Annotated in this window: 55 protein-coding genes and 2 tRNA genes (2 of these 57 running past the window's edge); 19 read left to right on the top strand and 38 right to left on the bottom strand. The window is 67.4% G+C overall.

All coding sequences use genetic code 11. From position 1 onward, the window contains the following. The 7 genes from BM365_RS16930 to tpiA form a co-directional block, all read right to left on the bottom strand. Positions 1-159 carry the 5' end (the start) of an NADH-quinone oxidoreductase subunit D gene (locus BM365_RS16930; protein WP_093490622.1) on the bottom strand. Its footprint begins 1,146 nt before the window's first position, so 159 of the gene's 1,305 nt are visible here — the first part of the coding sequence; its start codon is at positions 157-159; its stop codon lies off the left edge, out of view. Next, positions 156-881: an NADH-quinone oxidoreductase subunit C gene (locus tag BM365_RS16925; protein ID WP_056881210.1), complete on the bottom strand. Its 726-nt coding sequence runs from the start codon at positions 879-881 to the stop codon at positions 156-158. The genes BM365_RS16930 and BM365_RS16925 overlap by 4 nt, the downstream gene beginning before the upstream one ends. A 42-nt stretch (positions 882-923) precedes the next feature. Further along, complete coding sequence (locus BM365_RS16920; protein ID WP_056881209.1) at positions 924-1,478, bottom strand: NuoB/complex I 20 kDa subunit family protein; 555 nt, start codon at positions 1,476-1,478, stop codon at positions 924-926. After that, positions 1,469-1,825, bottom strand: a complete 357-nt coding sequence (locus tag BM365_RS16915) for an NADH-quinone oxidoreductase subunit A (RefSeq protein WP_056881208.1) — start codon at positions 1,823-1,825, stop codon at positions 1,469-1,471. Before BM365_RS16915 ends, BM365_RS16920 begins: the two co-directional genes overlap by 10 nt. A 376-nt stretch (positions 1,826-2,201) precedes the next feature. Further along, a tRNA-Leu gene (locus tag BM365_RS16910) sits at positions 2,202-2,286 on the bottom strand. 43 nt (positions 2,287-2,329) lie between these two features. Then, positions 2,330-2,782, bottom strand: a complete 453-nt coding sequence (secG, locus tag BM365_RS16905; protein ID WP_093490621.1) for a preprotein translocase subunit SecG — start codon at positions 2,780-2,782, stop codon at positions 2,330-2,332. A 57-nt stretch (positions 2,783-2,839) separates the two neighbouring features. Continuing rightward, positions 2,840-3,598 (bottom strand): triose-phosphate isomerase, encoded by a 759-nt coding sequence (gene tpiA, locus BM365_RS16900; RefSeq protein ID WP_093490620.1) that lies wholly within the window; start codon positions 3,596-3,598, stop codon positions 2,840-2,842. Positions 3,599-3,706: 108 nt separating this feature from the next. Here tpiA and BM365_RS16895 point away from each other — a divergent pair, with 108 nt between their 5' ends. Next, complete coding sequence (locus BM365_RS16895; protein ID WP_093490619.1) at positions 3,707-4,519, top strand: SDR family NAD(P)-dependent oxidoreductase; 813 nt, start codon at positions 3,707-3,709, stop codon at positions 4,517-4,519. Positions 4,520-4,587: 68 nt separating this feature from the next. Here BM365_RS16895 and BM365_RS16890 read toward each other — a convergent pair whose 3' ends face one another. From BM365_RS16890 to trpB, 5 genes are all read right to left on the bottom strand, one after another. Continuing rightward, positions 4,588-5,526, bottom strand: a complete 939-nt coding sequence (locus BM365_RS16890) for an isopenicillin N synthase family dioxygenase (protein ID WP_093490618.1) — start codon at positions 5,524-5,526, stop codon at positions 4,588-4,590. 77 nt (positions 5,527-5,603) lie between these two features. Further along, on the bottom strand, positions 5,604-6,953 hold the full coding sequence (glmM, locus tag BM365_RS16885; RefSeq protein ID WP_093490617.1) for a phosphoglucosamine mutase: 1,350 nt from the start codon (positions 6,951-6,953) through the stop codon (positions 5,604-5,606). Further along, positions 6,950-7,843 carry an acetyl-CoA carboxylase, carboxyltransferase subunit beta gene (accD, locus tag BM365_RS16880; protein WP_093490616.1) on the bottom strand — a complete coding sequence of 298 codons (894 nt, stop codon included), beginning with the start codon at positions 7,841-7,843 and terminating at the stop codon, positions 6,950-6,952. The genes glmM and accD overlap by 4 nt, the downstream gene beginning before the upstream one ends. 87 nt (positions 7,844-7,930) lie before the next feature. Continuing rightward, on the bottom strand, positions 7,931-8,728 hold the full coding sequence (gene trpA / locus BM365_RS16875) for a tryptophan synthase subunit alpha (RefSeq protein ID WP_093490615.1): 798 nt from the start codon (positions 8,726-8,728) through the stop codon (positions 7,931-7,933). Continuing rightward, positions 8,725-9,936 (bottom strand): tryptophan synthase subunit beta, encoded by a 1,212-nt coding sequence (gene trpB / locus BM365_RS16870; RefSeq protein WP_093490614.1) that lies wholly within the window; start codon positions 9,934-9,936, stop codon positions 8,725-8,727. The genes trpA and trpB overlap by 4 nt, the downstream gene beginning before the upstream one ends. A 95-nt stretch (positions 9,937-10,031) precedes the next feature. Between trpB and BM365_RS16865 the strand changes: the two genes are divergently transcribed. Then, entirely contained in the window at positions 10,032-10,922 is an 891-nt protein-coding gene (locus BM365_RS16865; protein ID WP_093490613.1) for a LysR family transcriptional regulator, read from the top strand. Here BM365_RS16865 and BM365_RS16860 read toward each other — a convergent pair. The 7 genes from BM365_RS16860 to prmB all read right to left on the bottom strand — a co-directional run bounded on the left by BM365_RS16860 (position 10,919) and on the right by prmB (position 18,475). Then, entirely contained in the window at positions 10,919-11,551 is a 633-nt protein-coding gene (locus tag BM365_RS16860) for a phosphoribosylanthranilate isomerase (protein WP_093490612.1), read from the bottom strand. The genes BM365_RS16865 and BM365_RS16860 overlap by 4 nt on opposite strands. A gap of 22 nt (positions 11,552-11,573) precedes the next feature. Further along, complete coding sequence (truA, locus tag BM365_RS16855) at positions 11,574-12,371, bottom strand: tRNA pseudouridine(38-40) synthase TruA (protein ID WP_093490611.1); 798 nt, start codon at positions 12,369-12,371, stop codon at positions 11,574-11,576. Between the two features lie 15 nt (positions 12,372-12,386). Continuing rightward, on the bottom strand, positions 12,387-14,087 hold the full coding sequence (locus tag BM365_RS16850; protein ID WP_093490610.1) for a FimV/HubP family polar landmark protein: 1,701 nt from the start codon (positions 14,085-14,087) through the stop codon (positions 12,387-12,389). Between the two features lie 87 nt (positions 14,088-14,174). Beyond that, positions 14,175-15,200: an aspartate-semialdehyde dehydrogenase gene (locus BM365_RS16845; protein ID WP_093490609.1), complete on the bottom strand. Its 1,026-nt coding sequence runs from the start codon at positions 15,198-15,200 to the stop codon at positions 14,175-14,177. A gap of 75 nt (positions 15,201-15,275) precedes the next feature. Then, entirely contained in the window at positions 15,276-16,310 is a 1,035-nt protein-coding gene (locus BM365_RS16840) for a 2-hydroxyacid dehydrogenase (protein WP_093490854.1), read from the bottom strand. Beyond that, positions 16,303-17,406 (bottom strand): chorismate synthase, encoded by a 1,104-nt coding sequence (aroC, locus tag BM365_RS16835; protein ID WP_093490608.1) that lies wholly within the window; start codon positions 17,404-17,406, stop codon positions 16,303-16,305. The genes BM365_RS16840 and aroC overlap by 8 nt, the downstream gene beginning before the upstream one ends. 139 nt (positions 17,407-17,545) lie before the next feature. Next, entirely contained in the window at positions 17,546-18,475 is a 930-nt protein-coding gene (prmB, locus tag BM365_RS16830) for a 50S ribosomal protein L3 N(5)-glutamine methyltransferase (protein ID WP_093490607.1), read from the bottom strand. A gap of 137 nt (positions 18,476-18,612) precedes the next feature. Between prmB and BM365_RS16825 the strand changes: the two genes are divergently transcribed. Then, positions 18,613-19,266 (top strand): SCO family protein, encoded by a 654-nt coding sequence (locus BM365_RS16825; protein ID WP_093490606.1) that lies wholly within the window; start codon positions 18,613-18,615, stop codon positions 19,264-19,266. Beyond that, positions 19,263-20,105, top strand: a complete 843-nt coding sequence (gene asd / locus BM365_RS16820) for an archaetidylserine decarboxylase (protein WP_093490605.1) — start codon at positions 19,263-19,265, stop codon at positions 20,103-20,105. The genes BM365_RS16825 and asd overlap by 4 nt, the downstream gene beginning before the upstream one ends. On the opposite strand, the gene BM365_RS16815 is transcribed toward asd, so the two are convergent. Next, positions 19,994-20,776, bottom strand: coding sequence for a lysoplasmalogenase (locus tag BM365_RS16815; protein ID WP_093490604.1), 783 nt, complete (start codon positions 20,774-20,776; stop codon positions 19,994-19,996). The genes asd and BM365_RS16815 overlap by 112 nt on opposite strands. A 3-nt stretch (positions 20,777-20,779) precedes the next feature. Then, positions 20,780-22,360, bottom strand: coding sequence for a transglycosylase SLT domain-containing protein (locus tag BM365_RS16810; RefSeq protein ID WP_093490603.1), 1,581 nt, complete (start codon positions 22,358-22,360; stop codon positions 20,780-20,782). 135 nt (positions 22,361-22,495) lie between these two features. Here BM365_RS16810 and BM365_RS16805 point away from each other — a divergent pair, with 135 nt between their 5' ends. The 3 genes from BM365_RS16805 to greB are packed head-to-tail and all read left to right on the top strand — an operon-like array spanning position 22,496 to position 24,910. Continuing rightward, positions 22,496-23,998: a helicase HerA-like domain-containing protein gene (locus tag BM365_RS16805; protein ID WP_093490602.1), complete on the top strand. Its 1,503-nt coding sequence runs from the start codon at positions 22,496-22,498 to the stop codon at positions 23,996-23,998. Positions 23,999-24,006: 8 nt separating this feature from the next. After that, positions 24,007-24,405: a copper resistance protein NlpE N-terminal domain-containing protein gene (locus tag BM365_RS16800; protein ID WP_093490601.1), complete on the top strand. Its 399-nt coding sequence runs from the start codon at positions 24,007-24,009 to the stop codon at positions 24,403-24,405. A 1-nt stretch (position 24,406) separates the two neighbouring features. After that, complete coding sequence (gene greB / locus BM365_RS16795; protein WP_093490600.1) at positions 24,407-24,910, top strand: transcription elongation factor GreB; 504 nt, start codon at positions 24,407-24,409, stop codon at positions 24,908-24,910. 3 nt (positions 24,911-24,913) lie between these two features. On the opposite strand, the gene BM365_RS16790 is transcribed toward greB, so the two are convergent. Both BM365_RS16790 and rimO read right to left on the bottom strand, forming a co-directional pair. Then, on the bottom strand, positions 24,914-25,741 hold the full coding sequence (locus BM365_RS16790) for a DUF3025 domain-containing protein (protein WP_093490599.1): 828 nt from the start codon (positions 25,739-25,741) through the stop codon (positions 24,914-24,916). Next, positions 25,738-27,099, bottom strand: a complete 1,362-nt coding sequence (rimO, locus tag BM365_RS16785) for a 30S ribosomal protein S12 methylthiotransferase RimO (protein WP_093490598.1) — start codon at positions 27,097-27,099, stop codon at positions 25,738-25,740. The genes BM365_RS16790 and rimO overlap by 4 nt, the downstream gene beginning before the upstream one ends. Positions 27,100-27,238: 139 nt before the next feature. Between rimO and BM365_RS16780 the strand changes: the two genes are divergently transcribed. Together BM365_RS16780 and BM365_RS16775 are read left to right on the top strand one after the other, a co-directional pair. Next, entirely contained in the window at positions 27,239-27,898 is a 660-nt protein-coding gene (locus BM365_RS16780; protein WP_093490597.1) for a dienelactone hydrolase family protein, read from the top strand. Then, positions 27,895-28,302, top strand: a complete 408-nt coding sequence (locus BM365_RS16775; RefSeq protein WP_093490596.1) for an HIT family protein — start codon at positions 27,895-27,897, stop codon at positions 28,300-28,302. Before BM365_RS16780 ends, BM365_RS16775 begins: the two co-directional genes overlap by 4 nt. A 3-nt stretch (positions 28,303-28,305) precedes the next feature. On the opposite strand, the gene BM365_RS16770 is transcribed toward BM365_RS16775, so the two are convergent. From BM365_RS16770 to apbC, 3 genes are all read right to left on the bottom strand, one after another. After that, on the bottom strand, positions 28,306-28,842 hold the full coding sequence (locus BM365_RS16770; protein ID WP_233210838.1) for an RDD family protein: 537 nt from the start codon (positions 28,840-28,842) through the stop codon (positions 28,306-28,308). Positions 28,843-28,878: 36 nt separating this feature from the next. Next, positions 28,879-29,451 carry a dCTP deaminase gene (dcd, locus tag BM365_RS16765; protein WP_093490594.1) on the bottom strand — a complete coding sequence of 191 codons (573 nt, stop codon included), beginning with the start codon at positions 29,449-29,451 and terminating at the stop codon, positions 28,879-28,881. A gap of 95 nt (positions 29,452-29,546) precedes the next feature. Continuing rightward, entirely contained in the window at positions 29,547-30,410 is an 864-nt protein-coding gene (gene apbC / locus BM365_RS16760) for an iron-sulfur cluster carrier protein ApbC (protein ID WP_093490593.1), read from the bottom strand. Positions 30,411-30,654: 244 nt separating this feature from the next. On the opposite strand from apbC, the gene BM365_RS16755 reads away from it, so the two are divergent. The 6 genes from BM365_RS16755 to rnfB all read left to right on the top strand — a co-directional run bounded on the left by BM365_RS16755 (position 30,655) and on the right by rnfB (position 39,754). Further along, positions 30,655-33,537 carry a TonB-dependent receptor plug domain-containing protein gene (locus BM365_RS16755; RefSeq protein WP_093490592.1) on the top strand — a complete coding sequence of 961 codons (2,883 nt, stop codon included), beginning with the start codon at positions 30,655-30,657 and terminating at the stop codon, positions 33,535-33,537. 135 nt (positions 33,538-33,672) lie between these two features. Further along, entirely contained in the window at positions 33,673-35,664 is a 1,992-nt protein-coding gene (locus tag BM365_RS16750) for an alpha/beta hydrolase family protein (RefSeq protein ID WP_093490591.1), read from the top strand. A 164-nt stretch (positions 35,665-35,828) separates the two neighbouring features. Beyond that, a complete protein-coding gene (locus BM365_RS16745; protein WP_139227451.1) occupies positions 35,829-36,596 on the top strand; it encodes an SEL1-like repeat protein in 768 nt (255 codons plus the stop codon). Between the two features lie 93 nt (positions 36,597-36,689). Next, positions 36,690-37,130, top strand: coding sequence for a DUF2147 domain-containing protein (locus BM365_RS16740; RefSeq protein ID WP_093490589.1), 441 nt, complete (start codon positions 36,690-36,692; stop codon positions 37,128-37,130). 119 nt (positions 37,131-37,249) lie between these two features. Continuing rightward, positions 37,250-39,316, top strand: coding sequence for a methionine--tRNA ligase (gene metG / locus BM365_RS16735; RefSeq protein ID WP_093490588.1), 2,067 nt, complete (start codon positions 37,250-37,252; stop codon positions 39,314-39,316). Positions 39,317-39,340: 24 nt separating this feature from the next. Continuing rightward, complete coding sequence (gene rnfB, locus BM365_RS16730) at positions 39,341-39,754, top strand: Rnf electron transport complex subunit RnfB (protein WP_093490853.1); 414 nt, start codon at positions 39,341-39,343, stop codon at positions 39,752-39,754. 16 nt (positions 39,755-39,770) lie between these two features. Here rnfB and BM365_RS16725 read toward each other — a convergent pair whose 3' ends face one another. From BM365_RS16725 to BM365_RS16700, 6 genes are all read right to left on the bottom strand, one after another. After that, entirely contained in the window at positions 39,771-40,706 is a 936-nt protein-coding gene (locus tag BM365_RS16725) for a TraB/GumN family protein (RefSeq protein WP_093490587.1), read from the bottom strand. An 11-nt stretch (positions 40,707-40,717) separates the two neighbouring features. Then, positions 40,718-41,629 carry a DUF1684 domain-containing protein gene (locus BM365_RS16720; protein WP_233210837.1) on the bottom strand — a complete coding sequence of 304 codons (912 nt, stop codon included), beginning with the start codon at positions 41,627-41,629 and terminating at the stop codon, positions 40,718-40,720. Between the two features lie 28 nt (positions 41,630-41,657). Continuing rightward, on the bottom strand, positions 41,658-43,463 hold the full coding sequence (gene mutL / locus BM365_RS16715) for a DNA mismatch repair endonuclease MutL (protein WP_093490851.1): 1,806 nt from the start codon (positions 43,461-43,463) through the stop codon (positions 41,658-41,660). A gap of 64 nt (positions 43,464-43,527) precedes the next feature. Further along, a complete protein-coding gene (locus BM365_RS16710) occupies positions 43,528-45,072 on the bottom strand; it encodes an N-acetylmuramoyl-L-alanine amidase (protein WP_093490586.1) in 1,545 nt (514 codons plus the stop codon). Positions 45,073-45,147: 75 nt separating this feature from the next. Next, on the bottom strand, positions 45,148-45,630 hold the full coding sequence (tsaE, locus tag BM365_RS16705; protein WP_093490585.1) for a tRNA (adenosine(37)-N6)-threonylcarbamoyltransferase complex ATPase subunit type 1 TsaE: 483 nt from the start codon (positions 45,628-45,630) through the stop codon (positions 45,148-45,150). 42 nt (positions 45,631-45,672) lie between these two features. Continuing rightward, positions 45,673-47,145, bottom strand: a complete 1,473-nt coding sequence (locus tag BM365_RS16700; RefSeq protein ID WP_093490584.1) for an NAD(P)H-hydrate dehydratase — start codon at positions 47,143-47,145, stop codon at positions 45,673-45,675. Positions 47,146-47,212: 67 nt separating this feature from the next. Here BM365_RS16700 and queG point away from each other — a divergent pair, with 67 nt between their 5' ends. Beyond that, on the top strand, positions 47,213-48,310 hold the full coding sequence (gene queG / locus BM365_RS16695) for a tRNA epoxyqueuosine(34) reductase QueG (RefSeq protein ID WP_093490583.1): 1,098 nt from the start codon (positions 47,213-47,215) through the stop codon (positions 48,308-48,310). Here queG and pgi read toward each other — a convergent pair. The 6 genes from pgi to pcnB all read right to left on the bottom strand — a co-directional run bounded on the left by pgi (position 48,307) and on the right by pcnB (position 53,840). Then, entirely contained in the window at positions 48,307-49,818 is a 1,512-nt protein-coding gene (gene pgi / locus BM365_RS16690) for a glucose-6-phosphate isomerase (protein ID WP_093490582.1), read from the bottom strand. The two genes, queG and pgi, sit on opposite strands and share 4 nt — an antisense overlap. A gap of 1 nt (position 49,819) precedes the next feature. Beyond that, positions 49,820-50,200 (bottom strand): aspartate 1-decarboxylase, encoded by a 381-nt coding sequence (panD, locus tag BM365_RS16685; RefSeq protein WP_093490581.1) that lies wholly within the window; start codon positions 50,198-50,200, stop codon positions 49,820-49,822. A gap of 96 nt (positions 50,201-50,296) precedes the next feature. After that, a complete protein-coding gene (gene panC / locus BM365_RS16680) occupies positions 50,297-51,139 on the bottom strand; it encodes a pantoate--beta-alanine ligase (RefSeq protein ID WP_093490580.1) in 843 nt (280 codons plus the stop codon). 36 nt (positions 51,140-51,175) lie between these two features. Continuing rightward, positions 51,176-51,988: a 3-methyl-2-oxobutanoate hydroxymethyltransferase gene (panB, locus tag BM365_RS16675; RefSeq protein WP_093490579.1), complete on the bottom strand. Its 813-nt coding sequence runs from the start codon at positions 51,986-51,988 to the stop codon at positions 51,176-51,178. 17 nt (positions 51,989-52,005) lie between these two features. Further along, positions 52,006-52,497 carry a 2-amino-4-hydroxy-6-hydroxymethyldihydropteridine diphosphokinase gene (folK, locus tag BM365_RS16670; RefSeq protein ID WP_093490578.1) on the bottom strand — a complete coding sequence of 164 codons (492 nt, stop codon included), beginning with the start codon at positions 52,495-52,497 and terminating at the stop codon, positions 52,006-52,008. Beyond that, a complete protein-coding gene (gene pcnB / locus BM365_RS16665; protein ID WP_093490577.1) occupies positions 52,494-53,840 on the bottom strand; it encodes a polynucleotide adenylyltransferase PcnB in 1,347 nt (448 codons plus the stop codon). Before pcnB ends, folK begins: the two co-directional genes overlap by 4 nt. Positions 53,841-53,924: 84 nt before the next feature. Between pcnB and BM365_RS16660 the strand changes: the two genes are divergently transcribed. The 3 genes from BM365_RS16660 to BM365_RS16650 form a co-directional block, all read left to right on the top strand. Next, positions 53,925-53,999: transfer RNA gene (locus tag BM365_RS16660), tRNA-Glu, on the top strand. Between the two features lie 148 nt (positions 54,000-54,147). Further along, on the top strand, positions 54,148-54,813 hold the full coding sequence (locus tag BM365_RS16655; RefSeq protein ID WP_255412337.1) for a response regulator transcription factor: 666 nt from the start codon (positions 54,148-54,150) through the stop codon (positions 54,811-54,813). Beyond that, a protein-coding gene (locus tag BM365_RS16650) for an ATP-binding protein (RefSeq protein ID WP_093490575.1) crosses the window boundary here: on the top strand, positions 54,810-55,807 show its 5' portion. Its footprint extends 379 nt past the window's final position; only the first 998 of its 1,377 coding nucleotides appear in the window; it begins with the start codon at positions 54,810-54,812; its stop codon lies off the right edge, out of view. Before BM365_RS16655 ends, BM365_RS16650 begins: the two co-directional genes overlap by 4 nt.

Below are 55,807 nucleotides of genomic sequence, written 5' to 3'. Positions count from 1 at the left end.
GGCGCGGACGATCGTCTCGCCGTCCATTTCCAGGATCAGGCGCAGCACGCCGTGCGCGGCCGGATGCTGCGGACCGAAGTTCAACGTGTAGTTGCGGATTTCCTGCTTGGCTTCGGCAGGGTTGCTGGCGAACGCGGTGCCGGATTGCGGATTGCTCATGCCTTGCCCTCACGCGCCGCGGCTTCGCCGGCGGCGGTCTGGTAGCGCGCGTCGTCGCGGATCACGCGCGGCACGCCGACGCGCGGCTCGACCGAGGTGACCGGTTCGTACACCACGCGCTTCTTCTCTTCGTCGTAACGCACTTCGACGTTGCCGATCAAAGGGAAGTCCTTGCGGAACGGATGACCGACGAAACCGTAGTCGGTCAGGATGCGGCGCAGGTCCGGATGGCCTTCGAAGATGATGCCGTACAGGTCGAACGCTTCGCGCTCGAACCAGTTCAGGCCCGGCCACACGTCGGACACCGATGCCACCACCGGCAGGCCATCGTCGGGCGCGAAGCAGCGCACGCGGACACGACGGTTGTGCTGGTACGACAACAGGTGCAGGACCACGGCGAAACGGTTCGGTCGGGCGGCGTCGCGCGGACGCTGTTCCCAGCTGAAGCGACCCGGGCCGAAGCCTTCGACGCCGCGGCTGAAGCCCTCGGACGACACGTCCGCGGTATCCCACTCGGCGCTGCCGTAACCCAGGTAGTCCACGCCGCTGACGTCGACGGCCTGCTCGAAGCCGAATTCGTCGCGCAACGCGAGCGCGACGGCGTGCCACGATGCCGACGGCACTTCCAGGGTGACTTCGCCGCGCGGCTCGGCGACGCTGACCGTCGCGTCGGCGAAACGCGCGCGCAACTGGTCGGTGAAGTTTGCAGCTTGCTCAGCCATGGGGCGTGGCGTGCTCTAGAAAGGGAACGGGGGAGAGACGTATCAGCGCGCGATGGTCTGCGTGCGCCAGATCTTCTTCTGCAACTGCAGGATGCCGTACACCAGCGCTTCGGCCGTGGGCGGGCAACCGGGCACGTAGACGTCCACGGGCACGATGCGGTCGCAACCACGGACCACCGAGTACGAGTAGTGGTAGTAGCCGCCGCCATTGGCGCAGCTGCCCATCGAGATCACCCACTTCGGGTCGGGCATCTGGTCGTAGACCTTGCGCAGCGCCGGGGCCATCTTGTTGACCAGGGTGCCGGCGACGATCATCACGTCGGACTGGCGCGGCGACGGGCGGAACACCACGCCGTAGCGGTCCAGGTCCAGGCGCGAGGTGCCGGCATGCATCATCTCGACCGCGCAGCAGGCCAGGCCGAACGTCATCGGCCACATCGAGCCGGTACGCGCCCAGTTCATCAGCGCGTCGACGCTGGTGGTCACGTAGCCCTTTTCCAGCAGCGGATTGTCGCCCTCGGGGCGCAGGATGTCGTCCACCCGCCCTTCCGGGATCGGGTTGTTCATCAGACGGTCGACGGTCTGGATCACTCCCATTCGAGCGCTCCCTTCTTCCAAACGTAAATGAAGCCGAGGAACAGCATGCCCACGAACAGACCCATCGTGACCAACGCACGCGGACCCAGCTCCTGGAACACCAGCGTCCACGGAACGATGAAGATGATTTCCAGATCGAAGACGATGAACTGGATGGCGATCAGGTAGTAGCGCACGTCGAACTTCATGCGCGCGTCTTCGAAAGCCTCGAAGCCGCACTCGTACGGCGACAGCTTCTGCGCGTCCGGACGGCGGGGGCCGAGGAACCGTCCGACCACCATCAGCGCGATGCCGATGCCGGTGGCGACGATCAGGAACAACAGGGTGGGCAGGTAATTGGCCAGCACTCGCTTGTCTCTTCTTGTCCTTTCCGCCCGACCGCATGCGACTGCGTCCGGGCCTGAACGGGGCTCGCGCCATCAACCGGGGCCCGGCGTTCGCCGCGGCCCTGGCCAGCGGCGCAGGGGCATCGGGACTTCCGCACGGCCCGGAGCCCGACGGCACATCCACCTTGGCGTACCGGCGCGTACCGCGCCGATCCACCCTCCGCGGGCCCCCTTCCGCAACACGTACCGGGCGCCCGATGAATCGACGAGATTGTAACGGTTGGTGAACTGGGTAGTAAACGATTACCCGCGCGTATCGCGATGCGCAGGCCAACAAAAAACCCGCCTGGCGGCGGGTTTTTCACCAGTCCCGCGCGGTAGCGGTCCTGTTTGCTGCTGGTGCCCAAGAGGGGACTCGAACCCCTACGACTTTCGTCGCTACCACCTCAAGGTAGTGCGTCTACCAATTCCGCCACCTGGGCTTTGAAACCTGCGCGGCTGCGAGCCGCGCCATTGTAGCCGGGCTCAGCCGCCTTGCGGCGGTGTGACCGGCGCCTGCTGCTCGCCAGCGGCCGGCGCGGGCGCGGCCTCCTGCGGAGCGGCGGGCACGGTGCTGGCGGGCGCCGGCGCCTGGATCGGCGTGCTCGGCACGGTCGACGGCTTCGGCAGTTCGCCCACGGGCGCTTCAGCCGGGGCCGGCAGCTGCGACATCACGCCAAGGTTCTGCTGCGTGGTCGGTCGCGCGCTATGGGTCGCGTACCAAGCCATGAACAGGCTGATGCCGAAGAACGCAACGGCCAGCCACTTGGTGCTCTTGGACAGGAAGTTGGACGCGCCGCGCGCGCCGAATACCGTGCCGGACGCACCCGCGCCGAAGCCCGAACCGGCCTGCGCGCCCGAGCCGCGCTGCATCAGCACCAGCGCGATGATCGCGATGGCCACCAGCACGTACACCACATTAAGGATCAACATCCACATCGGATTCAGTCTCAACCGGTTGAGTCGCCAGGCCCCCATGGGCCGGCGTTGCCGGGGTTACCCCCGACCGGCCGCCGCTTGCGCGATGGCCAGGAAATCCCGGGCGACCAGGGAAGCGCCGCCCACCAGCCCTCCATCGACATCGGGCTGCGCAAACAGTTCCGCGGCGTTGTCGGGCTTCACGCTGCCTCCGTACAGGAGGGTCAGTGAATCGGCGATTCTAGCATCGCGCGCGGCCACTTCGCCACGGATGAAGGCATGCACCGCCTGCGCCTGTTCCGGCGTGGCGGTCAGGCCGGTCCCGATCGCCCAGACCGGCTCGTAGGAAATCACGGCATCGGCGAACGCCTGCGGACCGGCGAGGTCGAACACGGCCTCAAGCTGCTTGAGGATGCGGAACTCGGTCTGGCCGTCCTTGCGCTGCTGCTCGGTCTCGCCCACGCACAGCACCGGGATCAGGCCGGCGTGCTTGGCCGCGACGAACTTGCGGGCCACTAACTCGCTGCTCTCGTTGTGGTACTGGCGGCGTTCGGAGTGCCCGACCAGTCCGTAGCGCGCGCCCACGTCGACCAGCATGGAGGCCGACACTTCACCGGTATAGGCGCCTTTTTCGTTGCTGCTGACGTCCTGCGCGCCGAAGGCGATACCGCGATGGCCGTAGTCTTCGATCAGCTCGCCCAGGTAAGGCAGCGGCGGCAGGACCAGCAGGTCCACGCCGTCCAGCGGGAGGCCGGCGACCAGTTCGTCCATCAGCGCGGTGGCGAAACCGCGATTGCCATGGAGCTTCCAGTTACCCGCCACGAGCTTGCGACGCATAAGACCAATTCCTGTCCAGTTCGGGCCGCGCAGTCTAACGGATGTTGGCCGGCGCACCTACCTGCCTCAGTATCGTGAGGACAGACACGACATCGCCCCGGACCGCCCATGACCGACGCCTCCCCTGCCCGCTCTCCCGGCCACGCCCTGGTCACCGGTGCTTCCAGCGGCATCGGCGAACAGATCGCGCGCGAGTACGCGCGCCGCGGCGTGCCGCTGGTGCTGACGGCCCGGCGGGTGGACCGCCTGCAGGCGCTGGCGGACGAATTGGCCGCGCAGGTGCCCGTGGACGTCATCGCCTGCGACCTGGCCGACCCGGCGGCACCGGCAGCGCTCGTCGCCGAACTCGAACGCCGTGGCATCGGCGTGCGGATCCTGGTCAACAACGCCGGTTACGGCGTGCCGGGGCGCTACCGCAGCAACGACTGGACCGTCCATGCGGCCTTCCTGCAGGTGATGCTGACCGCGGTCAGCGAACTGTGCTGGCGCCTGCTGCCATCGATCCGCGCCAGCGGCCAGGGGCGCATCATCAACGTGGCCTCGTTCGCCGCGTTGATGCCCGCGGCGGAAGGCCAGACGCTGTACGCGCCGGCGAAGAGCTTTCTGCTCAAACTGAGCGAGGCACTTGCGCTGGAGAACGCGGATCGCGGCGTCCACGTCACCGCGTTGTGCCCGGGCTTCACCTACTCCGAATTCCACGACGTCACCGGCACGCGCGCCCGCATGCAGGTGTCTCCGACGATGTGGCTGCAGGCCACCGACGTCGCGCGCGCCGGCATCGACGGCAACGAGCGCGGCGACGTACTCGTGGTGCCCGGCTGGCGTTACAAGCTAATGCACGCCATCGTGAAGCTGCTACCGCACCGGCTGGCACTGGGCATGATGGCGCGCAACTCGCGCAAGGTTCGCCCGCTCGACTGAGGGACCGGAAACGCACGACGCCGGCAAGCCGGCGTCGTGGGAAGCAGGTGCCGCGGGAAGCGGCGCGCTTACTTCAGCTTGATCTCGCGCAGGCGCTCTTCCAGGTAGCCCTGGGCGGTGATCGCTTCCGGATAGCGCTTGGGATTCTCGGCGGTGATCGTCGAGGGCAGCACGTCGATCAGGAAGTCCGGGTTCGGGTGCAGGAAGAACGGCACCGAATAGCGCGGCTGGCGCGCCTGTTCGCCCGGCGGATTGGTCACGCGGTGCGTGGTCGACGGATACACGTGGTTGGTCAGGCGCTGCAGCATGTCGCCGATGTTGACCACGATGGTGTCGGCGTCGGAGGTGAACGGCACCCACTCGCCCTGCTTCGAGCGCACTTCCAGGCCCGCTGCGCTCGCGCCGACCAACAGCGTGATCAGGTTGATGTCCTCATGCGCACCGGCACGCACGTTGGGGATGTCGTCGGCGGTGATCGGCGGGTAATGGATCGGGCGCAGGATCGAGTTGCCCGAGTTCGTCTTGTCGACGAAGTAATTCTCCGGCAGGCCGATGTGCAGGGCCAGCGCCGACAGCACGCGCGAACCCAACTGGTCCAGCGCTTCGTACAGGCCGTAACCGTGCTCCTTGAAGCCCGGGACCTCGACGGGCCACAGGTTCGGCGGCATGACGTCGCGGTATTTCGAATCCTCCGGAATCTCGCGACCGATGTGCCAGAACTCCTTCAGGTCGAAGTGCTTGGAATCCTTCGCGGTCTCCACGCCGAACGGCGTGTAGCCGCGCGCGCCGCCGCCGCCCGGCACGTGATACTGCTTCTTCACATCGTCCGGCAGTGCGAAGAAGCGCTTGAAGACATCGTAGGCCGCATCGATCTGCTCTTGCGGGATGCCGTGGTTGCGGATGCCGGCGAAGCCCCATTCGCGGTAGGCCGCGCCGAGCTCGGCGACGAACGCCTCGCGATCGGTATCGAAACGGGTGATGTCCAGGGTAGGAATGCGGGCACTCATGCGGGTTTGCTCCAACAGGTTTGTTGCGCGGGGAACGCCATGGGAACGTTCCTACGCCAGAGATTCATTGATCCAGCTCAAGCCGCGGCAGCGGCGCGCACGGCATCGGCGAGGGTGTCCAGCGTGCTGCGTACCAGTGCATCGTCGTCGGCCTCGACCGTCACGCGAACGACCGGCTCGGTGCCGGACGGACGCAAAAACGCACGCCCGCGCCCCGAGACGGCCGCCTGCGCCTGTGCGAGCGCGGCCTGCACGCTCGCCGCCTCGGTCGGCTTCGCGCCGTTGGCCAGCTTCACGTTGATGGTCTTCTGCGGCAGCATCGTCAGCCCGTCCAGGGCCTCGCGCAGTGTCTGCCGGCGACGACGCAGCGCCTCCAGCACCTGCAGCGCGGCGATGATGGCATCACCGGTGGTGGTGCGGTCCAGGCACAACAGGTGGCCCGAAGCTTCGCCGCCGAGCACCGCGTTGCCTTCGACCAACGCCTGGTGCACGTAACGGTCGCCGACCTTGGTGCGGACGAACGGGATCTCCAGCTTGCCCAGCGCGCGCTCCAGGCCGTAGTTGGTCATCAGCGTGCCGACCACCGGGCCGCGCAGGCGGCCACTGGCCTGCCAGTCGCGCGCCAGCAGGTAAATCAGTTCGTCGCCATCCACGGGTACGCCATCGGCGTCGGCCATCAGCACGCGGTCGCCGTCGCCGTCGAAGGCGACGCCGAGGTGGGCACCGGTCTCACGCACCTTGGCGGCCAGGCTTTCCACGTGCATGGAGCCGACGCCGTCGTTGATGTTGATGCCATTGGGCTCCGCACCGATCGTGATCACGTCGGCGCCCAGCTCGCGGAACAGCAGCGGCGCAATGTGATACGTGGCGCCATGCGCGCAGTCCAGCACCAGCTTCAGCCCCTTCAAGTCGAAACGGCGCGGCACGCTGGCCTTGCAGAACTCCATGTAGCGGCCGACCGCGTCGCGCGTGCGGATCGCCTTGCCGAGCTTCTCGGATTCGGCAGTGAAGAACGGCGCGTCGAGCGCCGCCTCGATGGCCAGCTCGGTGGCGTCGTCGAGCTTTTCGCCTTCGGCCGAGAAGAACTTGATGCCGTTGTCGTGGTGCGGGTTATGCGAGGCGCTGATGACGATGCCGGCGTCGGCGCCCAGGGTCCGGGTCAGGAACGCCACCGCCGGGGTCGGCATCGGGCCCATCAGCTGCACGTCCGCACCGGCAGCGACCAGCCCGGCTTCGAGCGCGGCTTCGAACATGTAGCCGGAGATGCGCGTGTCCTTGCCGATCACCACGACCGGACGCGCGTCGCCGGCCTTTTCGCACAGCACGCGCCCGAGGGCGTTGCCCAGGCGCAGCACGAAATCGGCGGAGATCGGACTGGTGCCGACCCGGCCACGGATGCCGTCGGTACCGAAATATTTGCGACTCATGCGGTCACCAGTTCGCTGTTCTGCGGCTTGGGCTGTTTCATCAGCAACGCCAGCAGGTCTGCCAGGCGGTCACGCATCTCGCGGCGGTCGCAGATCTGGTCCACCGCGCCATGCGCCAGCAGGAACTCCGAACGCTGGAAGCCCTCCGGCAGCGTCTCGCGCACGGTCTGCTCGATCACGCGCGGACCGGCGAAGCCGATCAGCGCTTCGGGTTCTGCAAGGTTGATGTCGCCCAGCATCGCGAAGCTCGCCGACACACCGCCGGTGGTGGGGTGCGTCATCACCGAGATGTACGGCAAGCCGGCCTCGCGCAGCTTGGCCAGCGCGGCCGAGGTCTTGGCCATCTGCATCAGCGAGAACAGGCTCTCCTGCATGCGCGCGCCGCCGCTGGCGGAGAAGCACACGAACGGCGAACCAATCTCGAGCGCCTTTTCCGCGCCCAGCGAGAAGCGCTCGCCGACCACCGAGCCCATCGAGCCGCCCATGTAGGCGAAATCGAAGGCACTGGCGACCAGGTCGCGGCCTTTCAGCGTCCCCTGCAGGGTGATCAGCGCGTCGCGCTCGCCGGTGCTCTTCTGCGCGGCCTTGATGCGGTCGGCGTACTTCTTCTGGTCTTTGAACTTCAGCACGTCGGTCGGGCCCAGCGCAGCGCCGATCTCGCGGGTGCTGCCGGGGTCGAACAACGCAGCCATGCGGGCGCGGGCGCGGATCGGCATGTGGAAGCTGCACTTCGGGCAGACCTCCAGGTTCTCTTCCAGCTCCGGCCGGTACAGCACCGCGCCGCAGCGGTCGCATTTTTCCCACAGCCCCTCGGGGACGCTGCGTTTGCTCTTGCCCGCGTTGCCTTCGGTGCGGATGCCCGACGGCATCAGTTTGCTGAGCCAGCTCATGCGTGGTCTTGCTGCCTGCCCCGGGAGGGGCCCAATGGATTAGCGCGGCAGTTTAGCTCAGTCGTCCATGCACAACCGTACGGTGGCTCAGCCGTCCAGCGCCGCGCGCAACGGCGCCAGGAAGGCCGATGCCCGCGCCGGGGCGTCGCTACCCGCGTCGGCCAGCGCCGCCACCAGCGCGCTGCCCACCACGACGCCATCGGCATCGGCCGCCATCGCCGAGGCGCTGATCGCATCCTTGATGCCGAACCCGGCCACCACCGGCACGCGCGAGGCCTGCCGCAGCTGCTTCAGGCGCTCGCCTGCCGCGCCGATGTCGAGGCGATCCGAGGCACCGGTGACGCCGGCGAAGCTGACGTAGTAAAGGTAACCCTGCGCGGTCTCGCACAGCATGCCCAGCCGTTCAGGGGACGTGGTCGGCGACGCCAGCGCGATCAGCGCCAGGCCCTCGCGGTTGAAGGCCGCGCGCGTCTCCTGCGCCTCTTCCGGCGGCAGGTCGACCAGCAGCACGCCGTCCACGCCGGCCGCGACCGCATCCTTCGCGAACCGCGCGGCGCCGTGGATCTCCACCGGGTTCAGGTAGCCCATCAGCACGACGGGTGTGGTGTCGTCCTGCTGGCGGAACACCTCCACCGCTTCCAGCACATAGCGCAGCCCGGCGCCACGCGCCAGCGCGCGTTCGGAACTGCGCTGGATGACCGGGCCGTCGGCCATCGGGTCGGAGAACGGCACGCCGAGTTCGATCACGTCGGCACCGGCATCCACCAGTGCATGCATCACTGGCACGGTGGACTCCAGCGACGGATCGCCCGCGGTGATGAACGGCACCAGCGCCTTGCGTCCAGCGGTCTTCAGTTCGGCGAACGTGGTTTCGAAACGGCTCACAGGCTGATTCCCTCGCGTGCGGCGATGGTGTGCACGTCCTTGTCGCCACGGCCGGACAGATTGCACAGCACCAGTTGGTCCTTCGGCAGTTCCCGCGCCAGCTTGATCGCCTGGGCGACCGCGTGGCTGGATTCCAGCGCCGGCAGGATGCCTTCGGTGCGTGTCAGGCGATGGAATGCGGTGAGCGCTTCATCGTCGGTGACGCCGACATACTCCGCGCGTCCGCTGTCCTTCAGGAACGCGTGTTCCGGCCCGACGCCCGGATAGTCCAGGCCGGCGGAGATGGAATGCGTTTCGATGATCTGCCCATCGTCATCGCAGATCACGTAGGTACGGTTGCCGTGCAGCACGCCGATGCGTCCCGCCGACAGCGAGGAGGCATGGCGACCGGTCTCGATGCCGTCACCGGCGGCTTCCGCGCCGACGATGCGCACGCCCGGATCGTTGAGGAAGGCGTGGAACAGACCGATCGCATTGCTGCCGCCGCCGACGCAGGCGGTGATCGCATCCGGCAGGCGGCCGTAGTCGGCCAGCATCTGCGCCCTCGCCTCACGACCGACCACGGCGTTGAAGTCGCGCACCATGCGCGGATACGGGTCCGGACCGGCGACGGTGCCGATGATGTAGAACGTGTCGTGCACGTTGGTCACCCAATCGCGCATCGCTTCGTTCAACGCGTCCTTCAACGTGGCCGAACCGCTGGTCACCGGCACCACGGTCGCGCCGAGCAGCTTCATGCGATAGACGTTGATCTTCTGGCGCTCGATGTCGGTGGCGCCCATGTACACCACGCACTCCAGGCCCAGCCGGGTGGCGACGGTGGCGCTGGCCACCCCGTGCTGGCCCGCACCGGTCTCGGCGATGATCCGCTTCTTGCCCATCCGGCTGGCCAGCAGCGCCTGCCCGATGGTGTTGTTGATCTTGTGCGCGCCGGTGTGGTTCAGGTCCTCGCGCTTGAGCAGGATCTGTGCGCCGCCCACTTCGCGGCTCAAGCGCTCCGCGTGGTAGATCGGACTGGGCCGGCCGACGTAATGCTTCAGGTCCTTGTCGAAGGCAGCGATGAAGGCCGGATCGACGCGGGCGGTGTCATAGGCCGAGGCCAGTTCCTGCAGCGGCCCGATCAGCGTCTCGGCAACGAAGCGACCCCCGTGGCGGCCGAAATGGCCTTGGGCGTCCGGGTAGGCGTGGAAGTCGGTGGCAGACGGCATGATCGGTGTTCCAGAGCGCGATGCTTCACGTTATCGCACACCGTCCCTCTGGAATATCGACTATTCCGGCTAAATACGTGAGATAAACTCACGACATGGCCCGCCCGCTCCCGTCATTGAATGCCCTCCGTGCCTTCGAAGCCGCTGCCCGCCTGGGCAGCGTCAGCCAGGCGGCGGTCGAACTGCACGTCACCCATGGCGCCGTCAGCCGCCATGTCCGCGCCCTGGAAGAGGCCCTCGGCCGGCCGTTGTTCGTCCGCGACGGACGGGGCCTGGCCCTGACCACCGACGGCCATCGTCTGCGCGACACCGCGGGCGAAGCCTTTGGGGTGTTGCAGGCGGGTTGGACGGCCCTCCAGCGCGGCCCGCGCGCAGCCGCGCTGGTGCTGGGCTGCCCGGGCAGCCTGCTGGCGCGCTGGGTGATCCCGCGACTGGAGCGCCTCGCCACCGAACTGCCGGACCTGAGGCTTCATTTGTCCGCTCAGGAGGGCACGATCGATCTGGCGGCCGCCGGGCTGGATGCCGCCCTGCTGCTGGGTGAGGCGCCCTGGCCGGCGGGTTGGCAGGTGTGGCCGCTTGCGCCGGAACGGATCGGGCCCGTGCTCAGCCCCCGCCATGCACGGTTCGATGCATTGCGCGATGCATCGCCCGAGGCGCTGCTGGACGAACCCTTGCTCCACACCACCTCACGGCCGCAGGCCTGGCCGCGCTGGCTGGCGGCCCAGCACTTGGCCGACACGCCACGCTTGGGTACCGGCTTCGATCACCTGACCTACCTGCTTGAAGCGGCGGTCGCCGGGCTCGGTGTCGCCATCGCGCCGCGCGAACTGGTACTGGCCGATCTCGACAGCGGCCGACTCGTCGCGCCGTGGGGGTTTATCGATACCGGCGGGACGTGGGCGTTGTGCGCCGCACGCGGGAATCCGGATACGCGGTTTGCGTTGCTGGCCGACTGGCTGCGCCGGGATTTGGCGTCGGCAAGCTAACCGCGGGTATCCGCCATGCGGACCGCGTCGACGAAACGCCGCATCTTCTCAGCGTCCTTCTCGCCGGGCGCCGTCTCGATTCCGCTGGACACATCCACGCCCCAGGGCCGTGCCGTGCGCAGCGCCAACGCAACGTTCTCCGGCGTCAGGCCGCCTGCAAGCAGGCACGGCTTTTCGGTCGCCACCGGCATCTGCCGCCAGTCGAAGCGCTGGCCGCTGCCGCCCTGTTCGCCCGCCGCATGGCCATCGAACAGGAAGCCGCTCGCGTTCGGATAGGCCGCCAGGCTGGCGAACGCGCTTTCGCCCTGCCCCCCCATCGCGATCGCCTTCCAGAACGGGCGACCCAGCGCGACGGCGAACGCATCGTCTTCCGCGCCATGGAACTGCAGCACGTCGGGCTGGAGCGTTTCGACGATCTGCTCGATGTCCTGTCGTGGGTTGTCCATCACCAGCGCGACCACGCCGATTTCCTCCGGCACGAGGTCACGCAGCATGCGGGCCTGGCCGAGCAGCAACCGGCGCGGACTGCGCGGCGCGAATACCAGGCCGATGTAGTCCACGCCCAGCTCCACCGCCAGGCGGACGTCCTCGGCGCGGGTCAGCCCGCAGAACTTGATGCGTGTATGCATGGCGGCAGGGTAACCCGCCGGCTCAGCCCACGGTGGCTTGCAGCGTCACTTCCGCCGGCAGGCCCCATTCGGCCGGATACAGCGGACTGACGAAGACCAGCCCGTCCGGTGGCGCGGTGGGGCCCGCGACGGTGCGATCGCGGCCCGCGAGCAGTTCCGCGATCCACGCCTCGGGGCGTTCGTCCCGCCCCACCACCAGCAGCGAACCCACGATGTTGCGCACCATGTGGTGCAGGAACGCATTGGCCTGCACCTCGACGATCACGCGCTCGCCCTGCCGCGCGACCGAGATCGCATGCAGGTTGCGCATCGCGTGGGGCGACTGGCAATGCACGGTGCGGAAGGCGCCGAAGTCGTTCTCGCCCAGCAAGACCTGCGCGGCGCGGTGCATCGCGTCCGCGTCCAACGGCATCCGTTCCCAGCTGAGGTACTGGCGCTCCAGCGCGGGCCGCGCGAGCCGGTTCACCAGCGTGTAGCGGTAACGCCGCGCACGCGCAGAAAACCGGGCATGGAAGTCGTCCGCCACCGGCTGGCACCAGCGCACGCAGACGGCAGGCGGCAGGCGTGCGGTCGCACCTAGTAGCCAGCCCCGCGGCGTGCGCGCGACATCGCTGTCGAAATGGACCACCTGGCATTGCGCATGCACGCCGGCATCGGTGCGGCCCGCGCAGATCGTGTCGACCCGCGCATCCGCCACCGATGACAGCGCGTTCTCCAGCGCCGCCTGCACGGTGGTGTCGTCCGGAGTGCCGGACTTGGTCAGTCGCTGCCAGCCCAGGAATCCGCCGCCGTCGTATTCGACGCCCAGCGCGTAACGCATCAGTGCTTCACCCGGTCATCCGATCTCGCGCAGCAACTGCAGCGCTTCGTCGCGCGCACCGGCATCGGCGCCCGCGGCGACTTCGTTCAGCAGGTCGCGGGCCGTGGCGACGTCCCCCAGATCGAGGTAGGCGACGGCCAGTTCCAGACGATCGCGGCCTGCGGGTGCCGCAGCAGGCGCTTGGGTTGTGGCCGGCGAACCGCCGGAGTGCCAGGTCGGGCCCGATGCTTTCACGGGTGCCGGTGCAGGCGCGGGTTTCGGCACCGGCTTGGCGGGCGCCGCGGCCGGCACGATCACCGGCTCCAGCACGGGCGTCGGCTCGGTCGCCACCGGTTCGGCCGCGGGGGCCGGCATGACGGCGGCCAGTTCGGCGGCACGGCTGGGAGAAGGCGCATCACCGAGTACGGTGCTGCGTGCGACCGGTGCAAGGCGACGGCGGCGCTGGGCGAAGCCCCAGGCCAGCGAACCGACCAGCAACAGGCCGAATCCGGCCCAGGCCCACACCGGCACGCCACCGTCGCTGCCCGATGCCTGCGCCAGGCGCTGCTGCGCGGCGGCCAGGTCGCTGTCCTTCATCGCCAGCAGCTGTTCCTGCTGGGTCTTCAGTTTCTCCAACTCGGCCACCTGGGTACGCAGCTCCTGCACTTCGGCGTCGCGCGCGGCCAGGTCTTCCTTCGATTGCTGCAATTGTTCGTTCGCCAACATCTCGCCCTCACCGCCGGCACTGACGCCGGACTGCGTTCCAGAACCCGATGCGCCTGCGGCGGCGGGTGCGATTTCCAGGCGCGCATCGGCGACCGGCGCCGTGCGCGGTGCCGACGGCGTTGCGGCGGTTGGCGCCGGCTCGACCACCGCAGCGGGCTGCGGGATCGGTGCGCGGGCACGTCGCCACTCGGCGATCTGGCTGCGGACCAGTGCGGCCGCCTCGTCCTCGAGGATCGTCTGCGCTTCGGCCGATTCCGGCACGCGCAACACCGCGCCCTGCTTCAGCAGGTTGATGTTGCCGTTGATGAAGGCCTCGGGATTGGCGCGCAGCAGCGCGACCATCGCCTGGTCCAGCGTATAGCCCTGAGCGCGCGCCACCGGCGCGGCGACCTGCGACAGCGACTGGCCGCGGCGCACGGGCGCCAGCGCATCGCCGGGTGCGACCTGCGGGGCCGGCGTGGCCGCGACGACAGGCGCGGGCGAAGGCGCGGGTCGCGTCGGCGCGGGTGTCGGCACCTGCTCGGCCGGCGCGGGTTCTGGCGTGGCAGCCACGACAGGCTCGACGGGCCGCGTGATGGTGTCCGCCGGTGCGGCGACCGGCGCATCGATCACCGGCTGTTCTGCCGCTGCCAGCGTGCCCGGCGTGCTGACGAGCGCGGAGTACTCGCGCACCAGACGGCCCTGGCCCCAATCCACCTCGATCAGGAAATTGACGGCCGGCACGTCCACCGGCGTGCGGCTGGTGACGCGCACGACCGGGCGTCCGGCTTCATCCAGCGCGACACTGAAGTCCAGCTCGTTGACCAGCCCCTGCGGGCGCGGCAGGCCGACGCGCTCGAACGTCGTCGGCGACGCCAGCCGCGCGCGCAGTTGCTCCAGCTCGCCCGGCTCGCTGGAAATGATCGGAATCTCGGCCAGCAGCGGCTGGCCGGGTTGCGATTTGACCTTGATCTCCCCCAGGCCGAGCGCGAGGGCGACATTGCTCAGCAATGCCAGCCCCAGCCCGATCATGCCGGCCAGGCGGAGTCTTGCCGTCCGAGGTCTGTGCTTCGGTTTCACGGCCCTTCCCCCATGTTTCCCGGGCACGACTATAGCCGCTCAGCCGCCGTTCGCCACCAATTCGGCCAATTGCACGGCGTTCAGGGCCGCGCCCTTGCGGATGTTGTCGGCGACCACCCACAGGTTGAGGCCGCGCGGATGCGAGAAGTCCTCGCGGATGCGGCCGACGAACACCGGGTCGCGGCCGGACGCGTGTGTGACCGGCGTCGGATAGCCGCCCGCCTTGTGCTCGTCCACCACTTCCACGCCCGGCGCAGCACGCAGCAACTCGCGCGCCTGCTCCGGTGTGATCTTCTCCTTCGTCTCGATGTTGACGGCTTCGGAGTGGCCGTAGAACACCGGTACGCGCACCGCGGTGGGGTTCACCTGGATGTTGTCGTCCTCAAGGATCTTGCGCGTCTCCCAGACCAGCTTCATCTCTTCCTTGGTGTAGCCGTTGGGCAGGAACTCGTCGATGTGCGGGATCAGGTTGAAGGCGATCTGCGCCTGGAACTTCTTAGGCTCGATCTCCTGGAACGCCAGCAGCTGGGCGGTCTGCCGGCCGAGTTCCTCGAGGCCCGAGCGGCCGGCGCCCGACACCGACTGGTAGGTGGCTACGTTGATGCGCTCGATGCCGTACTTGCGATGGATCGGCGCCAGCACCGGCATCAGCTGCATGGTCGAGCAGTTGGGATTGGCGATGATGCCGCGCGGGCGGTTCTTCGCCGCCTGCGGGTTGACCTCCGACACCACCAGCGGCACGTCGGCGTCGTAGCGGAAGGTCGAGGAGTTGTCGATCACCACCGCACCGGCGGCGGCGAACTTCGGCGCGTATTCCTTGGACACACCGCCACCGGCGGAGAACAGGGCGATGTCCACGCCGGTGGGATCGAACGTGTCGAGGTCGAGCACATCGACCTTCTGGCCCTTGAACTCGACCTGCGTGCCGGCGGAACGCGCCGAGGCGAGCAGGACGAGCTTGCCGACCGGGAAGTCGCGCTCGGCCAAGATGGACAACATGGTCTCGCCGACGGCGCCGGTGGCACCCACGACGGCGACGGTGAAGCTACGGTTCTGGTTGCTCATGGAAGATGGTTTTCGCAAAGAGGGAGTGAAGACAGCGGACAGGAAGGCTGTGTTCGGGGAACCTGCGGGCGTGCCTCAGGCTCCCTGTCGTTTGGCGGTGGTGATGACGGCGGTGGTGGTGAGCGCTTCCGGATTCACCGGTGTCGGCGGACGTCCGGCCTGCGGGCCTTCGCCGAGCGCGGCGATCAGGTTGTCGACGGCCAGTGCCACCATCGCGCGGCGGGTACCCAGGCTCGCGCTGGCGATGTGCGGCGTCAGCACCACGTTGCGCAGCGCCAGCAGTTCCGGACGCACGGCGGGCTCGCCTTCATACACGTCCAGGCCGGCGGCAGCGAGACGGCCGTTCGCCAACGCGTCGGCCAGCGCGAGTTCATCGACGATGCCACCGCGCGCGATGTTCACCAGCGTCGCACTCGGCTTCATCTTCGCCAGCGCCGCGGCATCGATCAGGTGATGGACCTGGGGCGAATACGGCAGCACCAACACCACATGGTCGGCGTGACCGAGGAGATCATCGAAGCCGGCGTAGCTCGCGCCGCATTCGCGTTCGACCGTGTCCGGCAGGCGACTACGGTTGTGGTACAGCACGCGCATGCCGAAGCCGCGTGCGCGGCGGGCGATGCCCTGCCCGATCCGGCCCATGCCGACGATGCCCAGCGTGCTGCCGTGCAGGTCCGCGCCCAGCAGGGTGCTGAACGACCACTGCTGCCACTGGCCTTCGCGCAGCCAGCGCTCGGCCTCGGTGATCCGGCGTGCGGTCGCCATCAGCAGTGCGAAGCCGAAATCAGCCGTGGTTTCGGTGAGTACGTCCGGCGTGTTGGTGGCGACGATGCCGGCCGCGGTCAGCGCGGGGACGTCGAGGTTGTTGTAACCCACCCCGACGTTGGCGATCGCACGAAGATGCGACGCTTTCGCGATCTGCGCCGCGCCGATCTTCTCGTTCAGCGTGACCAGCGCGCCGGCGCTGTCGCGCAACGCGTCGGCGATGGCCCGGGGGCTGTGTTCGGTGACGGCCTCGGTCGCGTGCACGTCGAAGTGCGTCGCCAGCCGTCCGACGAGATCGTCGAACAGCGGTTGCGACACCCAGACGCGCGGCCGCGATTCAGCCATCGACGCTGCCCGGCACGTGCGGCGGCACATCGCCGACGTCGCCGCATTGCGCGCGGTGGCGCAGGGCCTGGTCCATCAGCACCAAGGCCATCATCGCTTCGGCGATGGGCGTGGCGCGGATACCCACGCAAGGGTCGTGGCGGCCCGTGGTGATGACGTCGACGGTGTTGCCATCCACGTCCACCGTGGCGCCCGGCAAGCGCAAGCTGGACGTCGGCTTCAGCACGATAGAGGCGGTGACCTGCTGCCCGGTGGAAATGCCACCGAGGATGCCGCCCGCGTGGTTGGACAAAAACCCGTCCGGCGTCATCAGGTCGCGATGCTCGGTGCCCTTCTGGGTAACCGCCGCGAAACCGTCGCCGATCTCCACGCCCTTCACCGCATTGATGCTCATCAACGCGGCGGCAAGATCGCCATCGAGCTTGCCGTAGATCGGTTCGCCCCAGCCGGCGGGCACGCCGTCGGCGACGACATTGACGCGCGCGCCGATGGAGTCGCCCGACTTGCGCAGCGCGTCCATGTAGGTTTCCAGCGCCGGCACCTGCGCAGCGCACGGCCAGAAGAACGGGTTGTCCTCCACCGCGCTCCAGTCGAAGCCCTCGGGGGTGATCGGCCCGAGTTGCGACAGGTAACCCCGCACGCTCACGCCGTAACGCTGCTGCAGCCACTTCTTGGCGATCACGCCGGCGGCCACGCGCATCGTGGTCTCGCGGGCGGACGAGCGTCCACCGCCGCGCGGATCACGGATGCCGTACTTCTGCCAGTAGGTGTAGTCGGCGTGGCCGGGGCGGAACTGCCGCGCGATGTCGGCGTAGTCCTTGCTGCGCTGGTCGGTGTTGCGGATCAGCAGCGCGATCGGCGTGCCGGTGGTGCGCCCCTCGTAGACGCCGCTGAGAATCTCGACCTCATCGGCCTCGCGGCGCGCGGACGTATGCCGCGACTTGCCGGTGGCGCGACGTTCCAGGTCGTGGCGGAATTCTTCCGGCGCGATCTCCAGCCCGGGCGGGCACCCATCGACCACGCAGCCGATGGCCGGCCCGTGCGATTCGCCGAACGTGGTGACCGTCAGGAGTTTTCCGAAACTGTTGCTGCTCAAGCGCCGCTCCGCGGATGGGAACTATCGGTGCCGGGTCTTCAAGCATCGCATACCGGCCGCCCTATTGTGCAGTGCGCCAACGTCGTTCGCGACGGTTGCAGGCGCAACCGCTGCGGGCACTGCAGGGGATTCCGGCGCCTTATTTTCGCGTGGCGGCGAGCGCGGTGATGCGCGCGTTGTGGCGGATCAGTTCCGCGCATTCGACCGCGAAGATGCCCATCTGGCCCACCTTGAATTCGATCCACGCGAACTCGACGTCCGGCAGCAGCCTCACCAGCGCGTGTTCGGACTCGCCGACTTCGCAGATCAGCAGCCCGTCCTGGCTCAGGTGCAGCGGCGCATCGCGAAGGATCTTCAGCACCAGGTCCAGGCCATCGTCGCCGGCGCGCAGGCCGAGCTCGGGCTCGAAGGAATACTCCTTCGGCAGCGCATCGGTCTCGTCGTTGGTGACGTAGGGCGGATTGGTCACGATCAGGTCGTAGTGGCGACCGGTCAGCCCGGAGAACAGGTCCGACTTCACGAAGTGGACGTTGTCCGCGTGCAGGCGTGCCTTGTTCTCCGCCGACAGCGCGAGGGCGTCGTCGCTGATGTCGACACCATCGACCTGCCAGTCGGGGTGGTAGTGCCCCATCGCAATGGCGATGCAGCCCGAGCCGGTGCACAGATCGAGCGCGCGATGGACCTCGCGTCCACCCAGCCAGGGCTCGAAGCCGGCTTCGATCAGCTCGGCGATCGGCGAGCGCGGCACCAGCGCGCGCGCATCGCTCTTGAAGCTCAGGCCCGCGAACCAGGCCTCGCCGGTCAGGTAGGCGACCGGCACGCGCTCGTTCACGCGACGCTCGAACAGCGTCAGCACCTGCGCCTTCTCGGGCGTGGTGACGCGCGCCTGGCCATAGGCCGGGCCCAGGTCCGGTGGCAGGTGCAGGGTGTGCAGCACCAGGAACGTCGCCTCATCCAGCGCGTTGTCGTAGCTGTGACCGAAGGTCAGGCCGGCGGCGTTGAAACGGCTGGCGCCGTAGCGGATCAGATCGATGATGGTGTGCAGTTCAGCGGCGACGTCGGCGGTCATGGCAAGGCTTGTGAAGACGCCGGAACGGCGAAGGCCGCCGATTATAGGGGCTGCCCCGGTATCATGGCCGCCTTGCCGCCGCGCCCATGCGGCCCCGGCCCACGGGCCGCACCCTGTTTCGTGGGAATCCCCAGCGCATGTTCAACAAGAAGATCGGCCTCATCCTCGTCCTGGCGCTGGCCGCCGGCCTGGGCCTGCTGGCCGCGCAGAAATTCTTCGGCCCGGTGACCCCGGCGACGCAGTGGCCGGCCACCGAGGCGGTGACCCTGTTCCCGCAGCCGCGCCCGCTGCCGCCGTTCTCGCTGCGCCAGTCCGACGGCACCCAGCTGGCCGACGGTGAGCTCAAGGGTCACTGGACGCTGGTGTTCCTGGGCTTCACCTTCTGCCCCGACGTGTGCCCCACCACGCTGGCCGAACTCGCCCAGGCGCAGGCGCAGTGGAAGGACCTGCCCGACTCCACCCGCCCGCGCGTGCTGTTCGTATCCGTGGACCCGGAACGCGACACGCCCACCCGCATCGGCGAGTACGCGCATGCCTTCCATCCCGACACGATGGCCGCGACCGCGGATATTCCGACGCTGGAGAACTTCGCCAAATCGCTGGGCTTCGTCTTCATGAAGGTCCCGGGCGATGGCTTCGAGCAGAACCCGAACGACTACAGCATGGACCACTCCTCCGCGATCGGCGTGCTGGACCCGCAGGGCCGGCTCGCCGGCCTGATCCGTCCGCCGTTCCGCCCCAAGGCGATCGCCGCGGACATGCGCGCACTGACCGAGGCGTCCTCGAAATGAGCCTGCTGACCTCGCTGACCTACGTCCTGCCGCACCGCTTGCTGTCGTCGCTTGCGCGGAAGCTGGCGTACTCCACCTCGCCGGGCACCAGCCGCTGGCTGATCGATACGGTGACGAAGAAGTTCAACGTCGACCTGTCCGAGGCCGCGAATCCCGATCCGCGTTCGTATCCGAGCTTCAATGCCTTCTTTACCCGCGCCCTGAAGCCCGGCGCCCGCGTCGCCGATCCCGATCCGCGCGCGTTGCTGATGCCCGCCGATGGCCACATCAGCCAGTGCGGCCCGATCGAAGACGGCCGCATCTTCCAGGCCAAGGGGCAGTCGTTCACCGCGGCCGAACTGCTGGGCGATGCCGCGGCGGCCGAACCGTTCCGCAACGGCCTGTTCGCCACGGTCTATCTGTCACCGCGCGATTACCACCGCGTGCACATGCCCTGGACCGGCACGCTGCGGGAAACCGTGCACGTGCCGGGCCGACTCTTCAGCGTGGGCACCGATGCGGTGGCGAACGTGCCGCGCCTGTTCGCCCGCAACGAACGCCTGGTCTGCCACTTCGATACCGATTTCGGCCCGATGGTCTCGGTGATGGTCGGCGCGCTGCTCGTTTCGGGCGTGGAAACGGTGTGGAGCGGCGAGGAGATCCCCGCCTACGGCACCGCGATCACCCGCAAGGACTATCGCGGCAAGGGCATCACGCTGGAGCGCTTCGCCGAGATGGCGCGCTTCAACTACGGCTCCACGGTGATCGTGCTGTTGCCGCCGGGCGTGGCGACGCTGGCACCGGAGTTGCAGGCCGAATCGCCGGTGCGGCTGGGTAAGCGACTAGCGTCGCTGGCCTGATCACCAGCCCCGGTCACTCGCACTGATCGCGCGATGCACCACTGCGCGATCCAGTAGGTCGCCAGCACGAACGTACTCGCCAGCGGAATCGGCGCGCTGAAGCGATCCAGTGCCAGCAAGGCATCGGACGCCACGAAGAACGCGCCGCCGATCGCCGCCATGCGCGTCTTGCTGTCAGGATCCTCGCGCCACACGCTCGCCGCCTGTGCCGCCATGCCAGCCAAGGCAATGACGTACACGACCACGGGCAGCTTCAGCTCGTTCGGCAAACCGGGCCACAGCTGCGCGAGCACGCACGACGCGACCACGGTGTAGATGGCGACGGGCCAGCGCACACGCCACCCTCCGCCGCGCTGGCGCAAGGCCCACAGATACGCGAGGTGGGCCAGCAGGAAACTGCCCAGGCCGAAGACGAAACCGTCGAACGGCAGCATCAGGAAGATGTCGCCCGCCGTGGACAGCACCAGGCCGATCGCGATCCAGCGCGCGTACGTCCCGGCCCCGCTCGCTAGCCGGCACGCCATCGCCAGGATCAGCAGGGTCGTCAGCGGCTTGAAGACGTAGTGCAGGCCGCGCAGCGCTTCGATCTCGGCGCCGAGGATCGCCAACGCCGCGCTGGCGGCGATGGCGAGCGTCCAGCCGATGCGACTGCCTTCCGTGGGCGTCGCCATCGGTTACTTCTTGCAGCTTTCCAGCGTGAGCTCCTGGCCCGGTCGTACGGCGTAAGCCGGTGCCTTCAGGTTGTTCGCGCGTGCGAGCTTCTTCTGATCGCATTGGAAGCGCTTGGAGATGCGCCCCAACGTGTCGCCCTTGGCGACGCGGTACTCGCGGGCCTGCTTGGCCTTGGGTTCGGCGGGCTTCGGCTCGCCTGTCGCCACCGTGGTCGGCACGCCGGCCACTGGCATTACGTCGCCGACGGCGACGTTGCCGGTGAGCTGCGTGCGACGAATGGCGGCGGCGGGATCCGCATTGACCAGCGTGCGGGCCAGCTCGGCGCGTGGACCGTTGATGCAGTAGCGCGCATAGAGACCTGCGATGCGCGCGCTCGCTTTCAGGGTGGTGCCGGCTGGAATCCACGTCTCCGGCTGGTAACGCGGATTGAGGTTGCGCAGCGTGCGCATGTAACCCTCGCGGGTGCCGCCGTTGCCCAGGCAGATGGTCAGCTCGTAGATCGAGGCATCGCGCGCCAGCTTCAGTGGCGCCGGCTGGGCGTTGACCTTCGGGAATTCCAGGCCGTATTGGCGCGGGTGCAGGAACAGCCACGCCGCCGCGATCACCATCGGCACGTAGTCGCGCGTCTCGCCAGGAAACTGGCTGTAGACCACGTCGTCCCAGAACCCGAGGCCGCTGTTCTCGCGATACACGCGCGCGGCACGACCTTCGCCACCGTTGTAGGCGGCCAGCGCGAGCTCGATGTTGTTATTCAGGCCTCGCATGCGCTCGTTGATGTACGCCGCGCTGGCCTGTCCGGAGGCATAGGGGTCGTAACGCGTATCGAAACCGCTGGCATCCCGGCCGAGCCCGAAGCGCGCACCGGTGTTGAACATGAACTGCATGGGTCCCGCCGCGCCGGCGCGCGAGGTCGAATGCACCTTGCCGTTGGATTCCTTGGCCATGATGCCGAATAGCAGGGCTTCCGGCAGTCCGCTGCGCTCCCACGCGGGATACAGCTCGGCGCGCATGTTCTGGTAGTTCTCGTAGCTGTCGATCAGCGCCGGTCGCATGTCGGTCAGCCAGCGGCGGATACCGGCCTGGATGGCGGGGTTGTACTCGACCATGCGGTCGAAGGCGTGGCGCTGGTCATTGAGCAGGGCCGCCGTGCGGGCCGTCTCCTGCACGGCGGCGCCGGCGGGCGTCGCGTGATCGGTGCCGTCGTCGAGGGCGTCGATGGCGTCGCCCTCGTCTTCCGCGTCGGCGGTCTGTCCGTCGGCGTTGTCCTTCAACAGCCGCTTGTAGCTGGCTAGCAACGTGTGCACCTGGCAACCGCGCTGCTTGATGCAGGCGTCCAGCACGTCCTCCATGTCCTCCAGCGCCGCGTCGCTCTCGCCCGCACCGCGCGGATCGCTATTGGCCACCAGCACCAGCCCGTCGCGGTAGCGCTTCTCGGCAGCGGCCATGCGCTGCTCCAACGCGTCGACAGCGACACGGTCGCGCGCGGAGACGCGCTGGGCATGGGAGACGGGCGAGACCAGCAACAGGGACAAGGTGGCCAGGACAGGCCAGTAGCGCAGGCAAGCAGGAACTGCGAAGGACATCAGGCAAGCATCCAGAGTGTGAGTCGGGAGGGTAGCCCCGCCCGCGCGCCGCGGGCAAGGTCGGACGTCATGGAATGTTGCACCACCGCTCATGTACTGCCGCTAGAATCGGGCCATCACCACGCGAGGTTGAACATGGATCCGATCCTGCTGGGCAAGGGCGTCACCGACGACATTCCGGTCACCCTGCAGCCGAAGTTCGGCAACCGCCACGGCCTGGTGGCCGGCGCCACCGGCACCGGCAAGACGGTCACGCTGATGACACTCGCGGAAGGGTTCTCGCGGATGGGCGTGCCCGTGTTCATGGCCGACGTGAAGGGTGACGTGGCCGGCCTGGCCGCCGCAGGCGACGGCAGCGAGAAGGTGCTGCAGCGCGCGAAGGACATCGGCATCGCCGACTACGCGCCGGGTGCGAATCCGGTGATCTTCTGGGATCTCTACGGCAAGCTGGGCCATCCAGTCCGCACGACGGTCAGCGAGATGGGCCCCACCCTGCTCTCGCGCATCCTCGAACTCAACGACACCCAGAGCGGCGTGCTCGACATCGTGTTCAAGCTCGCCGACGACCGCGGGCTGCTGCTGCTCGACCTGGAAGACCTGCGTGCCCTGCTGGGGCTGGTCGCCGCCGAGCGCAAGGACATTTCCACCAGCTACGGCCTGGTGAGCACGCAGTCGGTCGGCGCCATCCAGCGCGCGCTGCTGCGGCTGGAACAGGAAGGCGGCGAGATGTTCTTCGGCGAACCGGCGCTGGAACTGGCCGATCTGATGCGCACGAACACCGATGGCCGCGGCGTGATCGGCATCCTCGCGGCGGATCAGCTGATCCTGAAGCCGCGCCTGTATTCCAGCTTCCTGCTGTGGCTGCTGTCCGAACTGTTCGAGACACTGCCGGAAGTCGGCGACCTGGACAAACCCAAGCTCGTGTTCGTCTTCGACGAAGCACACCTGCTGTTCGACGACTCCCCGCCCGCGTTGCAGCAGCGCATCGAACAGGTTGTGCGGCTGATCCGCTCCAAGGGCGTGGGCGTCTACTTCTGCTCGCAGTTCCCCGACGACGTGCCGGACAACATCCTCGGCCAGCTGGGCAACCGCGTGCAGCATGCGTTGCGCGCGTTCACGCCGCGCGACCAGAAGGCGGTGAAGACCGCCGCCGAGACCTTCGTGCCGAATCCCAAGCTCGACGTGGCCCAGGCGATCTCCAAGCTCGGCACCGGCGAAGCGCTGGTGTCGACGCTGCAGGACAAGGGCATCCCCTCGCCCGTGCAGCAGACGATGGTGTCGCCGCCGCGCTGCCGGATGGGCGCGATCAACGAAGGCGAACGCCAGCAGGTACGCAACGGCAGCCCCGTCGGCGGCAAGTACGATACCCGCGTCGATCGCGAGTCCGCTGCGGAAATGCTCGCCAAGCGCGCCGAGACCGCAACGCAGGCCGCCCAGGCGCCGCCCGCGAAGACCGAGCAGGACGATCCCGACGCCGGCGGCTTCGGCCAAGCCGTGAAGGACGCGGTGTTCGGCACCAAGCGTCGCCAGGGCATGATCGAGACGATGGCCAAGCAGACCACGCGCACGGTCGGCACCAAGCTGGGCAACCAGATCGTGCGTGGCATCCTGGGCAGCATCTTCGGCGGACGTCGCTGATCACGCGCATGAAGTGGCGTTTCGTACCGTTGACCTGCGCGTTGTCGCTGGCGGCTTCCGCCGCCAATCCGACGCCACCGACCTTCGCCGGCACGTTTTTCGGCAGCTTGCCGGCGGAAGCCTGCGCATCGCAGGACGTGTTGCTTGACCTGGGGGCTGACGGCCGATACGTGCTGGAAGCGCACTGCCAGGACGACTTGCAGGCGGCACCCAAACGCGCCGGCCGCTGGTCGGTGACATGGAACGGCACCTGCGTGCAGCTCGCGCCGGAAGACGGTCAACCTGCGCAGGAGTTCGCCATCCATGACGACGATCTGCTGGTGTTGACCGCGGGTAGCTGCATCGAGCCGATCGAGGATCCGCGCGGGCGCACGTTGCGGCGCGCGGAAGCCGCCGGAGAACACTGACGTGTCGCGCTGGCGCCCGCCGGGCGAGAAGAGTACCGCCCTGATCACCCGCGAAGGCCATGATCGCCTCAAGGCGGAACTGGATGATCTGTGGCGCGTGCGTCGCCCCGAGGTGGTGAAGGCCTTGGCCGCTGCCGCCGCGGAAGGCGACCGCTCCGAGAACGCGGAGTACACCTACCGCAAGAAGCAGCTCGGCGAGATCGACCGGCGCGTGCGCTACCTGAGCAAGCGCCTGGAAGTGCTGCGCGTGGTCGACACCGCGCCCAGCGATCCCGACGCCGTGTTCTTCGGCGCCACCATCGAGCTGGAGAACATCGCCAGCGGCGAAACCTCGCGTTACCGCATCGTCGGTCCCGACGAGACCGAGGCGACGCGCGGCTGGATCAGCATCGATTCGCCGCTTGCGCGCGCATTGTTGAAGAAGCGCATCGACGATGAATTCTCGGTCGAACTCCCTGGCGGCATTACCCACTTCGTGCTGGTGGATGTCAGCTACGCGAGCTGATCCTCACAACGGTCGCGGGTAAACGCGGCCGTCCCGCAACGGACGGAAGTAGTCCTGCTGTCCGTAGAACGCCGCATCCTGTCCTGCATGCCACCCGGGAATGCCGGCCAGTGGCAGCGGACGCAGTTCGCTTGGCGTAGTAAGGGTCGCGCCCGCTGAAATCGATTCGACCACGTGCTTGAGTGCGTCTGCCGGATCGCCGAGTACCACCAGGCCCTTGCCGACCAGCAAGCGCCCGGGCACCAACACCTGTTCCATCAGCGCATGCCCCACCACCGCAGCGATGCTGATGCCGCCATCGTGCCAGCGTGCGGCGTTCGCATGGAACAGTGCCACCCAGTCGTGCCGGTCCCACAGATCCAGCAGTGTCGCATCGCGTACCTGCACGATGACGCCGCTTTCATCGAACTGGGTTAGCGCCTGCTGCGCGGGACTGCGCTCACGCGAGCCCATGCGCGCGATGTGCCCGCACTGCTGCTGGTTGAGTGCGTGCTTGAGAGTCGGATGACGCAGCCAGACCATCGCGTTGAACAAGTCATGCCAGTTATCCGCACGCGTGGCGATGCACCCCTGCGCGGTCCGCGCTTCGTAATGCAGCCCGTCGGCAAGCAAGCCGGCATCCTGTCTCGCGAAACGAGGCCCGGAGAGCGGCATCCGCGTATTGAGGGTTTCGATGTCGGGCCAGTGCGGGGCCGTCAGCAGGTCCCGGTACTCGCCATACCCATCGAACAGGGGATGCCGAAAGCATGCGGCATCGACGTGCCCGCGCAGGGGAGCGACGAAACGACGCCGGCCGTTGCCTGCATGCGCGCCCGTCGCCGGCCCGGTCACAGCATCTTGACGTCGAGCGGGCGCCCCGCCGTTTCGACGATCGCATCGCCAATCAGGTCGTGCTCGTCGCTCTCGGTGATTTCCACGTCGACGAACTGGCCGACGCGCAGCCCCAATTCGCCGCCATTCTGAATATGCACCAGACCATCGATCTCCGGCGCATCGGCCTTCGAACGCGCGACGGCGATATCGTCTTCGATCAGGTCCACCAGGCACTGCTGCACCGTGCCGATCTTCGCTTCGAGGCGCGCGGCGGAGATCTCCGCCTGCTTCTCCATGAAACGGGCCAGGCGCTCCTGCTTCACTTCTTCCGGCACCGGGTCCGGCAACAGGTTGGCTGCCGCGCCTTCGACCGGCGAGTAGGCGAACGCACCGACGCGGTCCAGCTGCGCTTCGTCGAGGAACTGCAGGAGTTCCTCGAACTCCTGCTCCGTCTCGCCGGGGAAGCCGACGATGAAGGTCGAGCGCAGGGTGATGTCGGGACTGATCGAACGCCAGCGCTTCACGCGCTCCAGCGTCTTGTCGACGGCGCCGGGACGCTTCATCAGTTTGAGGATGCGCGGGCTGGCGTGCTGGAAAGGAATATCCAGGTAAGGCAGTACCTTGCCTTCGGCCATCAGCGGAATCACGTCGTCGACGTGCGGATACGGGTAGACGTAATGCATGCGCACCCAGGCATCGAGTTCGCCCAGACCCTCGCACAACGCCTTCATCCGTGTCTGGTACGCCTTGCCGCGCCATTCGCGCTCGGCGTACTTCACGTCCACGCCGTAGGCCGACGTGTCCTGCGACACCACCAGCAGTTCCTTCACGCCGCCGCGCACCAGGCGCTCGGCCTCGCGCAGCACGTCATCGACCGGGCGCGACACCAGGTCGCCACGCATCGACGGGATGATGCAGAAGCTGCAGCGGTGGTTGCAGCCTTCGGAAATCTTCAGGTACGCGTAATGCCGCGGCGTCAGCTTGACGCCGTAGTCCGGCACCAGGTCGACGAAGGGATCGTGCTTCGGCGGCAGCGCCGCGTGCAGCGCTTCCATCACGCTCTGGTAGTCCTGCGGACCGCTGATCGACAGCACGTCCGGGTATTGCTCGCGGATCTGTTCCGGGCGCTTGCCCAGGCAGCCGGTGACGATGACCTTGCCGTTCTCGTTCATCGCTTCGCCGATGGCATCGAGCGATTCGGCCACGGCGGAATCGATGAACCCGCAGGTGTTCACCACCACCACGTCCGCTGCGTCGTAGGTCGGCACGATGTCGTATCCCTCCACGCGAAGCTGGGTGAGGATGCGTTCGGAATCGACCAGGGCTTTCGGACAGCCGAGGCTGACGAAGCCCACCTTGGGGTTCTGCAGGGACATGGGAGTACGGCGGCGGCGTGTACGGGGCCGCGGATTATAGCCCCGGGCCATCGGCAGGCCTGGCCGGGCCGTTCAGACTGCGCTCGCCGCGCACCCCGCGGCGCCTACACTAGTCCGCCCCCAAGAACGGAGCGCACCCATGGGCCAATGGCTGCCTTTCGAGTCCCCACACGGCCGCATCCATGCCTGGCGGGCCGATCCCGAGGGCGTGCCGCGCGGTGCGCTGGTCGTGGCGCAGGAGATCTTCGGCGTCAACCCGCACATCCGCACCGTGGCCGAGGGCTTCGCGCGGGAGGGATACATCGCGCTGGCGCCGGCCTACTTCGATCCGATCGAACCCGGCCTGGAGCTGGAGTACGACGCCGAAGGCATCGCACGCGGAAAGTCGCTGATCACGTCACTGGGCCTCGAACGTGCTGCGGACATCACCCGTGCCGCCGCCGAGTCGCTGGCGGGCGAAGGCAACGTCGGTACCGTGGGCTACTGCTGGGGCGGCACCGTCGCCCTGCTGGCCACACTGCGGCTGGGCTTGCCGTCGGTCAGCTACTACGGGGCGCGCAACCTGCCCTTTCTCCAAGAAACGCCGCGCGCGCCCGTGATGTTCCACTTTGGCGAACGGGATACTTCCATCCCGCCCGAGATGGTCCAGGCCCATCGGGACGCGTTGCCGCAGATGGAGGTCTTCACCTATCCCGCCGGCCATGGTTTCAACTGCGACCTGCGCGCGGATTACGATCCCGCCAGTGCGCGCCTGGCGCGCGAACGCACCCTCGATTTTTTCGCACGGAACCTCGCATGACCGACTTCGTCCTCGATCCCCGCCTGGCTGCCGACAGCGCCTTCATCGCCGACGGACCGCTGTCGCAGGTCCGCCTGATGGACGACACCCGCTTTCCGTGGCTGGTGCTGGTGCCACGCGTGAACGGCGTCAGCGAATGGCTGGAGCTGGATGGCGGACAACAGCGCCTGCTGCTTGCGGAGATCAACCAGGCCGGGCAGCTCATCCGTGCTCAGGCCGGCGTGGAGAAGCTCAATATCGGCGCGCTGGGCAACATCGTGCGCCAGTTGCACGTGCATCTGGTGGGACGCCACGAAGGCGATGCTGCTTGGCCGGGGCCGGTGTGGGGCAGCGGGACTGCGGTACGCCACGACCCGGCGGCCCTGGAAGCCCGGGTCTATAGCTGGCGCCAGCGCCTGGCGTAGGGATCAGGACGTCTTGACGACCCGCGTGCCGGCGATCAGGTCATGCACGCAGCGCTGATCGGCGCGGAAGATCATCAGCGAATCCACCAGTACGTAGATCAGGCCCAGGCACGGCAGGTTCGCGATCGCGTGCGTGGGCAGGTACCGCTTCAACAGCAGGTCCGCGAGCGGCGGCTTGTTGCCCTGCAGGTCGACGATCTTGAGCGAGAGCAGTTTCTTGCCCCAGGTCTGTCCCGTCATCTGCAACGGATAGCCCTGGATCAGCACGAACACGAGGAACCCCACGGCGGCCCACAGCAGCGTGGTGCCCAGCGGCATCAGGCCGAACCCGCCCGAGCGCCCCGCCTCGAACGCCGCTTCCCAATAGCCGCCCATGAACATCAACGGCACCATCACCACTAAGGCGATGCAGCCATCGATCAGGACCGCAACTAGCCGCAACGCGCGGATTGCCGGGTCGAGCCCAGTGCCGGGCGTCGACGCGACCTCCGCATCAGGCGTGCGATAGGGGTCCTGCGGCATCGGCGGCGGTGTTTGCATCGTGCTTCCCTGCGTTACGTTGGCTGAAGAGAGATATCAGGTGCGCGGCAGCGTCACGCCGGTCTGGCCCTGGTACTTGCCGCCGCGATCCTTGTAGCTGGTCTCGCAGACATCGTCGGCATCGGACTGGAAGAACAGCATTTGCGCGACGCCTTCATTCGCGTAGATGCGCGCCGGCAGCGGCGTGGTGTTGCTGAACTCCAGCGTCACGTGGCCTTCCCACTCCGGCTCCAGCGGGGTCACGTTGACGATGATGCCGCAGCGCGCATAGGTGCTCTTGCCGAGGCAGACCACCAGCGTATCGCGCGGGATGCGGAAGAACTCGACCGTACGCGCCAACGCGAAACTGTTGGGCGGGATGATGCATTCGTCGGCCTCGATGTCCACGAAGCTCTTCGGATCGAAGTGCTTGGGGTCGACGATCGTGGAGTTGATGTTGGTGAATACCTTGAACTCGCGCGAGCAGCGCACGTCGTAGCCGTAACTGGACGTGCCGTAGCTGACGATGCGCTCGCCGTTGGCCTGCTTCACCTGTCCCGGCTCGAACGGCTCGATCATGCCCTGCTCTTCGGCCATGCGGCGGATCCAACGGTCGCTCTTGATGCTCATGCAAATCCTGGTGTGTGGGGCGAAGGCCACGCGGACGGCGCGCGGCGGACGGGGAATTGTAGGGCGGGCTGCCGCCCGCCGTCTGTGCCGGTCCGCTAGACCAGCGACGAGAGGATGGAAAGCGGCGCGCGCGGGCGCTGGGCCAGCGTGGTCGCCATGACCCGCGCCGTCTGCCGGTAGGCCTGCGCCACTGCCGAATCGGGCGCAGCGACCACGACCGGCTGGCCGGCGTCGCCCTGCTCGCGGATGGCGATGTCCAGCGGCAGCGAGCCCAGCAACGGCACGCCGTATTGTGCGGCCATCCGTTCGCCACCGCCCTGCCCGAACAGGTGCTCCACGTGGCCGCAGTTGGAGCAGGTATGGACGGCCATGTTCTCGACGATCCCCAGCACCGGCACCTCGACCTTCTCGAACATCTTCAGCGCTTTCTTGGCATCCAGCGTGGCGATGTCCTGCGGCGTGGTGACGATGACCGCCCCGGCCACCGGGATCTTCTGCGCCAGCGTCAGCTGGATGTCCCCCGTACCTGGCGGTAGGTCGATCAGCAGATAGTCCAGGTCACCCCACAACGTGTCGTTGAACAGTTGCATGAGCGCCGAGGTGGCCATGGGCCCTCGCCAGATCATCGGCGTGTCCTGGTCGACCAGCAGGCCGATGGACATGGCCTCCACCCCGAATGCCCGCATCGGTTCGATCGACTTGTTGTCCGGGCTGTCCGGCCGCCCCGACAGGCCCAGCATCGCCGGGATGCTCGGGCCGTAGACGTCGGCATCCAGCAGCCCTACGCGGGCGCCTTCGGCCGCCAGGGCCAGGGCCAGGTTCACCGCCGTGGTCGACTTTCCTACCCCGCCCTTGCCCGATCCGACCGCGATGACGTTGCGAACACGAGGGTGGGGAGACAGGTTGCCTTGGACGGCATGGGTGCGAGGGCGCTCGTAATTTCCTTCTTTTTCAGTCACTTGATAAGACTACAAGCCGTTGTGGTGACGTCATTGTCGCACTGCACCCACGGCTACCGGAACCTGAACAGGTCACTCATAACCATGAATGCAGCATCACACACGAGAAATAATTCTGTGATACGCGCAACACATTAATTCCGTGTTAATGTCGGGTTGCATGGACGCTTTTACGCGGCCTGGACCGATGGGAACGGTCCTCTTGCGAGCCGCATACACGTACGGATTTCTAGGGGATTCACCAATGAACTACGGAAACGCGAAGGCGCTCCGGCGCCATCCGCTTGGCGCGGCGTTAGTCGCCGCCCTGCTGATCCCGGGCGCGGCATTTGCCCAGGACGCCACCACCAGCACCACCACGAACACCGAAACCACCAACCTGGGCAAGGTGCAGGTGGTCGGTTCGCGCATCAAGCGTTCGGAGATTGAAGGGCCGTCGCCTGTCACCGTCATCACGGCGGAACAGATCAGGCAGGAAGGCTTCAACACCGTGGCCGACGCGATCGACTCGTTGAGCCAGAACACCGGTTCAGTCCAGAACGACTTCAACGCCGCGGGCGGCTTCACGCCGAACGCCAGCCCGGTGAACCTGCGAGGCCTCGGCCCCGGTCGCACGCTGCTGCTGATCAACGGTCGCCGCGCGAACGACTATCCGTTCCCCTACAACGGCCGCAGCAACTTCCAGAACCTCAACAACGTCCCCGCCGCGGCGGTGGAGCGCATCGAGATTCTGTCGGGTGGCGCCTCGGCCGTGTACGGCTCCGATGCCGTGGCCGGCGTCGTCAACATCGTGTTGAAGACCAACTACGAAGGCAACATTCTGAAGGTCAAGGGCCAGACCTCGACCGACGGCGGCCGTGATATTGCAGACATCCAGTGGGTGGGTGGCAAGACCGGCGACAACTGGAGCGTGACGTACGCGTTCGAGTCCTACAACGCGGAAGCGCTCTGGGGCTATCAGCGCGATTTCATGGATTCGGCCGCGGACAATCCGGCACCTCCGGGAACCTACCCTCTGGCCGCGGGCAATGGCCGCGGCGGCTACCAGCCGCCGATCGGCATCCAGATCCGTCGCCTCAGCAGCACCGGCGCCACGCAGGGTTACGTGCTGCCCGCCGGTCGCGATTGTTCCGCCAGCTCGCTGTACAGCTACCACTTCTACACCAGCTCGGCGACCGGTGCGAACCTGGGTCCGGGTTGCGGCTACGACCGCTTCCCGGCGGAACAGACGGTCTCGAACGGCAGCAATGACCTGTCCGGCTACGTCTACGGCACCTTCAACTTCACCGACAACCTGGAAGGCTGGGCGAGCGCGATGGCGTTCCATTCCCGCAGCCGTCTGGGCGGTGGCGTCGAACAGTGGCAGGGCGGCCCGCAGGCGGGTGCGAACTTCTACGACCCGGGCCTGGGCATGCGCATCTTCCCGATCCGCGCGATCACCCCGGAATCGTACGGCGGCTCTGAAGGCACCTACCAGAAGTTCGAAGAAGACTCGCTCGATCTGGCCTTCGGCATGCGCGGCACCTTCGCCGACCGTTTCGATTGGGAGTTCACCCTGGGTGGCGCCCAGTATGAAATCGTCCGTGACCGTCCGCGCCTCACGGTGGCCGGTGCGACGGACTACTTCATGGGTTCGCGCCTCGGCACCACGGGTCAGGGTGCCTACACGGGCCTGGCCGGCGTGCCGAACGGCCTGCCGGTCTATCGCCTGAACCTCGACCGCTTCTACGGCCCGATCTCGCCGGCGGACTACGCCTCGATGTCGACCTTGGTGCACTACGAAGCCGTGTCGCGTAACGCCTCCGCCAACTTCGTGCTTTCGGGCGATCTGTTCGAACTGCCGGCCGGCCCGCTTTCGTTCGCCAGCGTGGTCGAGGCATCGCGCCAGAGCTACGATCTGGAAAGCGATCGCCGCATCCTGCCGAGCGTCCGCGAGATCTACAACCTGACCGGCACCGGCGGCAGCGGCGAGCGCAATCGCTACGCAGCCGGCGTCGAGTTCAAGGTGCCGATCTTCAGCATGCTGACGGGCACCCTGGCGGGCCGTTACGACAAGTACGACGACGTCACCGATGTCGACGATGCGCGCACTTGGGGCGCAGGCCTCGAGTTCCGTCCGTTCGACAGCCTGCTGATCCGCGCCAACTACGCCACCAGCTTCAAGGCGCCGGACATGCACTACGTGTTCTCCGAGCCGAGCGGCTCCTTCGGCGCGATCACCGACTACTACCGCTGCTACCTCAACGGCATCGGCACCAGTTCGTCGGTTTGCGGTGCGGCGGGCGCGAACTACAACTACTCGGCGTTCACCACCTCGCAGGGCCAGCCGACGCTGGAAGAGGAAACGGGTAAGTCGTGGACCGCAGGCTTCGTTTGGGACGTCACCGACCAGTTGTCGCTGGCCGCCGACTACTACGTCGTCGAGTTGGAGGACGTGGTCAACGTCCAGAGCGGCGCGACCATCCTGGAAGCGGAACTGGGTTGCAACACCGGCCGCTACCCGAATGGTTCCAACTTCCCGTATGAGCTGAGCAGCGCGTACTGCCAGGCGACGCTGGGCCGCATCACGCGCAACCCCGAAACCAACCAGATCACCGAGATCCGTAGCGGCCCCATCAACCAGTCGTTCCTCGGCACGAAGGGTGTCGATGCGACGGTGCGCTACCGCCTCGACACGGATCGTTTCGGCGACTTCAGCGCTACGCTGCAGTGGACCCACGTGCTGGAACAGACGCAGAAGCTTTCGGCCGACCAGGCTTTGCTGAGCTACCGCGACCTGAACAGCAATCTGGATAACCGCAGCCGCGTCCGCCTGACCGTGAACTGGTCCAAGGACGACTGGATGGCGACGGTGTTCATGAACCGCCTGGGCAGCACCCCGATCTGGGATCCGACCGTGCCGGTTGCCTATTCGGACTTCGACACCCGCATCGCACCGTTCATCACCTGGAACGCGAGCGTGGCCAAGGACATCACCGAAAAGCTGAACCTGCGCCTGTCGGTGGTGAACCTGTTCGACAACCACCATCCGATCGACAAGACGAACTACACCTATCCGTACTACTGGCGTGGTTTCGATCCGATCGGCCGTCAGGTGGGCTTGGAAGCGACCTACAAGTTCAACTGATGGTTTGATGCGTTCTGCAACACAAGGACCCGGCGGCGACGCCGGGTCTTTTTCTTCCGGCGCCACCGCCATGCGGCGCTGGTCATCGACATCGCGGCGGTGACGCGACGATCGCCGCCACTCAAGGAACTCAAGATGAAGCACAAGGGAACACTGCTCGTCCTGGCCGCACTACTGGCGGGACCCGATGCGCAGGCCGCGGCGCCCCAGCCTGTCCGCGATTTCGTCAGCCATGCCGCTTTCAGCACCGCGAAAATCTCGCCCACAGGCGAATACCTGGCGATCACCGTGGATCGGGGCGACCAGGACGTCCTCACGACGATGCGGACCAGCGACCTCAAGATCCTCAACGTCAGCCAGCTGCCCGACAAGAAGAGCGTCGGCTCGTTCGAATGGGTCAGCCCCGATCGCCTGATGTTCAATGCAGTACGCAAGATGGGTGGCTACGCTCAGCCGTTCAGCACGGGCGAGTGGTTCGCCGTCAACGCCGATGGCTCGCAGCCCCGCCCGCTGATCTTCTACGGCTCCCAGGACGTGACTCAGCGTTCCAAGACCGTGACCTCGGAGCGCTTCAGCCTGGTCGATACGCTTCGCGACGATGACCAGTTCGTGATCATGGACGCCCGCTCGCCACGCTCCAGCGAAGGGGCCGGCACCGAGCTGGTCAAGCTCGATGTGTTCAATGGCCGCCGGACGTCGCTCGGCCGTGCGCCGAAGGAAAACTGCAACGTCACCCTGGACGAGAACAAGCAGGCACGCTTCGCCGTGTGCTCGTCCAGCCGCAATGAGGAGGGCGAGTTCGATGAGCGGACCGAACTCTACCGGCGCGATGGACGCGAGTGGACGCTGGTGAATGCATCGAAATCGGGCGGCAAGCACCTCGGCGTCATCCACACCAACCGCAACGGTACCGTGTACGTCTCCCAGGACGATGGAGTAGCGCCAGCGGCGCTTGGCACACTGGATACCACCTCCGGCGAGTTCAAGCCGCTGTTCCACGACCCGGTGGCGCAGATCAGCAACCTGATCTGGTCGACCGACGACACCACGCTTATCAGCGTCGTCACCGAAGCCGGGGCGCCTGCGGTGAAGCTCATCGACGAAGCGCACCCCGATGCCGAGCTCTATGCATCGCTTGCCGCCGCGTTCGAAGGGCAGATGGTCGACTTCTCCAGCTACACGACCGACGGCAAGAAGATCATCGTCAGCGTCTACAGCGACCATAATCCGGGCGAGTTGTATCTGTACGATCGCGAGTCCGGCAAGGCGCGCTTCCTGATGAAGCGGCTGCCCCAGCTGGACCCCGCGAAGATGGCGTCTGTGATGCCCTTCAATTTCGTCGCGCGCGACGGCAAGCGCATCCACGGCTACCTGACGATTCCCAACGGCTCGAACGGCAAGAATTTGCCGCTCATCGTCAACCCGCATGGCGGCCCCATCGGCCCGCGCGACGACTGGGCATTCAGTGGCGAGACGCAATTGTTCGCAAGCCGCGGTTATGCCGTACTGCAGGTGAACTACCGCGGCTCCGGCGGCTACGGCCGCGGCTTCCAGAACGCGGGACACCAGCAGTGGGGCCAGGGCATCCAGAACGACATCATCGACGCCACCCAGTGGGCGATCCAGAAAGGACACGCAGACAAGGACCGCATCTGCATCTATGGGGGCAGTTTCGGCGGCTACTCCTCGCTGATGGCGCCTATCCGAGCACCTGGAATGTTCAAGTGCACGTTCGGCTACGTCGGCGTGTATGACGTGGAAATGATGTTCGAAAAGGGAGACATCCCGAGCACCGAATCCGGCCAACGCTATCTGCGCCGTACGCACGGCTCCGACAAGAAAGTGTGGGCGGAGAACTCACCGGCACGGCGTGCCGCAGAAGTGAAGATCCCGGTCTATCTGGCTGCGGGTGCCCGCGACGTCCGAACGCCGCCCGAGCAGACGGAACTGATGAACAAGGCACTGATCGCCGCCGGCAACGCACCGGAAGGGATGATCATCCAGTCCGGCGAAATGCATGGCTTCTACGATGTCGACAATCGGGTGAAGCTGTACACCGAAATGCTGTCCTTCTTCGACCGACACATCGGCGGCAAGGTCGGCGCAAGCGCAGCCGACGCGAAGTAACAGACGTATCGGGCGCGCATCTCATGGGATCTCGCCCATGACTTCCGAGACGTGACCGGCGCATTAGCGCCGGTCACACTGCGGATTCAACCGCCAACACACGTGTCGGAGTGCACATGGGCCATCTCAGGACGATCCCGCTTCTCCTGCTGCTTGCAGTTGCCGTGGCTACCCCACTTGATGCGCGCGCGGATAAGCCACCACCCGACCCCACCCGCGATGCGATGATGCTCAGCGCGGGCTTCCTGACCGGGCATCCTGACCTGCGCTATCGCCTGCTGGGGCTCAAGCGCTTCAAGGCCGGCGAATTCGAAGAGGCGTTCCGCTTCTATCAGCGCGCCGCCTACTACGGCGACAAACCCTCCCAAGGCATGGTGGGCGAAATGCTGTGGACGGGCCAGGGCACGACGCAGGATCGCGCACTGGCGTACGCCTGGATGGATCTGGCGTCCGAGCGCGGCTACATGGGTTTCCTGGGCCTGCGTGAACGCTACTGGGAACAACTCAGCGCGGAGGAGCGCGCCCGCGCGGTGGAGGAAGGCCAGGCCATCTATGCGCGATTCGGCGACGAAGCGGCGCAGCCACGCCTCGCCAACGTACTGAGGCGCGAAAAGCGCAGGTCGACCGGCAGCCGCACGGGCTTCACAGGCAATCTGCAGATCTACATCCCGGGTCCGGGCGGCTTCATCCCGATCGACGGCAGCAAGTTCTACGACGATCGCTACTGGGATCCGAAGCAATACCAGGCCTGGCACGACGATATCTGGATGAAGCCCCGCATCGGACGCGTGTCCGTGGGCAGCGTCGAACAGGTGCCTGGCACGCCTCCCCCTGCATCCCGCATCCCCGCCGCCGCTCCGCAAATCGACGCGCAAGAACCCGAGACGCCGGAGACCGACGAAAGCGGTCTCGGCACCCGAAAGGACGGCTGAACAGGCTTCTTCCATACGCCAGCGGATGCGGTATAACTGCCGCATCCCGTCGGCGTCGCCGGCGGGCCTGACCTACATCCCTGGGAGGGGAACATGCGCAAGACCCTGATGGCCATCTGCCTGGCCGCCCCGCTGATGGCCCTGTCGCTGGTGGCCTCCGCCGCCGACCCGGTGGTGGGCCGCTGGAAGACCATCGACAGCGAGACCGGAAAGCCCAAGTCCTACGTCGAGATCACCCAGGCCGCCAACGGCGCAATCAGCGGGCGCATCGTCGAACTGATCAACCCGAGCAAGCCGAACCCGGTCTGCGACAAGTGCAAGGACGATCGCAAGAACAAGCCGATCACCGGCATGGAGATCATTCGCGGCATGAAGGCCGAGGGCGGCGGCGACTACGCCGGCGGCACCATCCTCAAGCCCGACGAGGGCAAGGTGTACAAGTCGAAGATGGAGCTGATCGAAGGCGGCAAGAAGCTGGAGGTATCCGGCTGCATCGCCTTCATCTGCAAGTCGCAGACCTGGATCCGCCAGTAAGTTCCGCGCGACAGACGTCACTGCGGGCCCGGTCATACCGGGCCCGCTGCGTTTCGGGCGCGGAAAGGGGTGTCCGCTGGTCCATGCGATAATCGCAAACCCCCGTCACGAAGCCCCTCATGAGCCGCACCGCCCTCGTCACCAATGCCCTGCCCTACGCCAACGGCCCGCTCCACCTGGGCCATCTGGTGGGTTATGTCCAGGGCGACATCTGGGTGCGCGCGCGGCGGATGCGGGGCGATACGGTGTACTTCGTCTGCGCCGACGACACGCATGGCACACCGATCATGCTGGCCGCCGAGAAGGCCGGCGTGACACCCGAAGCCTTCATCGCGAACATCCAGGCCGGCCACGAGCGCGACTTCGCCGCTTTCGGCGTGGCGTTCGACCATTACGACTCGACCAACTCGGCGGCCAACCGCGAATTGACCGAAGCGTTCTACCAGCGGCTGGACGCCGGTGGCCACATCAGCCGCCGCACCGTGGCGCAGTTCTACGACCCAGCCAAGGGCATGTTCCTGCCCGACCGTTACATCAAGGGCATCTGCCCGAACTGCGGCTCGGCGGACCAGTACGGCGACAACTGCGAGGTCTGCGGCGCCACCTATGCACCGACCGACCTCAAGGAACCGAAGTCCATCCTCTCCGGCAGCGCGCCGGAAATCCGCGATTCGGAGCACCACTTCTTCGACGTTGGCCGCTTCGAGGTGTTCTTGCGCGAATGGCTGGCCGGCGACGTCGCCGTGCCGGGCGTGAAGGCCAAGCTGCGCGAGTGGCTGGATGCCGAAGGCGGCTTGCGCTCATGGGACATCTCGCGCGATGCGCCTTACTTCGGCTTCGAGATCCCGGGCGCGCCCGGCAAGTACTTCTATGTCTGGCTCGATGCGCCGATCGGCTATCTGAGCAGCTTCAAGAACCTGTGCGCCGAGCGCGGCCTCGATTTCGAACCGCACCTGGCCGCCGGTACCGAGGTGGAGCTGCACCACTTCATCGGCAAGGACATCGTCAATTTCCATGGCCTGTTCTGGCCGGCCGTGCTGCAAGGCACCGGCCACCGTGCGCCCACGCGCCTGCACGTCAATGGCTACCTGACGGTGGATGGCGCGAAGATGTCGAAGTCGCGCGGCACCTTCATCATGGCGCGCACCTACCTGGATACCGGATTGGAACCGGAAGCGCTGCGTTACTACTACGCGGCCAAGTCCTCCGGCGGCGTGGACGACCTCGACCTGAACCTCGGCGACTTCATCGCGAGGGTCAATGCGGACCTGGTCGGCAAGTTCGTCAACTTGGCTAGTCGCTGCGCTGGCTTCGTCGACAAGCGCTTCGGCGGCAAGCTGGCCGACGTCCTGCCCGATCCCGCCATGTACCAGCGCTTCGTCGACGCGCTCGGCCCGATCGCCGACGCCTACGAGCGCAACGAACCGGCCACTGCACTGCGCCTGACGATGGCGCTGGCGGATGAAGCCAACAAGTACATCGACGAGAAGAAGCCTTGGGTCATCGCCAAGCAGGAAGGCGCCGACGCGGAACTGCAGGCAGTCTGCACGCAAGGCCTGAACCTGTTCCGCATCCTGGCCGCTGCGCTGAAGCCCGTCCTGCCGCGTACGAGCGCGGAAGCCGAGGCCTTCCTCGGCGCGCCCGTCGAAACCTGGGCGGATGTCGCCGCGCCACTGCAGGCGCACACCATCCAGCCTTACTCGCCCCTGTTCACCCGTATCGACCCGAAACTGATCGACGCCATGACCGACGCCTCAAAGGACACTCTCGCCGCCACGCCGGCGCCTGCAGCACCCGAGAAGAAGGCAGAGGCCAAGGCTGCGCCCGCACCGGCTGACGCGAAGGACGCGGGCGGCACGATCGGCATCGAGGATTTCGCCAAGCTCGACCTGCGTATCGGCCAGGTGCTGGAGTGCGGCTTCGTGGAGGGTTCGGACAAGCTGCTGCGCTTCCTGCTGGATGCCGGCGAGCTGGGTCAGCGCCAGATCTTCTCCGGCATCCGCGGCAGTTACGGCGAGCCGGAAAAACTCGTCGGCCGCAAGGTGGTGTTCATCGCCAATCTTGCGCCGCGCAAGATGCGCTTCGGCCTGAGCGAAGGGATGATCCTGTCGGCCGGCTTCGACGGCGGCGCCTTGGCGCTGCTGGACGCGGATGCCGGCGCCCTGCCCGGCATGCCGGTGCGCTGACGCCCCCCGGGCGTCGTGACGGCGATGGACGCCGCGCTCGTCGAACGCCTCGACCGCCTGCTGCCGCAGACCCAGTGCGGCCAGTGCGGTTTTGATGGTTGCCGGCCGTATGCAGAAGCGATGGCTCGCGGCGAAGCAGGCATCGACCATTGCCCGCCGGGCGGCGACGCCGGCGCGCGTGCGCTGGCGCACCTGCTACGGGTTCCTGAGCGCCCCTACGATCGCAGCCGTGGCTCGCACACGCCACCCATCGTGGCCGTGGTGGTGGAAGAAGACTGCATCGGCTGCACCAAGTGCATCCAGGCTTGCCCCGTGGATGCCATCATCGGTGGCGCCAAGCACATGCACGTGGTCATCGATGCGCTGTGCACGGGCTGCGAGCTGTGCGTGCCCGCATGCCCGGTGGATTGCATCGTGCTGGTGCCCGCGGCGCCGTGATGCCGCGGGACCGGTCTCAGCGGGTTCCCGCCTTGCAGGCGGAACAGACGCGCTCCACCTTGTAGCCGCGCGCACGCAGTTTCTCGACCACCCCGTCTTCGCCCAGCAGGTGCAGCGCGCCGACGACGACAAGCGCATCCTCGTCGCCCGGCTGATCGAGGATCTGCCGGATCTTCGGCACCCACGCGTCGTTGCGCTCCACGTTGATGCGCGTGTAGAGACGCGGGTACTGGCGCTTCATGTCCGCCGCCATGCCGGTCCAGAGACCCTCGGCGTCGCCACGACGCCATGCGGCATGCAGGCGTTCGGTTTCCACCGAGCCCTTGGCGGCCTGGTCGAGCGCCTCGATGATGAACTGGCGTTGCTCCGCGGCATCCATGCCGTCGAGCACGCCGATCTGTTCCTGGGCGAGCTCCAGCCCTGCCGTGGGCTTGCCCGCCGCCTTGGCCTTGTCCATGAAGTGGTTGTCCAGGCCCAGCTTCGGATCCAGGCCCTGACGGGTCATCTCGACGATGCTGATGGTCAGCCCGACGAACCAGGGCTCGAAGCTGTTGAACGCCACGATCGGCATACCGTTCTTGGCGGTCCAGGCCTCGAGGCGCGCCCAGGTTGCCGCGTCCAGTTCCTGCTGCAACGTCTTGCCATCGGTACGCAGCGCCGCCTGCAGCATCAGCTGCTGCACGGCGCTGGACTGCATCTCCGCCGGCGCCAGTTCGAACATCAGCCGTTCCGCATCGGCGAACGCCGCGTCCACGTCGCCCGACAGCGGGTAGTCGCTCGGCCGGAGCAGGTGGAACGAACCGAGCAGGTACACCGCGTTGTCCTTGTCCGACACCTTCCACAACAAGGGCACCGGCGCGGAGGGCGCTTTGGCGGTATCGGCGGCCAGCACGGAGGCGCTGGCCAGCAGGCCCGTGGCGACGAGGGATTTCAGCAGCATGTGCAACTTCATCGGTTCCTTCCTCAAAGCACTTTGATCGGTTTGGCGTACGCCTTCTCGCCTGCTTCGACCAGCAGATCGAGGCGGTTCTCCGCCGGTGGCAGCGGGCACGTGGCGTACGGCGTGAACGCGCACGGCGGGTTGTACGCGCGGTTGAAGTCCAGCACCACCTTGCCGTCGCGCGGCGCTTCGGCATCGAGGAAGCGCCCGGCCGGATAGCTGCCGTGCCCGCTGGTGCGGTCGGCGAGCACGAAGAACAACGGACCATCCGCCGAGCCCAGCGCTTCGAGCAGGAACGTCTTGCCGTCGCGCTCGAACTCCACTGCGCCCGGATTCGGCGATTCGTTCGCCACGCCGATCACGTCGACGATGGTCAGCGTCTTCCCCGGCGGATGCGGAATGTAGCGGCCCTCGACACGCCAGCTCTCCAGCGCGGGCCAGTAGTTCAGGCCGACGAACTGCGTACGGGATTCCGCATCGGCGTATTTGACGCGCAGAGCATGGCGACCGCCACGCTCGATCACCGACAATGCGCCCTTGCCTTCGTCGAAGCCGATCACGCCCGGCGTTGCATCGCGATCGCTCTGCAGTTCGACACGGCCTTTCAGCGGCTCGCCATTGAGCGTCAGATCCACGCCGCGCTCGGGTGTGAAGAAGATGCGGCCATCCTGCTGGGTGATCATGCCCATCTTGGGCGGCCCGACGACCAGCTTGATGCCGCTGGCGGGACCGCTGCCGATGAAGTGCGATTTCAGTTCGATCCAGTGCAGGCCCACGAGGCTGGTCCAGCCATCCGGTGCGACCAGTTCGTTCTTGCGTTGCTCACGCCATGCCGTGTTGTCGGCCAGGAAGCGCGCGTCCACGACCTTGCCGGCTGCGCCGGCTTTTTCGTCCGCATCGCCACACCCCACCAGCAAACCCAGCAGCATGGCCATCCCCAGCCATCCTGTTTTCATCCCCATGTCAGCGTCCTCGCAGGAACCAGCGGTCGATCTCGTTCAAGGCAAAGCGCGCCCAGGTCGGGCGGCCGTGGTTGCATTGCCCCGAGCGCTCGGTGATTTCCATCTCGCGCAGCAGGGCGTTCATTTCAGGCAGCGTCAGCCGGCGGTTGGCGCGCACCGCACCGTGGCACGCCATCGTCGCCAGCAATTCGTCGCGCGCCGCCGCTACCCGGCGGCTTTCGCCGTGTTCGCGCAAGTCGGCGAGCACGTCGCGCAGCAGCGCTTCCGGATCGGCATTGGACAGCAGCGCCGGAATGCTGCGCACGCTCAGCGACTGCGGGCCGGCGCGTGTGATGTCGAAACCCAACAGGGCCAGCGTACCGGCTTCGCGTTCGGCCACGTCCGCCTCGCGCTCGGCGACGGCCAGCACGCGCGGCACCAACAGCGGCTGCGCGCGCAATCCGATGCCGTCGTGCGCGTGCTTCAATTTTTCGTAGCCGATGCGCTCGTGCGCGGCATGCATGTCGACGACGATCAAACCGTCGGCGTTCTCGGCAAGAATGTAGATGCCGTGCAATTGGGCGATGGCGAAACCCAGCGGCGGCACGCCGTCCGGATCGTTCGCCGGCATTACCGGCATGGTGGGCGCAGGATAGTTCGCCGTAGCGCCCGGCGACGCGTCGATCGCCGGCGCATATAGCGCGGCGTAGGCGGCAGGCGCTTCCGCCACCGACAGCCCCAGCGGCGACTGCTGCGTCGGCATCCAGGCGGAGGGGATCGAACCCGCGGGACGCGCCGCGAATGACGATGCCACGGCATCTTGCGGCACGACGCCAGCGCGCGTCTCCGCGAGCGCCTCGTGCAGCGTGCGATAGACGAAATCGTGCACCAGCCTGGTGTCGCGGAAACGGACTTCGTGCTTGGCGGGGTGCACGTTCACGTCGACGCGCGTGGGGTCGAGCTCGAGGAACAATACGTACGCGGGCTGGCGACCGTGGAAGAGCACGTCCTGGTACGCCATCTTCACGCCGTGCGCGATGTTGCGATCGCGCACGGAACGCCCGTTGACGTAGACATATTGCTGGTCGGCGCTGGCGCGCGAATAGCTGGGTTGCGCGATCCACCCATGCAGGCGCAGGCCGGCGGCCGCATGATCCACGCGCAGCGCGCTGCGGGCGAACTCTTCGCCCAGCGTTTCATCCAGGCGCGCCAGCGATTCGAGTTCATCCGCCTTGTAGCGCCGCGAGGGGCGGCCGTTGTGCGAGACGCGTAGTTCAATATCAGGGCGGGCCAATGCCAGCGAGCGCAACCACTCTTCGATGTGGCTCATCTCCGTGCGTTCGGCGCGCAGGAACTTACGGCGCGCGGGCACGTTGTAGAAGAGCTCGCGGACTTCCACCGTGGTGCCGACCGCATGCGGCTTCGGCGACACCTCACCGAGCTTGCCCCCGTCCACCTGCAGCGAGGCGCCATGCGCATCCTGCTCTCGGCGCGAGGTCAGCGAGAACCGGCTGACCGACGCGATCGATGGCAGCGCTTCGCCGCGGAAACCCAGCGTCGCCACCGCTTCGAGGTCATCCAGCGAGGCGATCTTGCTGGTGGCATGGCGCGACACCGCCAGCGGCAGTTCTTCCGGCGCAATGCCGCCGCCGTCGTCGCGGATGCGGATCAGGCGGACGCCACCTTCTTCGAGATCGATGTCCACGCGGCGCGCACCGGCGTCCAGCGCGTTTTCCACGAGCTCCTTGACGACGGACGCGGGGCGTTCGACGACTTCGCCGGCGGCGATCTGGTTGATCAGGGTGTCGGGGAGTTGGCGGATCGGCACGTGCTGGCGGCGCAGGCGCGCCGTCTGGGGATTCAGCCGTGATGATAGCCGAGCGAACGCGCGATCAGGGCGCGCCGGCGGCCCCACCTGCCGCAACACTGCGTGCCTCGGCCTCGGCCTGGGCGCGCGCCGCGAACAGCGTGCCCGGCGGGGGCTGGCGGGTGAAGTACGACTGGATGCCATCCAGCACCGCGCCCGCCACCTTGCGCTGATGCGCGGGGTCGAACAGGCGCTTTTCCTCGTCCGCATTGGAGATGAAGCCCGTCTCCACCAGCATCGCCGGCATGTCGGAATTGCGCAGCACTTCGAAGTTGGCGAACTCGATCTGCGGCTTGTGGGTCTTGCCGAGGTCCTTCAGCGAGGTCAGCACGTGCCCCGCCGCGTCCTGCGAAGCCTTCATGTGGCCGCTCTGGGCCAGGTCCAGCAGCACGTTGGAGAGCGTGTCCTTGGTCAGGCGGACGCCACCGACCAGATCGGAGGCGTTCTCCTTGTCGGCCAGCCAGCGCGCGTGCTGCGAGGACGCGCCGCGCAGCGACAGCACGTAGACGGACGAGCCCCAGGCGCTGCGGTTCTCCGCCGCATCGGCGTGGATGGAGACGAACATGTCGGCCTTCGCCGCGCGGGCCTTGCGGGCGCGCTGCGGGCGTTCGACGTAGACATCGGTATCGCGGACCAAGTACGCCTTCATGCCGGGCGTGGCATTGATCTGGCGCGCCAGTTCCTTCGAGATGGCCAGCACCGCGTGCTTTTCGTAGCGACCGCTCGGGCCGATGGCGCCGGGATCCTGGCCGCCGTGGCCCGGATCGATGGCGATGACCAGCGGACGCATGCCGGCGGTGACGACCGACGACGGCGCAACGACGGTCGCGTCGGACGTGGCAGTCGCTGCAGGTGAACCTGGCACCGGGGTCGGCTGGCCGGTCGCGATCGTGTAGGTGGGCGGCGGATTGCCGGTATTCGTCGTGACGACCGCCGTGGTCGCCTGCCCGTTGAGGATGGCCTGCGGCGACGGCGATGCGCTGGGCGTGGTCGCCGGCGGCGACGTGGCAGGCGCTTTGCCCGCTTGCGCCACCTGTGCCGTCAGCAGCGCGGTCGCGCGTGCGGCATCAGCCTGCGCCTGAGAGGCGGAGGTCGCAGTGGGTGGCGTCGCCGTCGCAGTCGAAGGCGCACTGACCACCACCTGCGTCGAGGCGGCAGTGGTTGCGCCATCGCCCGGCCATTCGATCACCAGACGCGAGTCGTCGCCGGCCTGTTCCATGCGCGGATTGAGCGCGGCCACCGGCGAGGCGAGGTCGAAGACGATACGCAGGGTGTTTGCATCGGGTTGCCCCGTGCGCACCGCGCGGACGATACCGGCCGGTGCCGGCAGGCGCAGGCCGGCACGCGCCTTCGACGCGGGCAGGTCCACCACGAGCCGATCAGGGCCTTTCAGACTGATGGTCTTGTACTGGCCCGCACCGGCCAGTTGGATCTCGGCGCGGGTGCCGGTGGCGCCCTGCGCCAGGCTGACGCCGGTCACTTCACCCGCCCAAAGCGACACCGGCAGCATGGCCAGCACCCCCGCGAAGGCGGCGCGCAGCATGACGGTGGTGGGCATCCCCGGGCTCATGCCGCGGATTCAAGCACCATCAGGTCACGAATGCAAGACGTTTTCCCTTAATAATCCGCAACCTGGAAGATGTTCCTAACCAGGCTGGGCAACTGAAGCCTGCAACTGGGCTTCTTCGGCCGCCCGCGTCAGCCACTGCTCGCCGACGCGGGAACCCGCCTCGCAACGGACCGATCTTCCGGCGCCCTCGACTGCCAGCGTGACCACCAGGTCCGCCGGCGGCAGGGATGCACCGCCACGCTCGGGCCATTCGACCAGCCAGAGCACCGCCGCGCCTTCGTCCAGGCCGAGGAATTCCAGTTCCCCCGCATCGCCGATGCGGTAGAGGTCCAGGTGCCAGGCTTCGCCACCTTCGACCGGATAGCGCTCGACGAGGGTGTAGGTCGGGCTGCGGATCGCACCGCCCACGCCCAACGCACGCAACAGCGCACGCGCGAGCGTCGACTTGCCCGCGCCTAAGTCGCCCTGCAGGTGCACCACCGCGAACGGTGGCCGCGTGCGCGCGAGCGCCTGACCCAGGGCTTCGGTGGCGTCGCTGTCGGCAAGGAACGTATGCATGCGCCGATTCTAAGTGCTGGCGCCGAATGGCGCAGGCATGGCTCAGGGATTGGCGAGGCGTCGCAGGTGCGGCATCAGGTCGGAAGGCAGCAGGCCGCGCTGTCCATCCCATGCCGCTGCGTCGCCCGCGAGCGCATGCAGCAGCGCGCCGGCGCTGGCCGCGTCGAATGCCACAAGACCCTGCGCGCGCAACGCGGCAATCACGCCCGTCAACACGTCGCCCATACCGCCGACGGCCATGCCGGGATTGCCGGCATCGATCACGCGCAGCGCACCGTCGGGCGCGGCGATGATCGTACCGGCGCCTTTCAGCACGACGACACAGGCATGGCGCTGCGCGATCGCACGTGCGGCGTTGAAACGGTCCGCCTGCACCTCGGCCGTCGTGCAACCCAGCAGGCGTGCGGCCTCGCCAGGATGCGGCGTCAGCACGGCGTCGGGCAGCGCCTGCGGTGAAGCCGCCAGCAGATTGAGCGCATCGGCATCGACGATCAGCGGCCGTCCGCTGCGCCACGCCTGTTGCAACAACGCGCGCGCCCATTCGCCCTGCCCCAGGCCCGGCCCGATCGCGATGACGCCGGCGCGCGCCAGCATCGGTGCGAGGTCTTCCGAGGATTCGACGCCGCGCACCATCGCTTCCGGACGGCGCGCGAGGATCGCAGCGACATGCGCCGGTCGCGTCGCCACGCTGAGCAGGCCGGCGCCGGCACGCAACGCAGCCTCCGCACACAGGGCGACCGCGCCGCCGCTGCCTTCTTCGCCGCCGATGCACAGCACATGTCCCGACTCGCCCTTGTGCGTGTTGCGGCGGCGCGGCAACAGCCAGCGCGCCAGCGCCTCGTGGTCGAGCAAGGTCGCGCGTTCTTCCACGCCATCGAACGCAGCGGCTGGCACGTCGAGATCGTCCAGGGCCAACGTACCGGTGTATTCCAACGCATCGCCGGTGTGCAGTCCGGCATGCCGCGCGATGAATTGCAGCGTGCGTGTCGCCACCACGGCCACGCCGGGCACGCCGCCGCGGTCCGCATCGACGCCACTGGGCACGTCGAGCGAGAACACGGGCAGCGCCTGCGTGTTGAGTGCATCGATCAGCGCGTGCGCGCCCGCATCCGGCGCACGCGACAGGCCGATACCGAACAGCGCATCGACCAGCAGGTCGGCTTTCGGCAACACGCCATTGAACAGGGTGACGCGCCCGCCCGCGGCGACGTAGTCCGTGCATGCGTGCTGGGCAATGGGATTGGCCGGCACGTGCTCGGGCATATGCACCACCTCCACCGCGCGCCCCGCACGGTGCGCGTGTCGGGCCACCACGTAACCATCGCCGCCGTTGCTGCCGGGGCCGCAGACCACGACGACGCGTTGCGCCTCTGGCCAATGCATCAGCACATGCTGCCATGCGACTTGGCCGGCACGCTGCATCAAGGTGTAGGCGTCGCCGCCGAGCGTGCGCGTGGCGTTGGCATCCAGCGCCCGCGCGGCGGAGGTGGAATACAGGGGCACGGTGCCTGACATGCGCGGATTCTAGGACCGGGCCGGGTTGCGCGGAAGTGAATGCCGCTGGGCCACCTATACTTTCCGCATGCCGTCCCCCTCCTCGCCCTCGCTGCCGTCCGATCCCGCGACCTTGGCCGCGCGCGCGCGCGTGCTGGCGGGCGAGTTCGGCTTCCAGCGGTGCGGCATCGCCGGCATCGAGTTGGGCAAGGACGAGGACTATCTCCGCGACTGGCTCGCACAGGGCCTTTACGGCTCGATGGCGTGGATGGCGCAGCACGGCGACAAGCGCTCGCGGCCGCAGGACCTCATTCCCGGCACGCTGCGGGTGATCTCGGTCGGCCTGGACTACGGCCGCAACGATAGCGATGACGCCTGGGACACCCTGGCGGATGGCCGGCGCGCCTACGTGGCGCGCTACGCGCTGGGACGCGACTACCACAAGCTCATGCGCAATCGGTTGCAGAAACTGGCCGAGCAGCTACAGAAGGAATTCGGCGCCTTCGGGCACCGCGTGTTCGTGGATTCGGCACCGGTGCTGGAGCGCGCGTTGGCGCGCAATGCGGGCCTGGGCTGGATCGGCAAGCACACCTGCCTGATCGACAAGGACGGCGGGTCGTGGTTCTTCCTCGGCGAGATCTATGTCGACGTGCCGCTCCCCATCGATGCGCCCGCGACCGCGCATTGCGGCACCTGCATGCGCTGCATCGAGGTCTGCCCTACCCAGGCGATCACCGCGCCCTACCGGCTCGACGCACGCCGCTGCATTTCGTACCTGACCATCGAGCACGAAGGCGCGATACCGGAAGACCTGCGGCCGGCGATCGGCAACCGCATCTTCGGCTGCGACGACTGCCAGCTGGTCTGTCCCTGGAACAAGTTCGCCAAGCGCACCGACGAGCCCGATTTCCGTGCCAGGAACGATCTGGATACCGCGACGTTGCCTCAGTTGTTCGCATGGGACGAGGCGGAGTTCCTGCGCCGCACGGAAGGATCGGCGATCCGCCGCAGCGGCCATGAACGCTGGCTACGCAATATCGCGGTCGCGCTGGGCAATGCACCGACCACACCGGAGGTGGTTAGCGCACTGGCGAGTCGGCGCGAGGATGCCTCGCCCCTGGTGCGCGAGCACGTGGCCTGGGCGCTGGGCAGGCACCCGCACCCGGCCGACGACGGGCGGATTTAACCGCGCGCCGCGATCTCCGCCAGCAACGCCTGCGTAACCGGGTCCGAGGCAGCGCGTTCGCCTTTGAGGGCCGGCAGCAGGCCGTTGGCCAGCTGCTTGCCGAGCTCGACGCCGAACTGGTCGAACGCGTTGATGCCCCAGAGCACCGATTGCGCATAGACGCTGTGTTCGTACATCGCGATCAATCCGCCCAGCGACTCCGGCGTCAGCGCATCCAACAAGATCAGCGTGCTTGGGCGACCGCCCGCGTAGCTGCGATGCGGATCATCGCTGCGCTGTCCGTTGGCGAGCGCTTCGCTCTGCGCCAGCAGGTTGGACAGCAGCGCGAGGTGGTTCTCGGCATACGGCGCATCGCTGTTGATCGTGCCGACGAAATCCAGCGGCACGATGCCCGTACCCTGGTGCAACGCCTGGAAGAAACTGTGCTGTACATCGGTGCCCGCACCGCCCCACCAGACGGGCACGGTGTCGACGCCGACCGGACTGCCGTCCAGCTTCACCGACTTGCCCAGGCTTTCCATCACCAACTGCTGCAGGTAGGCCGGCAGCAGCGCAAGGCGCTGATCGTAGGTCATCACGCCCTGCGCAGCGTGGCCGAGCACGTTGCGGTTCCACACGGCGGTCAGCGCGTGGCGCACCGCGATGTTGTCGGCCAGCGGTGCGCCGATGGCATGCGCATCGAAAGCCGACGCGCCTGCCAGCAGGCGTTCGAAACGATCGAACCCGATCGCCAGCGCGATCGGCAGGCCCACCGCCGACCAGAGCGAATAGCGGCCGCCGACCCAGTCCCACATCGGCAACACGCGCTCCGGCGCGATCTCGAAGGCCGCCGCGGCGCGCTCGGGATTCGCGCTGACCGCATACAGGCGTTCGCTGCCGCCCAGCCAGTCGCGCAGGATGCCGCCGTTGAGCAGCGTTTCCTGCGTACCGAAGGTCTTGGAGATCAGGATCGCCGCGGTGCGCGCGGGGTCCAGGGGCGCCAGCGTGCGTTGCGCCGCTGCGCCGTCGACGTTGGACAGGAAATGCACGCGGAAACGTCCCGGCAGGGGATCCCGCAACGCATCAGCCACGAGCCTCGGGCCGAGATCGGAGCCGCCGATGCCGACGCTGACGACGTCGGTGACGCCGGTCGCTTCCAGCTGCGCGATCAAGGACGCCATGCGCTGGCGGACATCCAGCGCGCTGGCATAGGCCTCGCGCGCCACGACCGCGTCGGAATGCTGCCCGCGCAGCGCCGTATGCAGCGCCGATCGGCCTTCGGTGACGTTGACCTTTTCACCGTCGAACAGGCGACGGAACGCACCCGCGAGATCGGCGGCCTGCGCCTGCGCGAGCAGGGCCTGCCACGCCTGCGCGTCGTAGGACTGGCGCGCGAAATTGAAGTACAGCGGACCGGTACGCAGCGTGTTGGCCGCAACACGGCTGGGCTCGCGCACCAGCAGTTCGCTCAGCGGGATGCCGCGCAGGCGCGCGGCGTGGGCGTTCAACGCGTCGGAGCCGATGCTCATGTCAGGCCGCCTGCTTCGGGATGCTGCGGTTGGTGTGGGTGATGCGGTTCTGGCCGTCCACATACACCAAGGTCGGCTGGAACTGCTCGGCTTCCTGTTCGCTCATGCCGGCGAACGCAGCGATGATGATCAGGTCGCCCACCTGCACGTGGCGCGCCGCGCCGCCGTTGAGGGAGATGATGCCGCTGCCTTCGTCGGCCCGGATCGCGTACGTCGAGAAGCGCGCGCCGTTGGTGACGTCCCAGATGTGGACCTGTTCGAACTCGCGGATGCCGGTGGCATTCAGCAGCAGGCCGTCGATGGCGATGGAGCCTTCGTAGTTCAGCTCCGAATGGGTGACGGTCGCGCGGTGGATCTTGGTCTTGAGCAGGCTGAGGTGCATGGGGGGGCGCAATCCGGATCGGGGACGCGAAGTTTAGCCCCTCGCGCCTGGTGCGGCGTGCACGATCGTGCAACACCGCGTCCACCCTCGCCGCCGTCAGAATTCCAGGTTGTCGATCAGCCGCGTGCGCCCCAGCTTGGCCGCGATCAGCGCGACCCGTGCGCCCTGCTCGCCTTCGGCCGGCTCGCTCAGGTCGTGGCGACGGACGACGGTGTAGTCGACCACGTAACCCACCTCGGTGAGCCTGCGCGCCGCATCCGCTTCCACCTGCGCGCGCGACTGACCGGCCAGCAGGCCTTCGCGCATGGTGATCAACACCTTGCGGATCTCAGCGGCGCGCGGACGCTCATCCGCGGACAGGTACTGGTTGCGCGAACTCATGGCCAGGCCATCGGGCTCGCGCACGATGCTGCCAGCGAGGATCTGGATCGGAAACGCCAGGTCGGTGACCAGTTGCCGGATCACCGCCAATTGCTGGTAGTCCTTCTTGCCGAAGGCCGCCACGTCGGGCTGCACCTGGTTGAACAACCGGCCGACCACCGTGCACACGCCGTCGAAATGGCCCGGGCGGTGTGCACCTTCCAGCACGCTGCTGACACCAGGTACGTGCACCCTGGCGGCGAGTTCGACGCCGAACGGATACATCGACTCCACCGTCGGCAGCCACAGGACATCGCAACCAGCGCCTTCGAGACCGCTCATGTCCGCTTCCGGCGTACGCGGATAGCGGGTGAAGTCCTCGTTGGGGCCGAACTGGGTCGGATTGACGAACACGCTGGACACCACGCGGTCGGCGTACTGTCGTGCCAGCATCACCAACGAGTAGTGGCCAGCATGAAGATTGCCCATCGTGGGCACGAAGCCGACCCGCAGGCCCTGCTGCTTCCACTCCCTGACGCGTGCGCGCAGCGCATCCAGTTCGGTGATGGTCTCGATCATCGGGGCCCCTGTGGCGTGTCGGTGCGCGCGGCGCGGTCAGTAGGAATGGGCGTCGTCGGGGAACGCCCCGCTGCGCACTGCGTCGGCGTACGCGCGTACGGCGCCCGCCACCGAACCGCCTTCGGCTAGAAAATCCTTGACGAACTTCGGTCGGCGATGGCCCGTGTCGAGGCCGATGAAATCGTGCAGTACCAGCACCTGCCCATCGCAGCCGGGACCGGCGCCGATGCCGATGGTGGGAATGGCGATGTCGGCGGTGATCGTGGCCGCCAGCGGCGACGGTACACATTCCAGCACCAGCAACTGCGCGCCCGCGTCGGCCACCGCGCGCGCATCCGCGCGCAACTTCGCCGCGGCCGAATCGCCACGGCCCTGCACCTTGTAGCCACCGAAGGCCAGCACCGACTGCGGCGTGAGGCCGAGATGGCCGCAGACCGGAATGTCGCGCTCGACCAGGAAGCGGATCACGTCGAGCTTGTGGCCGGCGCCTTCAAGCTTGACCATCTCCGCCCCCGCCTGCAGCAGCACGATGGCCGCATCGAGCGCGCGCTCCGGCGTGGCATCGGACTGGAACGGCAGGTCGGCGACCAACAGCGCGCGATCAAGACCACGTGCGACCGCGCGGGTGTGGTACGCGATATCGTCCACCGTCACCGGCAGCGTCGAATCGTGACCCTGCACCACCATGCCCAGCGAATCGCCGATCAGCACCAGGTCCACGCCGTTACGGTCCAGGACGCGCGCGAAACTGTTGTCGTAAGCCGTCAGCATCACCAGCTTGCGCCCTTCGCGCTTGGCGTCGGCGAGGGCGGGAACGGTCCAGGGCTTGCTGTCGGCGTGCGTACTCATAGCCCCGCATTATCCACTCATAACGGATGGATGTTGGACATTTCGAGCGCGGACACAGCGTCCCGCGCATCGCCGTAACCCGGGATACGGGCCTCGGGCAGGACCTCGAGCAAGGGCACCAGTGCGAAGGCGCGTTCGTGCAGGTGCGGGTGCGGCACGCGCAGGCCCGGCTCGTCGACGACGGCATCGCCGTACAGCAACAGGTCCAGGTCCAGCGTGCGCGGCCCCCAACGCTCGCCGTCGGCACGCTGCCGCCCGAACACGGCCTCGACCGCAAGCAGTTGCGCGAGCAACGCGCGCGGCGCCAGCGTCGTGTCCACGAGCGCGGCCGCGTTGATGAAATCGGGTTGGTCTTCGCGCCCCCACGCCGGCGTGCGGTACAGGCGCGAAGCGTTCAGCAAGGCGATGCCTTCACAGGCATCCAGCGCCTCGAAGGCACGCTGCAACGTGCCGGCAGCATCGCCGAGGTTGGCCCCCAGGCCGATGCAGGCCCGGACGTGCCGCGTCATTCGGCGGAAGCAGCCGCGCCACGGCGGCGACGGCGGCGACGGCGCTTGGAGGGCGGTGCATCGTCACCCTGCAGATCGTCCGCAGGAGCGCCGACACCCAACGCGGCCGACAGTTCATCGCCCGACTGGGTCTGCGCTTCGCGCCAGAACGCCACGTCCTCGGCATGCTCGGGCGAGGCTTCCAGGCGCAGCACGAGGAAATCGAACGCCGCACGGAAGCGCGGGTGCGAAAGCAGCCGGACCACGCGCTTGCGCTGGCGATTGCCGAAGCGCGTCTGGAGCAGCCAGATCTCCTGCATCGGCAGCGAGAAGCGGCGCGGCAGTGCGACGGTGTTCAACTGGTGCAGGGTGACGCGGTCAGCCGCACGGCGCTGCGCTTCCTCGGCATGCACGCCGGAAGCCTGCAGGCCCATCAGGGCGCGGCAGTACGCCGGCCACAGCAGCAGCGCGAACAGGAACGCCGGCGATACCGGCTCATCGTTGGCCACGCGCTGGTCAGTACCGGCCAGGCCGGCCATGACCATGCGGCGCAGCGCACCGCTGCGGTTGGAGGCCAGTGCAGCGGCGGTTTCCGGCAGCAGCACCTTCAACAGGCCGAAGCGCTCCAGTCCTTCGAAACTCGCGACCGCGTGGCCGGACAGGAACAGTTTCAGGATTTCCTCGAACAGGCGGGCCGGCGCGGCTTCCGCCAACAGCGGCGCCAGCGGCGCGATCGGCGCCGCCGTGTCGGCTTCGATCTCGAAACCCAGCTTGGCGGCCAGGCGCACGGCACGCAGCATGCGCACCGGGTCTTCGCGATAGCGCTGCTCGGGATCGCCGATCAGCTTCAGCTGGCGCGCCATCACGTCCTCGAAGCCACCGACGTAGTCGCGCACCGAGAAATCATCGATGGCGTAGTACAACGCATTCGCGGTGAAGTCGCGGCGGACGGCATCGTCCTCGATGCTGCCGTACACGTTGTCGCGCACCAGCCGGCCGTTCTCCATCTCGCGATCTCCGCTGCCGTCGTCGCTGTTGGCGCGGAAGGTCGCGACCTCGATGATCTCGCGGCCGAATACGACGTGCGCCAGGCGGAAGCGACGGCCGATCAGGCGGCAGTTGCGGAACTGTTGGCGCACCTGTTCGGGCGTCGCATCGGTGGCGACATCGAAATCCTTGGGATGCCCGCCGACCAGCAGGTCGCGCACCGCACCGCCGACCAGATACGCCTGGAACCCGGCATCCCGCAGGCGGTAGAGCACGCGCAGCGCGTTCGGGCTGATGTCCTTGCGCGAAATGGTGTGCTGGTCGCGCGGGATGGTTCGCAGAGCGGTGGGCGGCGTAATAGCGGCGGTTCCATGCAGAAGGGGTTACGCGGCGGCCCGGATGGATTGCCCTGGGCGGTGCCGCCGCATATACTAATCCGCTACGCCGGTTTCACCAAAAACGCTCCCTTCGTCTAGTGGTTAGGACGTGGCCCTCTCAAGGCTAAAACAGGGGTTCGAGTCCCCTAGGGAGCGCCATCCGGCGAGGCGCCGCGGATTGAGAGCCGCGGCCAAGCGATCAGACGAAACCCCGCCACGGCGGGGTTTCGCGTTTCCGGCCCCCGCATTAAAGACGGTTTAATCGCTTCGGCCTAGCATGGGGGCCCGCCGTTCCCGAGGATGTCCCGTGCAGCGCCTGCTCCTGGTCGAAGACGATCGCATGCTGGGCGATGCGCTCGCCGCTGCGCTCGCGCAGGACGGCTGGTCCATCGACCGTGCCGAGGATGCCGCCGCCGCCCGACTGGCGCTGGTGGACCACGGCTATACCGCCGTCCTGCTCGATCTGGGCCTGCCCCGCGGCTCCGGCCTCGACGTGCTGGCCGCCCTGCGCCAGCGGTACGACACCACTCCGGTCCTGATCATCACCGCCCGCGACCAGCTGAGCGACCGCGTGCGCGGCCTGGATGCCGGCGCCGACGACTACATCGTCAAACCCTTCGAAGCCGGCGAACTCGGCGCACGACTGCGTGCCGTGGTCCGCCGCACGCAGGGTCGGGTGGCGCCGGTGCTGCGCCATGGCGACATCGTGCTGGACCCGGCGGACCGCTCGGTGCGCCAGGGCGATCGCCCGGTCCGGCTGGGCGTGCACGAGTACCGCACCCTGCTCGCACTGATGGAACGTCCCGGCCGGGTGATCGCGCGCGAAACGCTGGAGTCGCTGGTCTACGGCGGCGACGGCGCGATAGAGAGCAACACCATCGCGGTATACATCCATCAGTTGCGCAAGAAGCTGGGCGACGGCGTGATCGCCACCGTGCACGGATTCGGCTACCGCCTGGGAGATGGCGAATGAGTCATTCGCTCAAATCCAAACTGCTGCTCGCGGTGATGACGCCACTTGCGCTCGGATGGGGCTGCTGGCTGGGCGGCCAGCACTTCCAGATGACGCGCCAGCAGAAAGGCCATGACGACCTGTTCCTGCAGGAGGTCAGCGAGCAGATCCTGCTGTCGATGCCGGCCAACCTCACCGCCTTGGGCGATGGCCCACGCCTGCGGCTGCCCACGCGCCCGAGCATGGCCGGCCGCAAGTTCGACGCGCTGCGCTATCAGGTATGGATCCTCGGGCGCGACAAGCCTGTCGTGTTGTCCGAAGGTGCGCCGACCCAGCCGCTGAAAGCGGATTTCAAGCCGGGCTTCGTGGTCACCGAAGTGGCCGGTGAACCCTGGCGGGTCTACGCCGTCACCGACGCCGGCGGACGCATCCAGGTGCAGTCCGGCATGTCGTTGTCCGCGATGCGTGCCGAGCTGGCGTACTGGGTGAAGGTCAGCGTGTGGAGCGGGATCGTCATCCTGCTCATCCTCGGAATGACCGTCGGCCTGGCCATCCACTGGAGCCTGCGTCCGATGAACCGGCTGCGTCGCGAGATGGCGCAGCGCGAAGCGCACGACCTCGCCCCCCTGCCCTCCGCCGGCCTGCCCCGCGAGATCCGGCCGCTGGTGGACTCGTTCAACCTGTTGCTGGAACGGCTATCCGAAGCGATGCGCGGCGAGCGCCAGTTCCTTGCCGACGCCGCGCACGAACTGCGCACGCCGCTGGCGGCCTTGCTGACCCAGACGCAAGTGGCCTTGCGTGCCGGTTCGCAGGCCGACGCACGCGCCGCGCTGGAGCCGCTGGTGCAGGGCATCCAGCGCACCTCGCGGCTCGCGCAGCAGTTGCTGGATTCGGCGCGCGTGGATGCCTCGCCGCTGCGCGAGGATCAGCCGACCGTGCAGTTGCCCGACGTGGTCACGATGGTCGCGCGCGAATTCGAATCGATGGCCGCGCGACGCGGCCAGACCATCAGCGT

The sequence above is a fragment of the Pseudoxanthomonas sp. YR558 genome (genome assembly GCF_900116385.1).
In the GTDB taxonomy this organism is placed as follows: Bacteria; Pseudomonadota; Gammaproteobacteria; order Xanthomonadales; family Xanthomonadaceae; genus Pseudoxanthomonas_A.
The sequence above is the reverse complement of the archived record's forward strand: the minus strand, read 5'-3'. Positions and strand labels throughout refer to the sequence as shown.

Coding starts and splice junctions, on each gene's coding strand:
- BM365_RS16865 (WP_093490613.1), top strand. CDS start 10,032: ATGGCCCGCCCGCTCCCGTCATTGAATGCCCTCCGTGCCTTCGAAGCC.
- BM365_RS16925 (WP_056881210.1), bottom strand. CDS start 881: ATGGCTGAGCAAGCTGCAAACTTCACCGACCAGTTGCGCGCGCGTTTC.
- truA (WP_093490611.1), bottom strand. CDS start 12,371: ATGCGTTACGCGCTGGGCGTCGAATACGACGGCGGCGGATTCCTGGGC.
- BM365_RS16700 (WP_093490584.1), bottom strand. CDS start 47,145: ATGTCAGGCACCGTGCCCCTGTATTCCACCTCCGCCGCGCGGGCGCTG.
- BM365_RS16775 (WP_093490596.1), top strand. CDS start 27,895: ATGACCGACTTCGTCCTCGATCCCCGCCTGGCTGCCGACAGCGCCTTC.
- BM365_RS16860 (WP_093490612.1), bottom strand. CDS start 11,551: ATGCATACACGCATCAAGTTCTGCGGGCTGACCCGCGCCGAGGACGTC.
- BM365_RS16800 (WP_093490601.1), top strand. CDS start 24,007: ATGAAGTGGCGTTTCGTACCGTTGACCTGCGCGTTGTCGCTGGCGGCT.
- accD (WP_093490616.1), bottom strand. CDS start 7,843: ATGAGCTGGCTCAGCAAACTGATGCCGTCGGGCATCCGCACCGAAGGC.
- BM365_RS16850 (WP_093490610.1), bottom strand. CDS start 14,087: ATGATCGGGCTGGGGCTGGCATTGCTGAGCAATGTCGCCCTCGCGCTC.
- rnfB (WP_093490853.1), top strand. CDS start 39,341: ATGGACGCCGCGCTCGTCGAACGCCTCGACCGCCTGCTGCCGCAGACC.
- BM365_RS16805 (WP_093490602.1), top strand. CDS start 22,496: ATGGATCCGATCCTGCTGGGCAAGGGCGTCACCGACGACATTCCGGTC.
- prmB (WP_093490607.1), bottom strand. CDS start 18,475: ATGACCGCCGACGTCGCCGCTGAACTGCACACCATCATCGATCTGATC.
- BM365_RS16725 (WP_093490587.1), bottom strand. CDS start 40,706: ATGAAGTTGCACATGCTGCTGAAATCCCTCGTCGCCACGGGCCTGCTG.
- secG (WP_093490621.1), bottom strand. CDS start 2,782: ATGTGGATGTTGATCCTTAATGTGGTGTACGTGCTGGTGGCCATCGCG.
- BM365_RS16770 (WP_233210838.1), bottom strand. CDS start 28,842: ATGCAAACACCGCCGCCGATGCCGCAGGACCCCTATCGCACGCCTGAT.
- BM365_RS16810 (WP_093490603.1), bottom strand. CDS start 22,360: ATGTCCTTCGCAGTTCCTGCTTGCCTGCGCTACTGGCCTGTCCTGGCC.
- BM365_RS16890 (WP_093490618.1), bottom strand. CDS start 5,526: ATGAGTGCCCGCATTCCTACCCTGGACATCACCCGTTTCGATACCGAT.
- BM365_RS16720 (WP_233210837.1), bottom strand. CDS start 41,629: ATGGCCATGCTGCTGGGTTTGCTGGTGGGGTGTGGCGATGCGGACGAA.
- BM365_RS16895 (WP_093490619.1), top strand. CDS start 3,707: ATGACCGACGCCTCCCCTGCCCGCTCTCCCGGCCACGCCCTGGTCACC.
- glmM (WP_093490617.1), bottom strand. CDS start 6,953: ATGAGTCGCAAATATTTCGGTACCGACGGCATCCGTGGCCGGGTCGGC.
- pgi (WP_093490582.1), bottom strand. CDS start 49,818: ATGAGCATCGGCTCCGACGCGTTGAACGCCCACGCCGCGCGCCTGCGC.
- BM365_RS16750 (WP_093490591.1), top strand. CDS start 33,673: ATGAAGCACAAGGGAACACTGCTCGTCCTGGCCGCACTACTGGCGGGA.
- BM365_RS16920 (WP_056881209.1), bottom strand. CDS start 1,478: ATGGGAGTGATCCAGACCGTCGACCGTCTGATGAACAACCCGATCCCG.
- BM365_RS16815 (WP_093490604.1), bottom strand. CDS start 20,776: ATGGCGACGCCCACGGAAGGCAGTCGCATCGGCTGGACGCTCGCCATC.
- metG (WP_093490588.1), top strand. CDS start 37,250: ATGAGCCGCACCGCCCTCGTCACCAATGCCCTGCCCTACGCCAACGGC.
- BM365_RS16825 (WP_093490606.1), top strand. CDS start 18,613: ATGTTCAACAAGAAGATCGGCCTCATCCTCGTCCTGGCGCTGGCCGCC.
- BM365_RS16740 (WP_093490589.1), top strand. CDS start 36,690: ATGCGCAAGACCCTGATGGCCATCTGCCTGGCCGCCCCGCTGATGGCC.
- panC (WP_093490580.1), bottom strand. CDS start 51,139: ATGATCGAGACCATCACCGAACTGGATGCGCTGCGCGCACGCGTCAGG.
- rimO (WP_093490598.1), bottom strand. CDS start 27,099: ATGTCCCTGCAGAACCCCAAGGTGGGCTTCGTCAGCCTCGGCTGTCCG.
- dcd (WP_093490594.1), bottom strand. CDS start 29,451: ATGAGCATCAAGAGCGACCGTTGGATCCGCCGCATGGCCGAAGAGCAG.
- trpB (WP_093490614.1), bottom strand. CDS start 9,936: ATGCCGTCTGCCACCGACTTCCACGCCTACCCGGACGCCCAAGGCCAT.
- panB (WP_093490579.1), bottom strand. CDS start 51,988: ATGAGTACGCACGCCGACAGCAAGCCCTGGACCGTTCCCGCCCTCGCC.
- panD (WP_093490581.1), bottom strand. CDS start 50,200: ATGCACCTCAGCCTGCTCAAGACCAAGATCCACCGCGCGACCGTCACC.
- tsaE (WP_093490585.1), bottom strand. CDS start 45,630: ATGCATACGTTCCTTGCCGACAGCGACGCCACCGAAGCCCTGGGTCAG.
- BM365_RS16840 (WP_093490854.1), bottom strand. CDS start 16,310: ATGGCTGAATCGCGGCCGCGCGTCTGGGTGTCGCAACCGCTGTTCGAC.
- queG (WP_093490583.1), top strand. CDS start 47,213: ATGCCGTCCCCCTCCTCGCCCTCGCTGCCGTCCGATCCCGCGACCTTG.
- BM365_RS16710 (WP_093490586.1), bottom strand. CDS start 45,072: ATGAGCCCGGGGATGCCCACCACCGTCATGCTGCGCGCCGCCTTCGCG.
- BM365_RS16755 (WP_093490592.1), top strand. CDS start 30,655: ATGAACTACGGAAACGCGAAGGCGCTCCGGCGCCATCCGCTTGGCGCG.
- BM365_RS16780 (WP_093490597.1), top strand. CDS start 27,239: ATGGGCCAATGGCTGCCTTTCGAGTCCCCACACGGCCGCATCCATGCC.
- asd (WP_093490605.1), top strand. CDS start 19,263: ATGAGCCTGCTGACCTCGCTGACCTACGTCCTGCCGCACCGCTTGCTG.
- folK (WP_093490578.1), bottom strand. CDS start 52,497: ATGACGCGGCACGTCCGGGCCTGCATCGGCCTGGGGGCCAACCTCGGC.
- tpiA (WP_093490620.1), bottom strand. CDS start 3,598: ATGCGTCGCAAGCTCGTGGCGGGTAACTGGAAGCTCCATGGCAATCGC.
- BM365_RS16845 (WP_093490609.1), bottom strand. CDS start 15,200: ATGAGCAACCAGAACCGTAGCTTCACCGTCGCCGTCGTGGGTGCCACC.